The sequence below is a fragment of the Mycobacterium asiaticum genome, from assembly GCF_001673315.1.
GTDB classification, from domain to species: domain Bacteria; phylum Actinomycetota; class Actinomycetes; order Mycobacteriales; family Mycobacteriaceae; genus Mycobacterium; species Mycobacterium asiaticum_B.
Genome location: NZ_LZLQ01000111.1, coordinates 1 through 57,090, shown reverse-complemented (window position 1 = coordinate 57,090; position 57,090 = coordinate 1). Strand labels below are relative to the sequence as shown.

Annotated in this window: 55 protein-coding genes and 2 pseudogenes (1 of these 57 only partly in view); 21 read left to right on the top strand and 36 right to left on the bottom strand. The window is 64.8% G+C overall.

Annotated features, from left to right (window positions below; translation table 11 throughout):
* The 5 genes in view from A5636_RS17195 to A5636_RS17175 are tightly spaced (at most 14 nt apart) and all read left to right on the top strand, a layout consistent with a single transcriptional unit that may run on beyond the window.
* A protein-coding gene (locus tag A5636_RS17195; RefSeq protein ID WP_065159843.1) for a Zn-ribbon domain-containing OB-fold protein crosses the window boundary here: on the top strand, positions 1-776 show its 3' portion. 217 nt of this gene lie to the left of the window's left edge; the window shows 776 of its 993 coding nt (coding positions 218-993); its start codon lies beyond the left edge, outside the window; its stop codon occupies positions 774-776.
* A gap of 14 nt (positions 777-790) precedes the next feature.
* Positions 791-1,852, top strand: a complete 1,062-nt coding sequence (locus A5636_RS17190) for a thiolase domain-containing protein (protein WP_065159842.1) — start codon at positions 791-793, stop codon at positions 1,850-1,852.
* Entirely contained in the window at positions 1,852-3,033 is a 1,182-nt protein-coding gene (locus tag A5636_RS17185) for a thiolase domain-containing protein (RefSeq protein ID WP_065159841.1), read from the top strand. Before A5636_RS17190 ends, A5636_RS17185 begins: the two co-directional genes overlap by 1 nt.
* Positions 3,030-3,917 (top strand): TIGR03619 family F420-dependent LLM class oxidoreductase, encoded by an 888-nt coding sequence (locus tag A5636_RS17180; protein ID WP_172827260.1) that lies wholly within the window; start codon positions 3,030-3,032, stop codon positions 3,915-3,917. Before A5636_RS17185 ends, A5636_RS17180 begins: the two co-directional genes overlap by 4 nt.
* Positions 3,917-4,327, top strand: coding sequence for a nuclear transport factor 2 family protein (locus A5636_RS17175; RefSeq protein WP_065159839.1), 411 nt, complete (start codon positions 3,917-3,919; stop codon positions 4,325-4,327). The genes A5636_RS17180 and A5636_RS17175 overlap by 1 nt, the downstream gene beginning before the upstream one ends.
* A gap of 177 nt (positions 4,328-4,504) precedes the next feature.
* Here the strand turns inward: A5636_RS17175 and A5636_RS17170 are convergent, their stop codons facing one another.
* A complete protein-coding gene (locus A5636_RS17170; RefSeq protein ID WP_065159892.1) occupies positions 4,505-5,062 on the bottom strand; it encodes a gamma carbonic anhydrase family protein in 558 nt (185 codons plus the stop codon).
* 124 nt (positions 5,063-5,186) lie between these two features.
* Between A5636_RS17170 and A5636_RS17165 the strand changes: the two genes are divergently transcribed.
* Positions 5,187-6,353: a Rieske 2Fe-2S domain-containing protein gene (locus A5636_RS17165; protein ID WP_065159838.1), complete on the top strand. Its 1,167-nt coding sequence runs from the start codon at positions 5,187-5,189 to the stop codon at positions 6,351-6,353.
* Positions 6,354-6,364: 11 nt separating this feature from the next.
* Positions 6,365-6,826, top strand: a complete 462-nt coding sequence (locus A5636_RS17160) for a hypothetical protein (RefSeq protein ID WP_065159837.1) — start codon at positions 6,365-6,367, stop codon at positions 6,824-6,826.
* A 56-nt stretch (positions 6,827-6,882) separates the two neighbouring features.
* Here A5636_RS17160 and A5636_RS17155 read toward each other — a convergent pair whose 3' ends face one another.
* The 4 genes from A5636_RS17155 to A5636_RS17140 all read right to left on the bottom strand — a co-directional run bounded on the left by A5636_RS17155 (position 6,883) and on the right by A5636_RS17140 (position 10,321).
* A complete protein-coding gene (locus A5636_RS17155) occupies positions 6,883-8,025 on the bottom strand; it encodes a sulfotransferase family protein (protein ID WP_155763861.1) in 1,143 nt (380 codons plus the stop codon).
* Positions 8,025-8,807: an SDR family oxidoreductase gene (locus tag A5636_RS17150; RefSeq protein WP_065159835.1), complete on the bottom strand. Its 783-nt coding sequence runs from the start codon at positions 8,805-8,807 to the stop codon at positions 8,025-8,027. The genes A5636_RS17155 and A5636_RS17150 overlap by 1 nt, the downstream gene beginning before the upstream one ends.
* A complete protein-coding gene (locus A5636_RS17145) occupies positions 8,804-9,943 on the bottom strand; it encodes a hypothetical protein (RefSeq protein ID WP_065159834.1) in 1,140 nt (379 codons plus the stop codon). Before A5636_RS17145 ends, A5636_RS17150 begins: the two co-directional genes overlap by 4 nt.
* A gap of 90 nt (positions 9,944-10,033) precedes the next feature.
* Entirely contained in the window at positions 10,034-10,321 is a 288-nt protein-coding gene (locus A5636_RS17140) for a hypothetical protein (protein ID WP_065159833.1), read from the bottom strand.
* Between the two features lie 112 nt (positions 10,322-10,433).
* Between A5636_RS17140 and A5636_RS27400 the strand changes: the two genes are divergently transcribed.
* Positions 10,434-11,072, top strand: a complete 639-nt coding sequence (locus tag A5636_RS27400) for a hypothetical protein (protein WP_253900622.1) — start codon at positions 10,434-10,436, stop codon at positions 11,070-11,072.
* Between the two features lie 705 nt (positions 11,073-11,777).
* Here A5636_RS27400 and A5636_RS26615 read toward each other — a convergent pair.
* Positions 11,778-13,787, bottom strand: coding sequence for a hypothetical protein (locus A5636_RS26615; RefSeq protein WP_065159832.1), 2,010 nt, complete (start codon positions 13,785-13,787; stop codon positions 11,778-11,780).
* A gap of 111 nt (positions 13,788-13,898) precedes the next feature.
* Between A5636_RS26615 and A5636_RS17125 the strand changes: the two genes are divergently transcribed.
* The gene (locus A5636_RS17125) at positions 13,899-14,807 is read left to right on the top strand and encodes a DUF7065 domain-containing protein (protein ID WP_216638846.1); all 909 of its coding nucleotides are present in this window, start codon (positions 13,899-13,901) and stop codon (positions 14,805-14,807) included.
* Positions 14,808-14,839: 32 nt separating this feature from the next.
* Here A5636_RS17125 and A5636_RS17120 read toward each other — a convergent pair whose 3' ends face one another.
* Positions 14,840-16,321 carry a phospholipase D-like domain-containing protein gene (locus A5636_RS17120; protein ID WP_065159831.1) on the bottom strand — a complete coding sequence of 494 codons (1,482 nt, stop codon included), beginning with the start codon at positions 16,319-16,321 and terminating at the stop codon, positions 14,840-14,842.
* A 128-nt stretch (positions 16,322-16,449) separates the two neighbouring features.
* Here A5636_RS17120 and A5636_RS17115 point away from each other — a divergent pair, with 128 nt between their 5' ends.
* Together A5636_RS17115 and A5636_RS17110 are read left to right on the top strand one after the other, a co-directional pair.
* The gene (locus A5636_RS17115; protein WP_065159830.1) at positions 16,450-17,295 is read left to right on the top strand and encodes a mycofactocin-coupled SDR family oxidoreductase; all 846 of its coding nucleotides are present in this window, start codon (positions 16,450-16,452) and stop codon (positions 17,293-17,295) included.
* Positions 17,296-17,299: 4 nt separating this feature from the next.
* Entirely contained in the window at positions 17,300-17,848 is a 549-nt protein-coding gene (locus tag A5636_RS17110; RefSeq protein ID WP_065159829.1) for a nuclear transport factor 2 family protein, read from the top strand.
* Here the strand turns inward: A5636_RS17110 and A5636_RS17105 are convergent.
* Genes A5636_RS17105 through A5636_RS17095 form a run of 3 tightly spaced genes read right to left on the bottom strand, consistent with a single transcriptional unit; the run spans position 17,832 to position 19,744 of the window.
* Entirely contained in the window at positions 17,832-18,713 is an 882-nt protein-coding gene (locus A5636_RS17105) for a TIGR03854 family LLM class F420-dependent oxidoreductase (RefSeq protein WP_065159828.1), read from the bottom strand. The two genes, A5636_RS17110 and A5636_RS17105, sit on opposite strands and share 17 nt — an antisense overlap.
* A gap of 49 nt (positions 18,714-18,762) precedes the next feature.
* Positions 18,763-19,314 (bottom strand): helix-turn-helix domain-containing protein, encoded by a 552-nt coding sequence (locus A5636_RS17100; RefSeq protein WP_065159827.1) that lies wholly within the window; start codon positions 19,312-19,314, stop codon positions 18,763-18,765.
* Positions 19,298-19,744: an SRPBCC family protein gene (locus A5636_RS17095; RefSeq protein WP_065159826.1), complete on the bottom strand. Its 447-nt coding sequence runs from the start codon at positions 19,742-19,744 to the stop codon at positions 19,298-19,300. The genes A5636_RS17100 and A5636_RS17095 overlap by 17 nt, the downstream gene beginning before the upstream one ends.
* Before the next feature lie 48 nt (positions 19,745-19,792).
* On the opposite strand from A5636_RS17095, the gene A5636_RS17090 reads away from it, so the two are divergent.
* Positions 19,793-20,860, top strand: a complete 1,068-nt coding sequence (locus A5636_RS17090) for a DUF2855 family protein (protein ID WP_065159825.1) — start codon at positions 19,793-19,795, stop codon at positions 20,858-20,860.
* 57 nt (positions 20,861-20,917) lie between these two features.
* On the opposite strand, the gene A5636_RS17085 is transcribed toward A5636_RS17090, so the two are convergent.
* Genes A5636_RS17085 through A5636_RS17075 form a run of 3 tightly spaced genes read right to left on the bottom strand, consistent with a single transcriptional unit; the run spans position 20,918 to position 22,856 of the window.
* Positions 20,918-21,745, bottom strand: a complete 828-nt coding sequence (locus A5636_RS17085; RefSeq protein WP_065159824.1) for an LLM class F420-dependent oxidoreductase — start codon at positions 21,743-21,745, stop codon at positions 20,918-20,920.
* Positions 21,746-21,766: 21 nt separating this feature from the next.
* On the bottom strand, positions 21,767-22,624 hold the full coding sequence (locus A5636_RS17080; RefSeq protein ID WP_065159823.1) for a TIGR03619 family F420-dependent LLM class oxidoreductase: 858 nt from the start codon (positions 22,622-22,624) through the stop codon (positions 21,767-21,769).
* 7 nt (positions 22,625-22,631) lie between these two features.
* On the bottom strand, positions 22,632-22,856 hold the full coding sequence (locus A5636_RS17075) for a hypothetical protein (RefSeq protein WP_065159822.1): 225 nt from the start codon (positions 22,854-22,856) through the stop codon (positions 22,632-22,634).
* A gap of 69 nt (positions 22,857-22,925) precedes the next feature.
* On the opposite strand from A5636_RS17075, the gene A5636_RS17070 reads away from it, so the two are divergent.
* The 4 genes from A5636_RS17070 to A5636_RS17055 all read left to right on the top strand — a co-directional run bounded on the left by A5636_RS17070 (position 22,926) and on the right by A5636_RS17055 (position 26,055).
* Positions 22,926-23,786: a phytanoyl-CoA dioxygenase family protein gene (locus tag A5636_RS17070; protein ID WP_065159821.1), complete on the top strand. Its 861-nt coding sequence runs from the start codon at positions 22,926-22,928 to the stop codon at positions 23,784-23,786.
* A gap of 5 nt (positions 23,787-23,791) precedes the next feature.
* Positions 23,792-24,646: a VOC family protein gene (locus tag A5636_RS17065; RefSeq protein ID WP_065159820.1), complete on the top strand. Its 855-nt coding sequence runs from the start codon at positions 23,792-23,794 to the stop codon at positions 24,644-24,646.
* A 30-nt stretch (positions 24,647-24,676) separates the two neighbouring features.
* On the top strand, positions 24,677-25,195 hold the full coding sequence (locus A5636_RS17060) for an SRPBCC family protein (protein ID WP_065159819.1): 519 nt from the start codon (positions 24,677-24,679) through the stop codon (positions 25,193-25,195).
* A gap of 137 nt (positions 25,196-25,332) precedes the next feature.
* Positions 25,333-26,055 (top strand): M15 family metallopeptidase, encoded by a 723-nt coding sequence (locus A5636_RS17055; protein ID WP_253900625.1) that lies wholly within the window; start codon positions 25,333-25,335, stop codon positions 26,053-26,055.
* Between the two features lie 5 nt (positions 26,056-26,060).
* On the opposite strand, the gene A5636_RS17050 is transcribed toward A5636_RS17055, so the two are convergent.
* The 4 genes and pseudogenes from A5636_RS17050 to A5636_RS17040 all read right to left on the bottom strand — a co-directional run bounded on the left by A5636_RS17050 (position 26,061) and on the right by A5636_RS17040 (position 30,799).
* The gene (locus A5636_RS17050; RefSeq protein WP_065159817.1) at positions 26,061-27,581 is read right to left on the bottom strand and encodes a serine hydrolase domain-containing protein; all 1,521 of its coding nucleotides are present in this window, start codon (positions 27,579-27,581) and stop codon (positions 26,061-26,063) included.
* Complete coding sequence (locus A5636_RS27925; RefSeq protein ID WP_065159889.1) at positions 27,578-28,477, bottom strand: N-acetylmuramic acid 6-phosphate etherase; 900 nt, start codon at positions 28,475-28,477, stop codon at positions 27,578-27,580. The genes A5636_RS17050 and A5636_RS27925 overlap by 4 nt, the downstream gene beginning before the upstream one ends.
* Before the next feature lie 87 nt (positions 28,478-28,564).
* Positions 28,565-29,284 (bottom strand): annotated as a pseudogene (locus tag A5636_RS27920) (BadF/BadG/BcrA/BcrD ATPase family protein); the annotation flags it as partial.
* 126 nt (positions 29,285-29,410) lie between these two features.
* Positions 29,411-30,799 carry a PE domain-containing protein gene (locus A5636_RS17040; RefSeq protein ID WP_065159816.1) on the bottom strand — a complete coding sequence of 463 codons (1,389 nt, stop codon included), beginning with the start codon at positions 30,797-30,799 and terminating at the stop codon, positions 29,411-29,413.
* Positions 30,800-30,984: 185 nt separating this feature from the next.
* Here A5636_RS17040 and A5636_RS17035 point away from each other — a divergent pair, with 185 nt between their 5' ends.
* Positions 30,985-32,814: a serine/threonine-protein kinase gene (locus tag A5636_RS17035; RefSeq protein ID WP_065159815.1), complete on the top strand. Its 1,830-nt coding sequence runs from the start codon at positions 30,985-30,987 to the stop codon at positions 32,812-32,814.
* A 14-nt stretch (positions 32,815-32,828) separates the two neighbouring features.
* Here A5636_RS17035 and A5636_RS17030 read toward each other — a convergent pair whose 3' ends face one another.
* Positions 32,829-33,956, bottom strand: coding sequence for a PE domain-containing protein (locus A5636_RS17030; RefSeq protein WP_065159814.1), 1,128 nt, complete (start codon positions 33,954-33,956; stop codon positions 32,829-32,831).
* A 413-nt stretch (positions 33,957-34,369) separates the two neighbouring features.
* Here A5636_RS17030 and A5636_RS17025 point away from each other — a divergent pair, with 413 nt between their 5' ends.
* Entirely contained in the window at positions 34,370-35,593 is a 1,224-nt protein-coding gene (locus A5636_RS17025) for a fatty acid desaturase family protein (RefSeq protein ID WP_081287840.1), read from the top strand.
* Positions 35,594-35,605: 12 nt separating this feature from the next.
* On the top strand, positions 35,606-36,301 hold the full coding sequence (locus A5636_RS17020; RefSeq protein ID WP_065159813.1) for a proteasome protein: 696 nt from the start codon (positions 35,606-35,608) through the stop codon (positions 36,299-36,301).
* A 44-nt stretch (positions 36,302-36,345) separates the two neighbouring features.
* On the opposite strand, the gene A5636_RS17015 is transcribed toward A5636_RS17020, so the two are convergent.
* The 18 genes and pseudogenes from A5636_RS17015 to A5636_RS16925 form a co-directional block, all read right to left on the bottom strand.
* Positions 36,346-36,756, bottom strand: a complete 411-nt coding sequence (locus tag A5636_RS17015) for a cupin domain-containing protein (RefSeq protein ID WP_065159812.1) — start codon at positions 36,754-36,756, stop codon at positions 36,346-36,348.
* Between the two features lie 22 nt (positions 36,757-36,778).
* Positions 36,779-37,546, bottom strand: coding sequence for an SDR family oxidoreductase (locus A5636_RS17010; protein ID WP_065159811.1), 768 nt, complete (start codon positions 37,544-37,546; stop codon positions 36,779-36,781).
* A 71-nt stretch (positions 37,547-37,617) separates the two neighbouring features.
* Complete coding sequence (locus tag A5636_RS17005) at positions 37,618-38,046, bottom strand: Rid family hydrolase (protein ID WP_065159810.1); 429 nt, start codon at positions 38,044-38,046, stop codon at positions 37,618-37,620.
* A gap of 117 nt (positions 38,047-38,163) precedes the next feature.
* Positions 38,164-38,694: a cupin domain-containing protein gene (locus A5636_RS17000; RefSeq protein WP_253900620.1), complete on the bottom strand. Its 531-nt coding sequence runs from the start codon at positions 38,692-38,694 to the stop codon at positions 38,164-38,166.
* A 116-nt stretch (positions 38,695-38,810) separates the two neighbouring features.
* Positions 38,811-39,581 (bottom strand): SDR family NAD(P)-dependent oxidoreductase, encoded by a 771-nt coding sequence (locus tag A5636_RS16995; protein ID WP_065159809.1) that lies wholly within the window; start codon positions 39,579-39,581, stop codon positions 38,811-38,813.
* 329 nt (positions 39,582-39,910) lie between these two features.
* The gene (locus A5636_RS16985) at positions 39,911-40,639 is read right to left on the bottom strand and encodes an NADP-dependent oxidoreductase (RefSeq protein WP_065159807.1); all 729 of its coding nucleotides are present in this window, start codon (positions 40,637-40,639) and stop codon (positions 39,911-39,913) included.
* A gap of 366 nt (positions 40,640-41,005) precedes the next feature.
* Positions 41,006-42,475 (bottom strand): MFS transporter, encoded by a 1,470-nt coding sequence (locus tag A5636_RS16980; RefSeq protein ID WP_253900619.1) that lies wholly within the window; start codon positions 42,473-42,475, stop codon positions 41,006-41,008.
* 103 nt (positions 42,476-42,578) lie between these two features.
* Positions 42,579-43,244: a nitroreductase family protein gene (locus A5636_RS16975; RefSeq protein WP_065159806.1), complete on the bottom strand. Its 666-nt coding sequence runs from the start codon at positions 43,242-43,244 to the stop codon at positions 42,579-42,581.
* Positions 43,241-43,630, bottom strand: coding sequence for a RidA family protein (locus tag A5636_RS16970; protein ID WP_065159805.1), 390 nt, complete (start codon positions 43,628-43,630; stop codon positions 43,241-43,243). Before A5636_RS16970 ends, A5636_RS16975 begins: the two co-directional genes overlap by 4 nt.
* Complete coding sequence (locus A5636_RS16965; RefSeq protein ID WP_253900618.1) at positions 43,627-44,625, bottom strand: NADP-dependent oxidoreductase; 999 nt, start codon at positions 44,623-44,625, stop codon at positions 43,627-43,629. The genes A5636_RS16970 and A5636_RS16965 overlap by 4 nt, the downstream gene beginning before the upstream one ends.
* A gap of 39 nt (positions 44,626-44,664) precedes the next feature.
* On the bottom strand, positions 44,665-46,143 hold the full coding sequence (locus A5636_RS16960; RefSeq protein WP_065159804.1) for a dihydrolipoyl dehydrogenase family protein: 1,479 nt from the start codon (positions 46,141-46,143) through the stop codon (positions 44,665-44,667).
* A 148-nt stretch (positions 46,144-46,291) separates the two neighbouring features.
* Positions 46,292-46,726: pseudogene (locus A5636_RS27750) on the bottom strand (hypothetical protein); the annotation flags it as partial.
* 80 nt (positions 46,727-46,806) lie between these two features.
* Complete coding sequence (locus A5636_RS16950; protein WP_065159802.1) at positions 46,807-47,241, bottom strand: cupin domain-containing protein; 435 nt, start codon at positions 47,239-47,241, stop codon at positions 46,807-46,809.
* Positions 47,242-47,335: 94 nt separating this feature from the next.
* Entirely contained in the window at positions 47,336-48,265 is a 930-nt protein-coding gene (locus tag A5636_RS16945; protein WP_065159801.1) for an NADP-dependent oxidoreductase, read from the bottom strand.
* Positions 48,265-48,582 carry a hypothetical protein gene (locus A5636_RS16940; RefSeq protein WP_253900617.1) on the bottom strand — a complete coding sequence of 106 codons (318 nt, stop codon included), beginning with the start codon at positions 48,580-48,582 and terminating at the stop codon, positions 48,265-48,267. The genes A5636_RS16945 and A5636_RS16940 overlap by 1 nt, the downstream gene beginning before the upstream one ends.
* A 52-nt stretch (positions 48,583-48,634) precedes the next feature.
* The gene (locus A5636_RS16935; protein WP_065159799.1) at positions 48,635-48,994 is read right to left on the bottom strand and encodes a hypothetical protein; all 360 of its coding nucleotides are present in this window, start codon (positions 48,992-48,994) and stop codon (positions 48,635-48,637) included.
* Positions 48,991-49,482 (bottom strand): phosphoenolpyruvate carboxylase, encoded by a 492-nt coding sequence (locus A5636_RS16930; RefSeq protein ID WP_065159798.1) that lies wholly within the window; start codon positions 49,480-49,482, stop codon positions 48,991-48,993. Before A5636_RS16930 ends, A5636_RS16935 begins: the two co-directional genes overlap by 4 nt.
* Positions 49,483-49,849: 367 nt before the next feature.
* Positions 49,850-51,634 (bottom strand): sigma-54-dependent Fis family transcriptional regulator, encoded by a 1,785-nt coding sequence (locus A5636_RS16925; protein WP_065159797.1) that lies wholly within the window; start codon positions 51,632-51,634, stop codon positions 49,850-49,852.
* Between the two features lie 588 nt (positions 51,635-52,222).
* Between A5636_RS16925 and A5636_RS16920 the strand changes: the two genes are divergently transcribed.
* Both A5636_RS16920 and A5636_RS16915 read left to right on the top strand, forming a co-directional pair.
* On the top strand, positions 52,223-55,018 hold the full coding sequence (locus tag A5636_RS16920; protein ID WP_065159796.1) for an ATP-binding protein: 2,796 nt from the start codon (positions 52,223-52,225) through the stop codon (positions 55,016-55,018).
* 88 nt (positions 55,019-55,106) lie between these two features.
* The gene (locus A5636_RS16915) at positions 55,107-56,942 is read left to right on the top strand and encodes an ATP-binding protein (RefSeq protein WP_253900615.1); all 1,836 of its coding nucleotides are present in this window, start codon (positions 55,107-55,109) and stop codon (positions 56,940-56,942) included.
* Positions 56,943-57,090: the final 148 nt, after the last annotated feature.

The following is a 57,090-nucleotide window of genomic DNA, read 5'->3' as shown; positions in this document are numbered from 1 at the left end:
TGGGCGAGATGGTACCGGTATCCAGCGTCGGCACGGTGGTGTCCTGGACCTGGCAGCCCGACCCGCTCGGCGGCGAGCCGCTGGACCGGCCGTTCGCCTGGGCGCTGATCAAACTCGACGGGGCGGACACCCCTTTGCTGCACGCAGTGGATGCCGGCGCGGCGGACGCCATCAAGTCCGGCGACCGGGTGCACGTGCACTGGGCCGACGAGACCGTGGGGGCGATCACCGACATCGCCTATTTCGTGCCGGGTGACGAGGAAGAGCCGGTCGAGCCGGCTTCCAATGACCAGGACCCGGTGACCATGATCGTCACACCGGTCTCGCTGACGATTCAGCACACCGCCTCTCACGAAGAGAGCGCCTACCTGCGAGCGATCGCCGAGGGCCGGTTGATCGGGGCAAAGACCGGTGAGAACGGCAAGGTGTACTTCCCGCCTCACGGTGCGGACCCGGCCACCGGACAACCGACCACCGAGATCGTCGAGCTGCCAGACAAAGGCACGGTGACGACGTTCGCGATCATCAACATCCCGTTCCAGGGTCAGCGCATCAAACCGCCCTACGTGGCCGCCTACGTGTTGCTGGACGGCGCCGATATTCCGTTCCTGCACTTGGTCGCCGACGTCGACGCGCATGAGGTGCGAATGGGGATGAAGGTCGAGGCGGTGTGGAAACCCCGTGAGGAGTGGGGATTCGGCATCGACAACATCGAGTACTTCCGGCCCACCGGTGAACCGGATGCCGACTACGACACCTACAAGCACCACCTGTAAAGGCCTACCTACCAATGAGCGAACGCAATGTAGCGGTCGTCGGCTTTGCCCACGCGCCGCATGTCCGCCGTACCGACGGCACCACCAATGGCGTCGAAATGCTGATTCCGTGCTTCGCCCAGCTCTACGAGGAGTTGGGCATCAAGCGGACCGATATCGGATTCTGGTGCTCGGGATCCTCGGATTACCTTGCCGGGCGCGCATTCTCGTTCATCTCGGCGATCGACTCGATCGGTGCCGTGCCGCCGATCAACGAGTCGCACGTCGAGATGGATGCGGCCTGGGCCCTCTATGAGGCCTACATCAAGATCCTCACCGGCGAGGTCGACACCGCGCTGGTGTATGGCTTCGGCAAGTCGTCGGCAGGGATCCTGCGTCAGATTCTGTCTCGGCAGACCGACCCGTACACCGTCGCGCCGCTGTGGCCGGATTCGGTATCGCTGGCGGGACTGCAGGCGCGCATCGGTCTGGATTCCGGCAAGTGGACTCCCGAACAGATGGCACAGGTCGCGCTGGACTCGTTCGCACAGGCCGAGCGAAACGATTCGGAGAAGCCGGCCAAGAGCATCGACGAACTGCTGGCCCGCCCGTTCTTCAACGACCCGTTACGACGCCACGACATCGCACCGATCACCGACGGTGCCGGCGCGATCGTGCTGGCCGCCGACGACCGTGCGCGCGAGCTTCGCGAAAACCCCGCGTGGATAACGGGAATCGAGCACCGCATCGATACCCCGGTGCTGGGAGCGCGCGACCTCACCGTGTCGCCGTCGACCGCCGCCTCGGCCAACGCGGCCACCGGCGGTGACACCAGTATCGAGGTCGCGGAGATTCACGCGCCGTTCACCCACCAGCACCTGATCCTCGCCGAGGCAATCGGATTGACCGACAAGACGAAGGTCAATCCCTCCGGCGGCGCGCTGGCGGCCAATCCGATGTTCGTCGCCGGCCTGGAGCGGATCGGTCTGGCGGCCCAACACATCTGGAACGGCTCGGCACAGCGGGTGTTGGCACACGCCACCAGCGGGCCTGCGCTGCAACAGAATCTGGTCGCCGTCCTGGAAGGAAAGAACTGATGGCAGGCGCAGGGGCCAACCTGGCCGCGGTACTGGGCACCGGGCAGACCAAGTACGTCGCCAAGCGCAAGGACGTCTCGATGAACGGCCTGGTGCGCGAGGCGATTGACCGGGCACTGGAAGACTCCGGTTCGACCTTCGACGACATCGACGCCATCGTGGTGGGCAAGGCACCCGACTTCTTCGAGGGCGTCATGATGCCGGAGTTGTTCATGGCCGACGCCATGGGAGCCACCGGAAAGCCGCTGATCCGGGTGCACACCGCCGGATCGGTTGGTGGATCCACCGGGGTGGTCGCGGCCAGCCTGGTCCAATCCGGTAAGTACCGCCGGGTGCTGGCGATGGCCTGGGAGAAGCAGTCGGAGTCGAATGCCATGTGGGCGTTGTCGATTCCCATCCCCTTCATCAAACCGGTCGGCGCCGGTGCGGGCGGGTACTTCGCGCCGCACGTGCGGTCCTACATCCGCCGCTCAGGTGCGCCGACGCATATCGGGGCGATGGTGGCCGTCAAGGACCGCCTCAACGGCGCCCGTAATCCCCTGGCCCACCTGCACCAGCCCGACGTCACCGTCGAGAAGGTGATGGAGTCCCCGATGTTGTGGGACCCGATCCGCTTCGACGAGACCTGTCCGTCGTCCGACGGCGCCTGCGCCGTGGTGATCGGCAACGAGGAGATCGCCGATTCCCGTCTGTCCGAGGGGTATCCGGTGGCATGGATTCACGCCACCGCACTGCGCACCGAGCCGCTGCAGTTCTCGGGCCGCGACCAGGTCAACCCCCAGGCCAGCCGGGACGCGGCCGCCGCACTGTGGAAGGCCGCCGGGATCACCAGCCCCATTGACGAGATCGACGCCGCGGAAATCTATGTGCCGTTCTCCTGGTTCGAACCAATGTGGCTGGAAAGCCTCGGATTTGCCCCCGAGGGCGAGGGCTGGAAACTCACCGAAGCCGGTGAAACCGCCATCGGCGGCAGGTTGCCGGTCAACCCCTCGGGCGGCGTTTTGTCCTCGAACCCGATCGGCGCGTCGGGTCTCATCCGTTTCGCAGAAGCCGCTATCCAGGTGATGGACAAGGGCGGTGACCACCAGGTTCCCAACGTGCGAAAAGCATTGGGCCACGCCTACGGTGGGGGTTCGCAGTACTACTCGATGTGGGTGGTCGGCAAGGATAAGCCGGAATGAGCCGGATGAAATACACCCTCAGTATCGCGATGGGGCAGATCGACCAGTTGACCGAGCTGGCCAAGACGGCGGAGGAGGTCGGTTTCGACTCGATCGCCTTGCCGGACTCGATCTTCTATTTCGAGAAGCAGTCGGTCGACTATCCCTACACCGCTGATGGCAAGCGGATGTTCGACGAGAACACCCCTTGGGTAGATCCGTTGATCTTGGCGGGCGCGATGGGGGCGGTCACTTCACGACTGCGGTTCTACACCAACGTTATGAAACTCGGTTCCCGGAACCCACTGCTGTTGGCCCGCCAGGTCGGCTCGGTAGCCAACCTGACCAACAACCGCTTCGGCTTCGGCGTCGGTATCGGTTGGGCACCAGAAGAATTCGAGTGGTGTGGCGTGCCGTTCAAACGCCGCGGCAAGCGTGTCGACGAGATGATCGACGTGATCAAGCTGGTGCTGGCCGGTGGAATGGTCGAATTCCACGGCGAGTTCTACGATTTCGACCGCCTGCAGATGAGTCCGGCGCCCAGCCAGCCGGTCCCGTTCTACGTCGGTGGCCACACCGACGTAGCACTCAAGCGGGCAGTCCGCATCGGCGACGGCTGGACCAGCGCGATGATGACCCATGCGCAGCTGGACGAGACCATCGGCAAGATCAAAGCTCTGCTGGCCGAAAATGGGCGTGCGGATGACTCATTCGAGTACCAGGCCGTCTGCATCGACAAGTTCGGCGTGGACGGGCACCGCGAACTTGCCGAGATCGGGGTCACCGACTACATCACCATCCCGTGGATCTTCGACGGCCTGGGATTCGACGCGCCGTTGGACAAGAAGCAGGATTCGATGAAGCGCTTCGCCGAGACGTACATCCACTCCGGTTGGCAGGACTAGTGAGTCACCCAGCTCACGAGGCCGGCCGACGCTCCCGTGAGGCGGTCACGGCGCGCGATAAGGAAGCGTGGCTGGCGGTGTTCGCCGACGACGCAATTGTCGAAGACCCGATCGGCCCTTCGGTTTTCGATCCCGAAGGCAAGGGACATCGGGGACGGGATGCGATTTCGGCGTTCTGGGACAAGGCGATTGCGCCCACCGAAAAGATCGAGTTCGTTTTCCGCGACACTTACCAGTGCGGCAACGAAGAGGCCAACGTCGGGCACATCTTGATCACCGCCGGCGGGTACCGGGTCACCGCGGACGGCGTGTTCACCTACAAGGCCAACGACGACGGTCAACTGGTGGCGCTGCGCGCCTACTGGGAGATGGACCGGGCGGCCGCCAGCACCGAGAAGATCGAACCTTAACTACCCGCTTCGACCGGCCCGCCCTGCGCCGAGCGTGAAGCTAGCTTCACGTAGCGCGCCGAGCGTGAAGCTAGCTTCACGCTCGCGAACCTGAACCTGCGTCACGCTCGCGAACCTGAACCTGCGTCACGCTCGCGAACCTGAACCTGCGTCACGGTCGCGAGCCTCAAGCTGCTTTCACTCTGGCGAACCTGGTTCGACCGCCGGCCACTCGACCTGCTCGACCCCGACCAGGTGGCGCTGGGCCAGATCACGATAGGCCTGCGGGTTGACGTTGACCCACATCTCGGCGCCGGTCCCCTCGATCGGCCCCTTCACCTTCGCCGGCGCGCCGGTTACCAGCATTCCGGGCGGGATTTGGGTGCCGCCCGTCACCAGCGCACCTGCCGCCACCATGCAGCGGGCACCGATCACTGCGCCGTCCAGCACTGTGGCGTGGTTGGCGATCAGCGCCTCTTTGCCCACGTGCGCCCCGTGGATGCAGCACAGGTGCGCCACGGTGGCGCCCGGACCGATGTCGACGGGAATGCCCGGCGGCGCGTGCAATACCGAGCCGTCCTGCACGTTCGCGCCCTCTCTGATCACCACCGGCGCGTAGTCGCCGCGGAGGACGGCGTTGTACCAGATAGATGCGCCTGCTTCGACGGTGACGTCGCCGATCAGGGTGGCGGTCGGCGCCACGAAGGCGGTGGGATCGACTTTTGGCGAGCGACCCTCGAAGGAGTACAGCGGCATCAAATAGATATACCGCAATGCGCATACGCCCCAGCTAACACGGCCAGACCTCCGTCGTTGCGGACCCCCGTCCCAAAACTGTAACGTGTTCTAATTAGCAGCCCGCAATCCGGAGGTGACCAGGGTGAGTACCGACACAAGTGGCGTCGGTGTCCGGGAGATCGACCCCGGCGCCTTGCCGACCAGGTATGCCCGAGGCTGGCATTGCCTGGGCGTTGCAAAGGACTTTCTCGACGGCAAGCCGCACGCCGTCAACGCGTTCGGCACCAAGTTGGTGGTGTTCGCCGACTCACACGGTGACATCAAGATCCTCGACGGTTACTGCCGCCACATGGGCGGCGACCTGTCCGAGGGCACCATCAAGGGCGACGAGATCGCTTGCCCGTTCCACGACTGGCGCTGGGGCGGTGACGGCCGCTGCAAGCTGGTCCCGTACGCCAAGCGCACGCCGAAGACGGCTCGTACCCGCGCATGGACGACGGACGTGCGCAGTGGCCTACTGTTCGTCTGGCACGACCACGAGGGCAACCCGCCCGACCCCGCGGTGCGCATCCCAGAACTCGCCGAAGCCGACAGCGACGAGTGGACCGAGTGGCGGTGGAACAGCATCCTCATCGAAGGATCCAACTGCCGCGACATCATCGACAACGTCACCGACATGGCGCACTTCTTCTACATCCATTTCGGGTTGCCCACCTTCTTCAAGAACGTCTTCGAAGGTCACATCGCTTCGCAGTACCTGCACAACGTCGGCCGGCCAGACGTCAACGACCTGGGCACGTCCTACGGTGAGGCGCACCTGGATTCCGAGGCCTCATACTTCGGACCGTCGTTCATGATCAACTGGCTGCACAACAAATACGGCGACTACAAGGCCGAGTCGATCCTGATCAACTGCCACTATCCGGTCACGCAGAATTCTTTCGTGCTGCAGTGGGGTGTCATCGTCGAAAAGCCCAAGGGCATGGACGAGAAGATGACCGACAAGCTGTCCCGGGTATTCACCGACGGGGTCAGCAAGGGCTTCCTGCAGGACGTGGAGATCTGGAAGCACAAGACCAGGATCGACAACCCGTTGCTCGTCGAGGAGGACGGCGCTGTCTACCAGTTGCGTCGCTGGTATCAGCAGTTCTACGTCGACGTGGCCGACATCCAGCCAGAGATGGTGGAGCGCTTCGAAATCGAGGTCGACACCACCCGCGCCAACGAGTTTTGGAACAAAGAGGTCGCCGACAATCTGAAGGCACGCGATGCCGAAGAACCTGTTTCGGACGAAGTGCCCGCGCAGTAGCGCTGATCGCCATGACTGACGATCAACCGGCCGTTCCCGACGTCGACCGGCTGGCGCGGTCGATGCTGCTGCTGCACGGAGACCATGATCACGATCACGACCACGACCACGACGGGTCGCCCTCAGGGCACACCGGCTCCGGGACATGGTCCAAGTCAAGGAATTTCGGCAACGACCCCGAGCGGGCCGCCGAAGTGGCCGAAGCCAGCCGAGCCGACCGGGAGCGCTACCTGAGGGCAGGCCTGCAACCGGTGGACTGCCGTTTCTGCCACGTCACGGTATCGGTGCGACGACTCGGGCCGGGTCACACTGCGGTGCAATGGAACACCGACGCTGCCCAGCGCTGTGCCCACTTCGCCGAAGTGCGTGCCGCAGGAGGCGATACCGCGCGCACCAAGAACTGTCCCCGACTATCCGACAGCATCGAGCACGCGGTGGCCGAGGGAGTTCTCGAGCACAACGCCGACGACTGAACGAGCCGGTCTAGGCTGTCCTGCGTCTGTCCACCCACCCGCCGCGCCCAGGGCCGTTACAGCCCGGCAAACCGCTCCTTGACCGCCTCGGCCGTCAGCCCATAATCGGCGAGCGAATACTTGTGCTTAGGTGCCCTGGGTCCGGTCTGACTCTCGGCGTGGCTGTCCTCCATGGCTTTTCGAGCCTCGTCGGTCAGCGTCAGCCCGAAATGGCGGTACACCTCGGCGACCGTGCCCAGCGGATCGGCGATCAGTTGCTTGTAGTCGACATCGCAGAACTGGGCCGGATCGTATTCGGCCCGAGCGGCGTTGAACCGCTCCAGGCCCCGCGACCAGGTTTCCATTGCGTCGGAGCCGATCCGGGCGCCGTGGAACGCCGTCGACCACTCCTGGGCCGTGTGCTGGGCCAGTGAGCACATCGAGGCCATGATCGTCTCCACCGGCCGGTGGGTCTGGATCACCAGCGCGTCGGGATAGGTCGCCATCAACGCGTCCAGCGCGAACAGATGACTGGGGTTCTTAAGCACCCATCGCTTGTCGGCGTCATTGAGCCCGATGAGTTGCAGGTTGCGGCGATGCCGCTGGTACGAGGGGGTCCAGTCTTGCTGGGACAACCAGCGTGCATAACTGGGTATGTGCGCCAACGTCTCATAGGACACCGAATGCAGCGACTGTCGCAGTAGCTGCCAGCACTCCTCCAGCTCGTAGGCGGCCATGAAATGCAGTCCGGTGTAGTCCGGGTTCTCTTCGTGGTGCTGGGTGAACTGCGCGTCCAATTGGCGGTACCACGGATTGGAATCCCAGGTGTCGCGGGGCGGACGCGGCTGCGGAAATTCGGCCAGCCACAAGTGCAGACCCTGATGGGCCGGGTCGGCACCCAGCAGTCGGTGCAACGCGGTGGTGCCGGTGCGCGGCAGGCCGGTCACGAAGATCGGTCGCTCGATCGTGACGTCGGCATGCGCCGGATACTGCTTCCACGCGGACTGCGACAACAGCCGGGCCACCAGCGCGCCACGCAGGAAGAATCGATTCATCTTGCTGCCCAGCACCGTAAGGCCGGCCTCATGCCGGTACGAGTCGAGCAGCACGCCCAGCGCTTCGCGGTAGTTGTCGTCATCGGGCCCGAAATCGTCCAGCCCGGTCAGCTTGGTCGCTGACGCATGTAGGTCGTCGACGGTGCCGACGTCAGTTCGCTCCATCAGCTGTGGTACTCCCCGCAGTTGACGTCCAGTGTCTGCCCGGTGATACCGCTGGACAGATCACTCGCCATAAACAGGATGGCTGATGCCACCTCGTCCTCGGTCGGAAGCCGCTTGAGGTCGGAGTTGGCCGCCGTGGCCTGGTAGATCTGTTCGGCGGTGGTGCCGTACTTGCCGGCCTGGTGATTGAAGTAACCCTGCAATGTGTCGCCCCAGATATAGCCGGGCGCAACAGAATTGACGCGTATACCCTGCTCGCCGAGCTCGGTGGCCAACGATTGCGACATGGCCAGCAACGCGGATTTGGCCATTTTGTAGGCCCCGTACTTGGCCTGCGAGTGACGGATCACCATGGAGTTGACGTTGACGACGGAGCCCTTGGCTTCCGCCAACGCCGGTGTGAATCCCTGGATCAGTCGCAGGGCCCCGAGCGCACTGAGTTCGATCGCATCGCGGATGTGCTGAAAGGTGGTGCCGGCCAACGGCTTCATCGACGGCACCCGAAACGCGTTGTTGACCAGTACATCCGCTTTACCGTATGCGTCCAGAGTGGCCTCGACGAGGGCATTCACCTGATCGTCGTCGGTGATATCGGTCCGTACCGCCACCGCTTTGCGGCCCAGGTCGACGACCTGCTTGGCGACATCGTCGAGACGGTCCACGCTGCGAGCCGCCAGCACCAGATCGGCCCCTTCGAGCGCGCAACGGCGTGCCAGCGTGGTGCCCAGCCCCGGGCCGACACCACTGATCACCACCGCCTTGCCGTCCAGCATTCCGGTCATCCCAGCATCCTCGCCGCAATTTGCTGTTGGCGCACCGCAATTCGCGCTCGCCAGTCGTCCTCGGAGATCTTGTTGTGCTCGTAGTACGGCAGGGCGGCCGGTACGGCGTCGACATCGACCAATTCCACGGTGGGCCCGTCGGCCTCGGTCAACTCCCGCGACACCCGCTGCCACCGGAACTGCAAGAATCCTCTGCGATGTGCCAGCGTCTCCACCCAGTTGGTCACGCCCGGATTCTGGTCACTGACCACGATGCGCACCTTGCCATCCGGATCCGCTTGTGCCTGAGTGTTATTCAGCGACGTCTGATGGTTGATGTAATCCAGCGAGATGTACCACAAGCTACCCAACTGGAAGCCCAAGTAGGGGGCGTCGCTCACCGGAACCGTGATCACCAGGGCCTGATCGGGCCGCAACTCGAAGTGGCCGACCGAGGAGTACTGAGTGGCCAAGCCCCCCGGGGTCAGGCGTGGCGGCACCATGGTGTTGACCGGGATGTCCAGATAGAACCACTGCGGGAACTGCAACCAGGTCTTGACCCGGTTCACCAGCTGCTTCCCTGCAGTCGCGTAACGCTTTTCGATCAATTGGCGGGTCAGCGGCGGTGGTGCGGTGCCCGCGGTGTCGAGTCGCTCGATGGTCAATGTGCCCCGCCGGGCGCTCCAGTCGGCGTAAACCTCGCGGATCACCAGCTGCCCCGGACTGGTCGGCCGCACCCGCCACTCGAAGCTGCCGTCGGGCGCGATGTCGAGTTCGCGGTCGTCGAAGGCGGCCTGGCTGGCGGGCACGTTGTCGTCGGTGTACTCGCCGCCGAGTAGCTGGAAGCTCAGATCGGTCGTGGTGCCGCGCACCCCGCGGATCACGTAGTCGTGCTCGGCGTGCACACGGGTGCCGAAGTAGAGGGTGTCGGGGTTGTCCAGGCCCATCTTGGTGAACGGCCCGGTTCCGGACTGCAGAAAGGGGTGGTCACGCTCGTAGTCGAAAGCCAGATGCATACAGCCGGCGACGCAGCCGGCCAGGTATTGCAGCCCTTCGAGCAGATCGGCTTCGGTCTCGATGAAGGGGGCGGCAGCGACGAGTTCCTCGGCTTCCGCGATAGCTGAAATCAATGGGTTTGAGAACGCGGGGGCAGACACGGCTCTGACGCTAGAACGTGTTCCTATTTTGAGTCAACCGCGAACATTTTCCCGTGTCGCGGCGGCGCTTGCAGACGAAGCCCGATCACCTCAAGAGGTGCACTGATTGGCCAGCGTCACCAGCGCCTGCCGAACGTCCGGGTGCCGGTTGAGGTAGTCGACCAGATTGGTTCCCGAACCCGACGCCTGGGATCTGGCGGTGATTTCCGCCTTGACGTCCGGATGCCGGTCCAGGTAGCCCTGGACTTGCTCGGAGGCCGTCTGGCCGAAGGTGGTGTTGCACTGCTGGGGATCGGCGTTGGCCGCCGGCATCGCGATCATTGCCGACGCGATCGCACTCAACAGACCGCCGGCCATCAGAGCCTTGATTACGGTCATCGGATCGCTCCTTCACACAGGTGTGGCACTGCTGTTTCGAGGTTACGCGCGTCGCCGCAGGACGCGCGAGGGCTGGACGCGTCCTGGCCGGCAGGGGTTAACCTGGATATTCATGAGCACTCGCGGTGGGGAGTTCGATCCGGCTCGGCGCACGGGTAGTGGATTTCCGCCGGCACCACACACCGACCGGTTTTCCCGCGAAACGCGACCACCCGCCGCGCCACCCCCGGACTTCCATCCGGCGGCCCGGCAGCGTCAGCGCCCTTCCCGGATGACCGTGGGCGTGATCGTCGCCGTCGTGTTGGCCACCGTGGCGCTGGTGCTCTCTTTGGTCTCCTTGCTGACCCAGCCGGACCCAGCGCCCAGCGCCCCGAAGCCACCGCCGGTAGCCGACGCAGATAAAGCGCTGTGTCAGGCGATCGGACCGCTGATGAAAGAGAACGACGACCGCAGCAACGCGTTCTTGGCGACCGGCGAGGCGGGTTCACCGGAACGCGACGCCGCTTTGCCTAAGTTCGTCGCCGATACCCAGGACTGGGCGCGACGTACGCAGCAAGCCCTGGATGCGCACGCAACCCCGCCGCGGTTGTCCACCCGCGCACTGCAGCGCTACATCGACGACATGCAATTGTTCGTCGCGAGTGTCCGCCCCGGTCCCGGGACGCAATACGACGAGGCTGCCTGGACGGACAGCATCGTGGCCTACGGCGGCACCTTGGCCACCTGCCAACAGCTCGGTATCGGCTGGTAACCCTTCAGGGTCAGTACGGCTGCAGCGGAACCCAGATCCCGTAGAGCCAGAAGCCCCAGCCCTGGTAGTACGGATCCCACGCCGGCAGCACCGAGTACCCCAGGTAATTCAGGTTGGGTGCCACCCAGCCCGCCCGCGGCGGCCATGGCCCCCAGCCCCCGTACGGAGCCAATGAGGCTCTGAGCGGAGCGGCCCAACCCCGCGGCGGTGCAGGCGGAGGTCCCCAACCCCACGGCGCACGGCCTAATCCCCATGGCGGAGGACCACCGTGCCACGGGGGCGGAAGAAGGTGCAGCCCCGGCCTCCGGAATGCCACATTCCACAGCAGATCTCCGAGCGGCGCGCCGGGTCCCCGGAAGGCGCCGCGGTAGTGCCAGGCCGGCCCACCCCGCCAACCGAAGCGCCAGTTCAGGTTTGCGCCGGGCCCAAACGGTCCTCGCAGATTGATGCCCAGGTCGCCACGAGGACCCCACCACCGCGCGAAAGGCGGCGCCCCCAGACCACGGAAGGCGGCGCGGAAGTTGCCGGGCGGGGTGCCTTTCAGATGGAATCCGCCACGGTAATCGGCGCGGGGCCCGCCTAGACCGCGGAACGGCCCGCGGAAGTCGACTGCCGGTGCACCGCTACCGCGGAATACTCCACGAACGTTGGTCCCCGGGCCACGCAGATTCCCGTTGACGCCGGCCTTGGGTCCACCTGATGCACCTAGGCCGCCACGCAGTTCGGTAGCCGAAGGCCTGGGGCCATGTCCTTGCGGTCCGGTCCCGCCGGGACCACCACGTTGACCCGGTGACGTCGCCGGTCCGCCACCACCCGGACCGCCACCACCGTGCGGCGCAGGACCACCACCGCCGCCAGCTTGGGGCGCAGGTCCGCCACCGTGCCCACCGCCGCCACCTTGGCCGCCGCCCTGTCCACCGCCTTGGCCGCCGCCACCCTGGCCACCGCCGTGCGGCGCAGGACCACCGCCACCGCCGCCGCCCTGGCCGCCACCGCCTTGGCCGCCGCCATGCGGCGCGGGACCGCCGCCGCCACCGCCGCCATGAGGCGCGGGACCACCGCCACCGCCACCACCATGAGGCGCGGGACCACCGCCGCCACCGCCGTGACCGCCGCCGCCTCCGCCACCGCCGTCACCGGCAACGCAATCAGCCCGGCGATCGCCGCGGCGCCCGCAGCCGTGGCAACCTTGCCGGCTGCCGAGAGGCTGAAGTCCGAACTGACCTCCGGTTCGGCAGGATTCTGCGCCGGCCGCACCCCGACCGTCCGCGGGAGCTCGCCGAACCACTCGTTGACCTGTTTGACTTCGGCTTCATAGTCCTGGTCGGTCAGCTCCCCCGCGCGTTTCTTGTCGCCGGCCTCGCGCAGCCTCTGCTCAAGACTCTCGATTGTCTTCAAGTTGACGCGTCGGGTCTCTACCTCCTTCGGATCACGTGGGATGTCGTCCAGACCCATCTCGTAGACCACCTTGAAGTTGGCCTTGAAATCGTAGAGTTTCGTTTCCGCGCTCACGGCACCGTCGACCACCAGCCGGCCATCTTTTGTCCGCGGCAGAATGTCGGCCTCGATCGCGTCGAGGCTACGTTCTGCGCCGCCGATGTTGATGGTCTTCGGTTCCTTCAGCAGACAGGGCACGTCGGCGTCGAAGTCGCTTTCGTCAAGACCGAAAGTGTTCATCACCGTATCCCGGACCTGACGCAGGACGCTCCACCCGGTGACCGCCAATCCCGTTCTCTCATGGGGATTCTCAGCGAGAATCGAAAGCGGGAGCTCCTCGCCGGCGGGCAGTTCGCGCAGTGTCTGCACCTGGACGACCAGCGATTCGTGGGTGACATCGCCTACGTCCCAACGCTGCACGATCGCGTCGAGTGCCTTGAATGTGATGTCGTCCTGAGCTTGTGGATCGACATCGACGGGCGAGGGCAGCAGGCTCTCGATGCCGTTGTCGCCCTTCTCGGCGAGTTGCGGCCGGACCGCATCGGCGATCTGCGCGGCCAGCGAATCGAGCACCCTGATCCTGGCCTCGTCGTCTGAAATGGACGGGTGCTGCAGCTTCTCCATATTGACCAGCAGCTCTCCCGCGATGCTATGGGTGATCCAGTACGCCTCGGCGTAGTCGAGTTCCCAGGTGATCCGCGGGTCCTGCCCGGCGATGACGGTCACACCGTCGGCACGGCGTTCGATGTGATCGCCGAAGAGCCGCGGGCCGTATTCGTCGGGCAGCGCACTGGCCAACAGCACGGGAGCGTCCTGGGCGGTGAAGTTCAGCGCGATCGTCTGCTTGCCCGGCTCGGTTTCGTGCGGCTCGAGTTGCTCGTGGACGGTCAGCCGCCCGAACACCGGAATCTCGTTGTACGGGATATCCCGGCCCTCACCGGCACGCGGACCGTCGGGGATGGTGACGGTCATCGGCGGCAGTTCCACCAGCGGGATGCACGTCACCGAATCGATAACGATCTTGGAGTCGAAGATCACCAGGTCGATGGCGAAATGTCGTAGCGGATCGCGTGATTCGCCGTCCACTTCCTCCTGCCAGAGCCGATCATGCGAATCGAAGATGAACCACACGCGGTCCAGCGTCAGGTCGATGGTGGCGGTCGCCGAATAGCCGGTGCCGTCGACAGACTCGGTGCGCTTCTCGCCGCCGAACATTTCGACCGTCTGATCCTGGACACGTTCGCGATGGATTTCGATCATCGTGTCGGGACGCTGCATGTGCATACTCCTCGGCGGTCGCAAGCTGGCTTGCGGATGCTGTACCCATAATCGGTCTCGAGTCAATCCCGCGGCCTTGTCCGGTCACGTCCGCGGGTGTTGACTCACATCGTGACCTGGGATGCCACCGCACACGACGGCGCATTCCACGCCGCCACCGATGACCCCGACTGGGCCGAGAGCAGTTGCTTCGCCGTCTCGGTGCCCGAACGTGGCATCAACGGATTCGTCTACTTCTTCCACGACGCACGCTGCGGTATCTCCGGCGGCGGCCCAGCCCTGTGGGACCCGAGCGGTGAGCATCCCCACGATTGCCTGTTCTATGACTGGCGCTGGCGCCAGCCTCCAACGGGCGCAATCGATTTCACTGACTTCACGTTGCCGAACAGCTTGCGTCACCACGTCGTCGAACCCAGCCGGCGACACCTGCTCGAGTACTCCGGGCTCGGCCTGCAGCTGGCCCTGGAGTGGACGGCGTTGATGCCACCACACCCGCTGGGGCCCGCCGACGCCGCGTCCGGCCACTTCGACCAACCCGGAAGAATGACCGGGAAGCTCAGCCTGGAGGGCGAACACTTCGACGTCGACTGCTGCTCGATGCGGGATCGGACGTGGGGACCGCACCGAGCGGGGGCAATCCGGTCCGGTGACTATCTGTGGGCGATCGCGTCGGAAGACGATCACTGGCACGCCCTGACGATGGAAAGCCGTACCCCCGGCGTGGACAAGGTCGTCGGCGGATACCTGGTCGCCGATGGCCGGATGGGGGAACTGGTCAGCGGTGAACGACGGGTCGGCGCTCGCCGCGACGGCGCGCCCGCACAGGTCGTTGTCCAGGCGACTGACGAGCACGGGAGAACGCTGCACGCCGACGGCGAGGTGCGGACCGTGCTGCGCTGGTTGGGCTGGCCGGGACGGCTGACGTACTGGACGCTGACCGACTGGCATTGGGATGGTGTCCGCGGGTGGGGGGAGAATCAGGAGTTTCACGCTCGGGAACGCGCTCGGCACCTCGGTTGAGAGCGGATCCCTGACCGGCGGACCACGCTTCCTCAGCGCCGCAGCCGCACGATGAGTCGCTGCAGACTCGCGCTTAGGGACCGGGGCACATGGTCGGGATCCATCAAATCGTTTTCGGCCAGTGGGCTCGCCTCGTCGGCGATTGTCTCCTCGGTGAAGGGGAGCAACGTCCTACCGTGCCCGCGCAGTGCCTCGACGGTCTGTAGGAATGACCCGGATTTATCCAGGGCGCTTTCGAACTCCCCCACCGACACACCCAGGTGCTCGGAGACCAATTCATGCCGCATAGCGGTGATTTCTCGACGGATGTCGTCGGAGCCCTCTGACTGGTTGCCTGCGGTGGTGTCCACAGCCTCAACGGCCTCGATGGCCAGGTCGCACTCGCTGTCGAACCCCATCGACCGGTTGTTCAGATTCGACGATCCGATGCGCAGCAGACGATCGTCGACGACCAGCACCTTCGAGTGGACGTAGATCGCGGTGCCGCCGTCGGTCACCGGCCAGTAGATGCCCAACCGATTGTGCTGATCTGCTGCCCACAGCTCTTGGATGAGTAGATGACGAGCGCTGTCCATCGCTTGTTGCTCCAGCGGGCTTTCCGAACATCGGGGCAGCACGATGACGATCTCCGGTCCGTTGTCTTCTCGCAATCGCCCAGACAGCGCATCGACGAGGTCCCTGGAAGCCAGGTACTGATTCTCTAGATAGATCACGCGGCGCGCGGCGGCGATCGCTGCGTAGTTCAGCGCTTCGACCTCGCGAACCTCGGCGCGCCCGTCCAGTTCGGGCAGGGTACGCGCAATTCCGACGTCGACGTTGCGCAGCACAGGTTTCAGCTTGCTGGGCCACGCGACGTGCTTGGCTTCGACGGGCTCCAACAGTTGACCGGTAGCGGTGTGCCAGCGCTCGCGAGCTTGCTCACCGAGTGCGGCGGCCGCGGCACCGTCGACGGCCAATGCCACCTCGTGACGCGGACCGTAACTGCGACCCAGCGTTCGCCTACCGCGGTTTGTGTCCGCATGCGCACGCGTGTCCCATCTCTCGATGGTGAGGTCCAGGCCGCCGCAGAACGCCACCGCATCGTCGATCACCGCGATCTTTTGGTGATGAACTGCGCCGATGGGGTGGGCGCCATCGACGGCGAAACGAATTCGCTTGCTGCTGAACCGATTTACCAGCGTCACCGGAGTCAGCCCATACCAGATGCCGTCGAACGCCGGCAGCAGGCGCAGATTGGATTTGAGGAGATAGATCTCCAGACTTGGCCGCTTCCAGAGCAGCCAATAAATGAACGCGCCCAACTGGTTGGGCCCGGGTAGCGTCTTGGCGCCCCGCTCGAACGCCATCCTGGCGTCTAAATCCCAGGCGATCAACATGATTCGGTGTCGCGCGCGCAACATCGCCGTCTTGACGTGGCGAAAGTAGTCGGCCGCATCGATGATGCCGGCGAATTGGTCGGCACGTGCCACCCGCCAGCACGTCTGGCCGGGAATCAACAGTCGTTCGTCAGCCACGCCGGTGCTAACGAGTCCGACGAGTCAGCGCGCCCATACCGGTGTGTCTACCCTCCTGTCTGTGGCCGCGCAACGGCGGGCAAACACGCGTGTTTGACTGGGTGGCATCGTCCAGAGGAAAGGCAACGATGGCAGGCAATAGAGTCGGCAGAGTCGCCGGCAAGGTCGCTTTCATCACCGGTGCGGCGCGCGGTCAAGGTCGCGAACACGCGATTCGGCTGGCCGAGGAGGGTGCGGACATCATCGCGGTCGACATCTGCGAGGACATCGATGGCGTCGCGTACCCGGGCGCCACCGAGGCCGACCTCGCCGATACCGCGGACTTGGTCGAGAAGGCGGGCCGTCGCATCGTGACCGCCAAGGCCGACGTGCGGGATCTGGAGAGTTTGCGCGCCGCGCTCGAAGCAGGGGTGGCCGCTTTGGGCGGGCTGGACATCGTGGTGGCCAACGCCGGGATCAGCGGAGTACCCGCGCCGGCCGCGCTCATCGAACAATCAGCCTGGCAGACAATGCTGGATATCAACTTGACCGGGGTCTGGCAGACCGTGAAAGCGGCGTTGCCGCATATGACCAGCGGCGGTGGATCGATCATCCTGGTCAGCTCGATGTTGGGTCTCCGCGGCGGCGGCTACATGGCCCACTATGCGTCGGCCAAGCATGCCGTCGTCGGTCTGATGAACTCGCTGGCGAATGAACTTGCCCCGCAGTGGATTCGGGTGAACTCGATACACCCTGGCAACATCCTGACGCCGATGCTGGACAACGAGTGGTTCTGCCGGACCCTGCGACCGGATCTGCCCAGTCCGACCGTGCACGACGCCGGAGAGATCATCGGGCAATTCCACATGTTGCCCAAGCCGCTGATCGAGGCTCGCGCGGTCAGCAATGCCGTGCTCTTCCTGGCTTCCGACGAGGCGCAGTACATCACCGGAGCGGCACTGCCCGTGGACGCCGGGGCGGTCGCGAAATTCTAAAGCGATGACGACAACCGATGCGGCCCTGCAGGAAATGATCGACGAGTTTGCGCTGCGAAAGTTAGTCCATGCCTACTGTCGCGCCGTCGACCGCGGCGATATCGCAGGGCTGCGCAACCTCTATCACCAGGACGCGCAAGACAGCCACGGCGGATTCTCGGCGGGCACCGCCGAGCAGTTCCTGCAGCAGCTCACCGACTCGCGTCCACACATTCGGATGATGCAGCACCACATCACCACGATGAACTTCGCGATCGCCGGGGACTGCGCCGAAGGGGAGATCTACTCACTGGCGGTTCATACGCTGATCGGACGTAGTCGAGACATCGATCTCATCATCGGGGGACGCTACCTCGACAAGTACGAAAAGCGCAGCGATGCATGGAAATTCACCGAGCGAACGATCGTCACCGATTGGGCCCGCGTAAGCGATCCATCCGCGATGGACCTCAGCCACCCGATCACGAAAGACACGCTAAAAGGCTCCATGGACGCCGACGATCCCTCATTTCAGTTCTTCGCGCTGCTGAACGACGTCAATTCTGGCGACTGAGCAACTCTTCGACAAACCGCTCGATGAACCCGTCCAGTGATCCGTTACCGACGGGCCTGATGACGAATTTCGACAATCCGGCATCCAGGTAAGCGTCGAGCTGACGGTGCAACTGATCCCAGCCGGCCGCCACCAGCTCGCTGGGATCTAGATCGGGCCGCCGCTGGCGGACCGCTGCGGCCAAGTCCGCTGGCAACTCGCCATCGGCGACGGCTAACGAGATGCCGAAATGATCGTCGTCAATGTGGCGCCCGGCGTTCGCCGCGGCCACCTCGATCGCCGCACGTCCCTGCTCAGCTTCCTTCGGGGTAAGGAAGCTGCCCAGCCACCCGTCGGCCAGCGAGCCGATGCGCCGGAAGGCCGCCGCCGACGAGCCGCCCACCCAAATGTCCAGCGGCGGTACGGGTTGCGGCGCGACCGACGCGCCGGTCACCGTGAAGTACGTGCCGGCGTAGCTGGCGGAGTCATCGACCAATGCCTGTCGCAGCAGTCGCAGTGATTCGTCGAAGACTGCCGCGCGCTTTCCGTCCGGGACCACGAACACCTCCCGCTCAGCTGCGATCGCCGAACGCAACCCGAAAACCGGAAGAACCCTCTTCGGGGCAAGTGCTGCAAGCGACGCCAGCTGCTTGGCAACCAGCACCGGATGACGGCCCGGCAGTACCGCTACCGACGTACCCACTTTCAATCGCGAGGTGCGGGAGAGCGCATAGGCCATGCCCACCATGGGGTCCACCGCCTGGGAATACACCAGTTCGGAAAACCACAGCGAGTCCACCCCGCTTGATTCCAGCTGGTCGACAATGCCGGCAAGTTGCTCCGGGGAGGTCTCGGCCCCCAGTCCGACCCCGAACCGAATCTTCACGGGCTTCTCCTCACGTGTGGCTGCCAACGTAAGCAACACAGAGAGACCGCTATTTGCGTCCCGATTCCCGCAAGAGATTGGCAAAGGCCTGCGCCGCGGCCGTCACGCCCGCGTCATCGTTGGTGGCCACCAGATCGAGCAAGAGCCCGCGGGTGACAGCTAGGCCCAGGCGCACCAGCGCCGGTTCGTTCACCTCACCGGCTGCCGCATCCGCCGCTTCCAGCCAGCTGTCCACGGCACCGGGCACCATGCGGGCAAACGGCTCCTCGCCCTGGACGCCGCGGGAGTAGCACTCAAAGAACAGCCGCTCGAACGGGCGTAGTTCAGGGCGGCGCAGCGCCTCCCACATCGCGACGAAGCCGTCGGCGGGCTCACTGGGCAGGCTCGACAGGATGGCCATTTGACGGCGTTCGACCTCCTCGACGATCGCAAGAAGCAATTCGTCCCGAGAAGCGAAGTGGTGCAACAACATCCGGTGACTGGTGCCGACGGCGGAGGCCACGTCCCGCAGCGAACGGTCCCCAATGCCGCCTGCGGCGAAGTCGTCGACCAGCGCGTCGAGCAACTGCTGGCGACGCTTGACGTCAGGAGTGCGGGCCAAGAGCTTGCCGCGATTGCTCGCTGCGGCCCTTGAGGCCCTGCGCTTCCATCTCCAAGTAGCGACGCGTGGTGCGCAGCATGAGCCGACCGACCACCGCGCCGACGAGACCCCGCTGCTCGAGTTGCTGATGTGCCCGCGTGCGGCCGGCGGCGATCGGCGTCAATGTGTGGCTGGCCGTGGTGGTGCCGCCCGGGGCACGCTGCACCCAGGTCCACGAGACCCCGGGAAGCACGTCAGTGACTTCCCATACCAGCTTCGGCATTCTGGGCTGCTTGATCTCGAAACGCTTGCCGACGGCCAGGCCGGGCCCGTCGAGGGCCACCAGCCGGGTGACCGAGGCGGTCCATTCCGGCCAGCGCTCCACGTCGGCGAACACGTCCCATACCAGAGATGGCGGTGCGTCGATCTCGATGCTGCTCTCGGTAATCATGTACCAGATGGTACATGATTACTCGCCCGGACGGCTAGGCTCACAGCCATGGATTTCGAGCTGAGTCGCACCGACCTGCACCAGACCAGATTCTCTTCCGACCCTCCCCCGTCGCCGGAAGACGGCCAGGCATTGCTCCGCGTCGAGTCTTTCGGACTGACGGCGAACAACATCACCTACGCCGTCTTCGGCGAGGCAATGCGGTATTGGGATTTCTTCCCTACGGTGGACCCGAACTGGGGCAAGCTCAACGTGTGGGGCTACGCCCATGTCGAGGAGTCACGACATCGCGATCTGGCGCAGGGCATGCGCGTTTACGGCTACCTGCCGTGTGCCAGCCACCTGCTGGTCGTCCCGGATCGCATCAACGAAAAGGGATTTGTCGATGCCGCCCCCCACCGGGCAGCGCTGCCCTCGGCCTATCAGGGCTACCGCGACGTCCAGACCGATCCCGTCTACGCCGCCGACCGCGAGGCCGAGCACATTCTGTTCTTCCCACTCTTCTTCACGTCATTCCTCATCGACGACTTCGTCGCGGATGAAGGCTTTTTCGGCGCGGACACAATCGTCATCTCCAGCGCTTCGTCGAAGACGGCGATCATCGCCGCCTACCTGCTCGCCAAGCGGGCGGACATCCGGGTCGTGGGGTTGACGTCGGCCGGCAACAGGGAGTTTGTGGCCGGTCTGGACATCTACGACTCGGTTGTCTTGTACGACAACATCTCTGAGTTGCCCGGCGATCGTGCCGTTTTCATTGACATCTCCGGCGACGGGGCGATCCGGACCGCCATCCATGCGCACTATGGCGACCGCCTTGCGCACAGCGCCGCGGTCGGCATGACCCACTGGACGCAGATGGCGCAGGGCAGTGGCGATCTTCAGGGCCCAAAGCCCGTCTTCTTCTTCGCGCCGGACCGCATCAAGAAACGCGGCGCGGACTGGGGCACCGCGAAACTCGACGACCACGTCGCCGAGGCATGGGCACCGTTCGCCGAGTGGGCATCGAAATGGATTCGGGTCGAACAGATTTCGAGTGAAGACGAGATTCAGCGAGCGTACCGTGAGTTGCTTGACGGAAGGGTCGACCCGACAGCCGGGACCATAGTGACCTTGTAGGACGAGTGACGTTGTAGGACGACGTTTTGGCCTATGTGACGCCAAGGTGCCCTTGCGCTAGCGGTACGCGTTGACCTTCTCCGCGAGGTCGTCGAGCATCCGCAGGGATTGGTCCCGAGGTTTGGTGGGAAGCATCAGTGCCAACTGGCCGAATCCGAGTTCCTTTGCAGCATCCCAATAGTCAGGCTTAGCCGGGGCGCCGAACATCGCCAGCGGGACATCCCGTCCACTGCCCTGACGCAGTTGGTCGACGCGCTGGGTCAACCGCTCAACTGGCAGTGGATTCGAGATCCAGCCCGCGTCGTGGCGGATTACCCGCTTCACGGTGGCGTCGGAGTCGCCGCCGATGAAGATCGGCGGGTGTGGCTGCCGAACCGGTTTGGGACGGCAGTAGGCAGCGTCGAAGTTGACGAATTTGCCGTGATACTCGGCGGGTTCGGCGGTCCACAGCGCTTTGATGGCCTCGATGCGTTCGTCGAGCAATTTGCCACGTGTCTTCGGATCGGTGCCGTGATCCCGCAATTCCTCGATGTTCCACCCGGCGCCAACGCCGAACACGAACCGCCCGTTGGAGATCAGGTCGATGCTGGCGGCTTCCTTGGCCGTGATGATCGGGTCACGCTGGATCAGCAGGGCTATGCCGGTGAACAACTCGATGGTTTCAGTCACCGCCGCGGCCGCGGCCAAAGTCACGAACGGATCCAGGGTTCGGTAATAGATGGACGGCAACTCGCCGCCAAGCGGGTAGGCGGACTCCCGGCTCGCCGGGATATGGGTGTGCTCGGCTACTACCAGCGAGGCGAAACCGCGCTCTTCGATCGCGCGGGCGAGCGAGAGCGTGTCGATGCTGTCGTCGTTGACGAATGTGGCGATCCCGAACTTCATTTGAGCCCTAACGTCGAACCGTCAGAAAGTCTTCCCGTGCAACTCGGCGAGGGCGTGGACCTGCTCGAGGTAATGCTCCAGGGACTCGTGGACAAACCGGGCGGACAGTGTGGTGGTTCCGGCCGCGGCGAGGGAGTGCAGCGTGTCCTCGGTCAATGCTGGTTCCTGCACCGGATTGAGGGGCGCGTCGGCGGGCAGCACCACCTCGAACCCGGCGGGCAACTCCCAGGACTTCAACCACTCGCCCGCAGTGGCGATGGACACGCCGAACGGACACCACCCCTCGGCCAAAGTGACCGCCCGCCGCAGTGACCGCCTGGTGCGGCCACCGATCCAGATCGGCATATGTGACTGCAGCGCGCACGGGTCCACGGTCAGTCCGCTGAATGAGTAATACTCGCCGTCATATTCCGGCTCATTGGTGGGTAATGCTGCCCGCAGCGCGCGCAACGCATCGTCGGCCCGGGCGCCGCGGTCGTCGAACGGTGCGCCCAGCAGATCGAACTCCTCTTTCAGGGTGCCCACGCCGACGCCCAGGATGACGCGGCCGCCACTGACGTGATCCAATGTGCCGTAACGCTTTACGATCGCCAATGGGTGGTGGTAGCCGAGCACCAGCGTCATCGTCACAAGCCGGATCTGCTGCGTGCGCGCCGACACGTAACCCAAGGTGGCAAGGGGATCCCAGTAACGGGAGCCGCGCCGACCAGCCTCAGCCGACGGGATGCCGATGTGCTCGCTGCAGGTGAGGTGGTGATAGCCGAGTCGGTCGGCGACTTCGGCCACGCGGCCGATGTCTTCGATGCCGGCGTCCTGTTCCCAGGTGAAAGCGGCGCCGCCGATGTTGGTGACGACTGGTGTCGCAATGGCGAGTTTCACTTGATGCCTAACCGACGGCTGGCGGGGTGCCCCATAATTCGACCACCTCACCGATATTTCGCAGCATCACGTAGCGGTAGTCCTGCTCGGTCGCCTTCGACGTGGCGTCGGCGTAGGCGGCTCTGGCGCCGTCTTCGTCGCCTTCATAGACGGTGGTTGGCACCGGAGGTATCCCCGGGTTGCCCGGGTCTTCCGCCTCGCCGATCTGGACGCTCCACGAATTGTCAGCCATGCAGTCAGGCTACGGCCTAGTGTGGTCGGGGAAGATGACACCGCCTTTGCCGCGACGTAGGACTGACCAATGACAATCGACGACGAGTCCGTCACCACGCTGGAGGACCTCAGGGGCGATCTGGCGGGGCGCTACAAGTTCACGGCCACCGGCGGCGGCTGTGTCGACAGCGCCGTCGTCGAGGCCGACATGGCGGCCCTGGACCGTGACGGTTACGTCATCTGGGAAAACCTGCTCAGCGCCGAAGAATGCCGACGCATCCGCGAGGAGGTGCGCCCCTGGCTGGGGCACACCGGACGCAACTCGTTCGAGGGCCGGCGCACCCAACGCATCTACAGCGTGCTGAGCAGAACGCGGGTGTGTGACCGGCTCGTCGACCATCCCCGGGTGCTGGCGGTGCTGGACCGGTTGCTGATGCCCAACTATTTGCTTTCGGCGTTGCAGGCCATCAACATTCAGCCCGGAGAGGCCGCGCAGCTGCCGCATCACGACGACGGGTTCTACCCGGTGCCGCGTCCGCGCGACCCGTTGGCAGCCGCGACGATCTGGGCAATCGACGAGTTCACCGCCGACAATGGCGCCACGGTGTTGATACCCGGCAGCCACCGCTGGGGCAAGCGGCGACCGGGTCCGGAAGATCAGTCGCTACCTGTCGTCATGCCCGCCGGCTCGTGCGTCTTTTTCGTGGGGACGCTGTGGCATGGCGGAGGCGCGAATACCAGTGCCTGCGATCGATTGGCCGTGACCGCGCAGTACTGCGAGCCGTGGCTGCGGCCGATGGAGGCATTCAGCTTGTCGGTGTCGCGCGACATCGCCCGATCGGTCTCCGCCGACATCCGCCGCATGCTTGGCTACAGCATCCATCCGCCGTTCGTGGGCGCCGTCGACGGGCTGCATCCGCTGCGGCTCTTGGGAATCGAGCAGGACTGACTCGGGTGTTCGACGCGCTCGACCACGTGATTGTCGCTGTGCGTGACTTGGACGTCGCCGCACGGAGCTACACCACGCTGTTGTCGCGTCGCCCGTCGTGGCGCGGTGAACATCCGGGTTGGGGCACGGCGAATGCACTGTTCCGGCTGTCCAATACGTACCTGGAATTGATCACTCCGCACGGGGACGGACCCCTCGGGCAGACGGTCGCGGCCCGGTTGGATCGACACGGCGAGGGCCCGATCGGGCTCGCGTTTGCGTCGTCGGATCTCGCCACTGCCCACGCACAGCTCCACGCGAACGGCCTTGAGCCGCCACCGATGTCGCACGGTCTCGGCCGCGACACCGACTCCGGTCTGGAGCGGCGCTGGCGCAGCGTGCTGCTGCCGGAAACACATACCCGCGGCGTGCTGATGATCGCGATCGAGCACGAGAACCCGGATCGACTTCCGGAGGCCGCTCTGGACGGATCCGAGGACGCCGTGGTCACCGGGATCGACCACGCGGTGGTCCAGACCTGCGACGCCGATGCCGCGATCTCGCTATACCGCGACGGCCTGGGCCTGCGCCTGGCACTCGACCGCACCTTTCCGGACTGGGGTATGCGGTTGGTTTTCCTGCGCGTGGGCGGGGTGACCGTGGAGCTTGCGCAGCCGCTGCGCGACCCGCGGTCTCCGATCGACACCGATCGGCTCTGGGGGTTGTCCTGGCGCGTTCCGAACGCTGATGCGGCTCGAACGCGGCTCGCTGACGCTGGACTCGAGGTCTCCGACGTTCGCTCGGGACGCAAGCCCGGCACGCGGGTGATCAGCGTCAAGGACGGTACGTGTGGCGTGCCCACGCTGCTGATTGAGCGATGAGTTTTCGTCGCGGCCCCGGTCAGTATTGCTGTGACTCAACAACAAGTGGTCGTTGCGACCACCATCAGCGCCCCAGCCAACGTCGTCTTCGATGTGCTCGCGGACCCCAGCACGCACGCGGCGATCGACGGCACGGGCTGGGTGCGTGAACCGCTCAACGACCAACCCCTGACCGCGCTTGGGCAAATCTTCCGGATGGCGATGTACCACGACGACCATCCGGACAGGCACTACGAGATGGTCAACAGAGTTGTCGTGTACGACCCGTCCAGGGCCATCGCCTGGGAACCGGGACAGGATGTGTCAGCGCCGGGGGCCCGCCTCACAGATGCACCGAACGAGGACAACCTCGCGTTCGGAGGCTGGATCTGGCGGTACGACCTGAAGCCGGTCGGACCATCCGAGACCGAGGTTCAATTGACCTACGACTGGTCGGCGGTGCCGCCGAACTACCGGGACATCGAGTTCCCACCGTTTGCTCGCGGGCATCTGGACAACTCACTGGCCAACCTGGCCGGACTCGCCACGCGCGCGGCCTCGAAGGCATAGCCGCGTTGCCCAACGAGTAGCCGCTCAGCGATTTTCTGGTCCCCGGTACGGTGGCAACGAACGCAGCGTTGCTTGTAGCGACGGAGGCCGGCAATGAGGACCAATTCGAGTTGACACCAGTGCAGCGGTCGGGCGCCATCCTGACGGTCGCGCTCGCGGCGGCCGTTCTGGTGCAGTGCTCCCCCGCGCCGCCCCGGCCCGCCGCGTCATCATCGACCCCCCCGCCTTCAAGCGCGGCACCATCGTCGGGCACGGCACCGCCGTCCAGCCCGCCGTCATCGTCGCCCGTTGCGCCGCCGGCGCCCCCGGCCACAACCGTGCATCCGGTCACCGCGTCCGACCTCGGCTCGACCTGGCAGCCCGGTTGCCCCGTCGAACCGGAGCAGCTGCGACGCGTCGAAGTGGACTATGTGGGCTTCGACGGCCAAACCCAGCACGGCCGACTGATCGTGCACGAAGATCTGGTCGCCGACGTCATCGCTATTTTCGAGCAACTACGCCGGCTGGGTTATCCCGTCGACAAGATGCGTACGGTCGACAACTACCAGCAGGCGGACGACGAATTATCGATGGAGGACAACAACACGTCGGCGTTCAACTGCCGACGCATCCCTGGAACCAGCGAATGGTCGCCGCACGCCTACGGCCGCGCGATCGATATCAATCCGCTGATCAATCCGTGCCTGTATGTCAGCGGCTATTTCGAACCGCGCAATGCCGAGGCGTACCTCGACCGCAGCCGCACCGACCCCGGAATCATCCACGGAGGCGACCCGGCCGCGCGCGCGTTCACCGAGCGTGGCTGGCAGTGGGGTGGCGACTGGCGAACTCCGGACTATCAACATTTCGAACGGATGTGAACGCGCTATAGCCCTAAGGCCCGGGCCGTCGCCGTCGCCACCTCCCCGCGCAGATCCGACATCGGTGGACTACCCCGGGTGTGGATCGAGTTGGCCAGCAACACGATGTAGGTGTTCGAGCTGGGGTCTATCCAAATTGAGGTTCCGGTGAAGCCGGTGTGGCCGAAGCCACCGATCGGGAACACCATCCCCCGCACCCCGGACAGGGGCGTGTCGATATCCCAACCGAAGCCGCGCAGGTTCTGGCCGGGGATCGCGGGATAGCGCGGAGCTAGCAGCGGGTCCCGGGTATTCGGGTGCTTGGCGACAGCGTCGCGGGTGGCCTGGTTGGCCGCGCCGACTTGAGTAGCCGTGTGTCCCGGCTGCTGCGGGGTCGTCATCAGCTCCAAAGTTGTTTGCAGCAGCGGGAATTGGCTCGGCCGTCCGGCAAGCCGGTCAAGCAGCGCTTGCGCGAAGATACCGACATCCCGCGCCGTCGAAAACACGCCGGCATGCCCGGCCACGCCACCCATGCGCCGGGCCGTGGTGTCGTGGACGGTGCCCCAGAGCAGATGGTCGAGGTCGGGATTTTTGTCCGGCTCAGCTCTGCCCTCTTCGTCGCGCGCGGTCGGGGCGATGCGCGGCAACAATTCGGTGCTCCACGTCCCCGCCGGGCACGACGCCGGTGCCCCGCCTTGCGGCGCGGGTGCCCACCCGATCGCAGCGCCTCGAATCGTATGTGGCCCACAGGCTTTGGCCGGGGGCAGGTAGCGAGTGTCCGCCATGCCCAGCGGGGCGAAGACGTGTTCGGCAACGTAGACGTCCTCGTCCTGGCCGGTGAGTTTCTCAACCAGCGCGCCGAGCAGGATGAAGTTGATGTCCGAGTAGCGGAACCCTTCCCCGGGACCGGATTCAAGCGGCGTGGTCAGCGCCCGATGTATGCCCTCCGCTTTGTCGGCACGGTCCAAGCCCCACGGATCTTTGAGTTCCACGTCGCCCGTCTCACCGGAAGTGTGGGTCAGCAGCATACGAACCGTTACCTTCGCGCGCCGCGGATCGTTCGTCGTGTTGAAGTCGGGCAAGTACTGCTGGACCGGATCGTCGAACTGGACCATGCCTTGTTCGTAAAGCTCCATGACGGCGGTCGCGGTCGCCAGGATCTTGGTTAAAGACGCCAGGTCGAAGATCGTGTCTTCGGTCATCGGGTCCGCGGGTGCCGGCGATCCATCCAGTCCCGGCTCGCTGGCCAGTTTTCGCGAGCCATATGCCTGGCGAACGACGACTTCGCCGCCGTGTCCGACCAAAAGCACCGCACCCGGGAGTTTCTGCGCCGCGATCGCGTCGTTGATCAGCTTGGAGACGGGCGCGAAGGCCGGTGGGGTGGGTATGTCGGGCAGCTTGGAGATCGTGGCGCGGGCCGGTGTCGTGGTGGTGACCGGCGGCTGCGTCGTCGTGCTTACCGCGCGGGGTGCTTGATCGTTATGCCCGCAGGCTGCAATGCATGTCAGCGCCACGGCCCCGACAATCCCGATGGTTCGTCGCATCATCGCGGCCGTCCCATGACTGCCTCCCGCACCCGCCCCCTGGCGCGGACGAGCCGGCTGGCGGCATCGGCCGCGTCAACGCCGGCAAGCAGCGCGACGATCGCGGTCTTGGCATGACCCCCCGCAGCGGCTAAGGCGTCGGCCGCGGTCTGTTCGTCGACGCCCACCGCGTCGCGGACGATGCGCACCGTGCGGCGGCGCAGCTTGGCGTTGGTCGCGCGCACGTCGACCATCCGCGGTCCGTAGGCCTTGCCGAGTGCGATCATCACGCTGGTCGAGAGCGCATTGAGCACCACCTTCTGGGACGTCCCGGCCTTGAGCCGGGTGGAACCGGCCAACACTTCGGGTCCGGTCAGCAGTTCGATCACGATGTCGGCGCTCGCCTCGCTGCCGGAGTTGTTGACGATCGCGACGGTCAGCGCGCCCGACGCGCGCGCATGGTTGAGGGCCCCGATCACGTAGGGCGTGCGTCCCGATGCCGTGATCCCGACGAGCGCATCGGCGGAGGTCACGTCGGCGAGGTCGGCAGGGTCGAACGTGTCTTCGGCACCGTCGACCGCCTGGGTCAGCGCCGCCGGTCCGCCGGCGATTACGCCACGCACAATCTCGGTGTTGAACGTGGGACCGCACTCGGCCGCATCGAGCACCCCGAGCCGGCCGGGTGTTCCGGCGCCGGCGTAGATCAGGCGGCCGCCGTGCTCGAGGCGCGCGGCGATAGCCTCGGCTGCCGACGCGATTCGCGGCAGGGCCGCCACCACCGCCGCGTGCGCCTCCCCCTCGGCCGCGACGAGCAGCCCGACCACCTCTGCGATGGGCCGGGTATCGAGGTCATGCAGGTCTGGGCGTACCGCTTCGGTGGCGAGCGCGTCGAGGCTGTTCGCGGGAGCGGACGCGTGCACCCGAAGTACGTGCGGCTGGTGGATTTCGCTCAGCCGCAAGGTGCCGCCGAGCGCGTCGCCGACGGGCGAGACAAGTTGGATCCGGTTGCGCAGCGCCTCGATACCGGCCAGTCCGCCGACCATTGCCACCGGGCCGTCCCCGACCGCCCGGGCCGTCGCGGCCAGCGACTCGGCCGCCGTGTTCACGATCGCCGATGCAACGGAATCACCCTGCGCAGCAAGGACATTGGGCGCGAACGAGGCGAGCGCGGCCGCGTCGGTGAACTGTCCCGGCCAGCGATTCGGCGGACCGAAGCGGGCACTGGCGGCATCCAGCAACGCGGTGGCAGGTCCGCGACCGTCGTGTGCGCGCAGCGCCGCGCGTAACCCGGCGGCGCCAATCCACGCGCCGCCACCCTCGTCGCCCAGCCATGGTCCCCAGCCGTCGGCGGTGCGCAGCGCGCCGTCCGCGTCGATCGTGAGCGCGACGACACCGGTGCCCACGATCAGCACGGTGCCAGGCTTTCCGTCCAGCGCACCCGCGTGTGCGATCACGGCGTCACTGGTGACCGTGACCCGTTGTGCCCGCAGCGAATTGACGAGCGTATCGGCCAGCGCACGTGCCGCGTCCGGGGCCGTCAATGCCCCGGCGGCACCCACGATCAGTTCCTCGACCGGCCCGAAATCGGTGGCTAAGGCCAAGATTGCCGCGTGGGCGGCCCGGACTCCGCCCGGCGCCCCAAGGCCCGGCGCACCGGGACCCTCCGCCCTCCGGCCGCCGGCGGCGACCCGGCACGCGGTCTTGCCGAGGTCGACGGAAAGGATCATTCGACCCATAGTTTCATGAGGATCAGCGTGGTAGTTGCGACCGCTTTCACCGAGACTGAATTTCTGCAGACCTCTACTCGCACTTTGTCTGCAGATTTTCAGTCTCGCTGGACGGGCTATACCGGGTCAGGCCGCAATACCCAATTCTTGATTGATCTGGTGCCAGTATCCGGGACCGTCCAGCGTAAGAATGAGCCAGTCGTGAATCTGGCCGTTAGCTAGTACGAAGTTGAACGGAGCGTTGGCTATTGCCGCCTTCGCCTTCAACACGAGGGCATCGGGCGAGAGTATGTCCAGATTGCCGGTGTAGACAGTCGTCGGCGGGAGCCCCGCAAGTGACCCATTTATGGGGCTCACCCAGGGATTATCGATTGGCAGCCCGCCGGCCCACTGTCTGCCGAATTGCTGGGCAAGCCCGACCGGCAACAGCGGATCTTGAACGAATGCAATGTTGGGGTTGGTCATCGACAAGTCCAGCCACGGCGACAGCAAAACCATTGACGACGGCATTTGGCTGCCGTTCACCCGCATCTGCTGGAGCGCTGCGAGGGCGAGGTTGCCGCCCGCCGAGTCCCCGATCACGCTGACATTTGCGGCTCCATGTTGGGTGACTTGCGACGAGATGAAGTTGGCCATCTGCGGTACCACCAAGCCAGCGGTGCCTCCCTGCTGCAGCAACGGGTAAATCGGTACCTCAATGGTCGCGCCGGTCTGGTAGGCCATCACCGAGTAATGGATCCAGTGCAGGAAAGACGGCGGAAAGATAAACGCGCCGCCGTGAATGCCGACAACGTATTCGCCGGTCGGATTCATCGGCGTGATCTGCACGATACTCATCCCATTGGAGGTGCTGTACGACACCGTTTCACCCAATAGCAAATTCAGGAACGGAGGCGGCGAGTTGCCGATGAACCACGACAACGGCGGAACATCGCTGGCCAATAGCTGCAGGAGCGGGTTACCCGGCGTCGCAATGTAGTTGTCCAGCCCAGACAAGCTGAGCAGCGGCTTCACCGGATACAGCAGCGCCTCTTCAAATCTGGTGAACAGCGACGGGGTGCCGGTGAAAGTCCCGGTTTGCCCCGCGGGGATGGGCGGACCAGCGGGCGCGCCGAAGATGGTGGTGAAAATTTCGTAGCCCAACCGGTTGAAACCGGTGGCCACGTTGGTGGGGAACTGCTGAAGCTCCTGCTGGAAGAGGGTGACGGCGCCCTCGAACGTCTCCAGCGGCGCGGCACTGGCCGCCTCGGCCGCGGCGTAGGCGCTGCTCGCATTGGTCAGGGCCTGCACGAACCGCTCCTGGAACGTAGCGACCTGGGCGCTCAGCGCCTGGTAGCCCTGTCCGTGCGCGGAGAACAGCGCCGCAATCGCCGCCGAAACTTCGTCTTCGGCCGCTGCGACCAACCCTGTGGTCGGGGCGACCGCCGCGGCGTTGGCAGCTCCGATGGCTGACGCGACTTCCGTCGCATCGGCTGCTGCCGCGGTTATCCAGTCCGGCACCACCATCAACGACATAAGAACTCTCCCCTCGTCCCCGTTCCCGCAGATGTCGTCCCCAGCGCGTGCCGAGGTCCCGGCCCTTACGAAATCTATCCAAGGTGTCACCCGGCCGTAAGAGGAATTGGCAGAAAATCGCCAGCCGTTCCCCTCGTCACCGGCGGATTCGCTACCAGCCCGTGCCGGTTTGTAGGCTTTCGGGCATGCCGTTGAACAACGGCGAGGTCTTCGCTGGCTACGTGATTCAGCGCTTACTCGGCACTGGTGGTATGAGCGAGGTCTATCTCGCCCAGCACCCTCGCCTGCCCCGGCAGGACGCGCTGAAGATCTTGTCTCTGGCCTCGGCAGAGGACGACGAGTTTCGCGCGAGATTTATCCGCGAAGCTGAGCTGGCGGCGACGCTGTGGCATCCCCATATCGTCGGCGTGCTCGACCGCGGCGAGTTCAATGGCCGGCTTTGGATCTCGATGGAATACGTCGAAGGCGCCGACGCTGGCCGCCTCGTTCGGGAACGACACCCCCACGGCATGCCGGAACAAGACGTCTTCGACATCGTGGCAGCGGTGGCCGATGCGCTCGACTTCGGCCATGATCGCCGCCTGCTCCATCGGGACGTCAAGCCGGAAAACATCCTGGTCACCGCCGCCGACGGCCACCGGCGCAGAGTCTTGTTGACCGACTTCGGCATCGCCCGCAAGATCGATGACGTCAGCAACCTCACCGAAGCGAACGTCGCCGTCGGAACCATCAGTTACGTCGCACCCGAACAGCTTCTTGGCAAGCCGCTCACCGGCAGCGCAGACCAATATGCCTTGGCCGCCACGACGTTTTTCCTGCTCACCGGCGCGCCCCCGTTCCAGGACTCAAATCGTGCCGTGGTCCTGACCCACCATTTGAATTCGCCACCCCCGCGGGTATCGGAGCGTCGCCCCAACCTGGCGCACTTGGACGCCGTGTTGACCCGAGCGCTCGGCAAAGACCCCGCTCAGCGCTACCCCACCTGCGCCGACTTCGCCAGGGCCCTTACCCAGCAGGGCCCCGCGCAAAGCCCCCGAGCAACCGAGCGTCCAGCCACGCAGCGACTCGAGCGGGTGCTGATCCACGGGACGGCACGCGGGGTGCAGCGCGGCGCACTCGACACTGGACAACCGGTCGGCACGCTGACGTTCCAGCTAGTTCCCTACGACGAACTGGACAACCGGCCCGCCCATGTCCCGGTTCAGATGCAAACCGACCTCGTCACGGGTCAGCTGGAGGACGGCGACGAAGTCGAAGTCAGCGGTTTTTGGGACGGCGACACCCTGGACGCCGACAAGGTGGTCAACCTTTCGCTAGGCGCTCGCCCCAAGCAGCGCCGTGCCCCGGCCAATGCTGAAACGCCACCCGCTCCTGCTCCTGCGTCGGCACCCGCACCTTCACCAGCACCGGCACCGGCACCAGCACCGGCACCTTCACCCGCACCAGCACCCAAAAGCCGGAAGTCCCGCGTCGCCGTAATTCTCGCCGTCCTCGGTGTGATCGCGGTGACCGTGGCTGCGGTGCTGTACTTCACGAAGGGAACCGACAACACGACGCGGCCAGGGCCGATCGTCAAACCAGTGAGCGCAACCGTGTTTTCGCCGGACGGCGCCGCCGACAATCCGCAAGACGCCAAGTTGGCCATCGACGGCAGCCCCGGCACCGGGTGGTCCACCGTCACCTATCGGGACGCCGAGCCTTTCCCCAAATTCATTCAGGGCATGGGTCTGCTGCTGCACTTGCCGCAACCGACCGCGTTGAGCGTCGTGACGCTCGAGGTGTCCAGCACCGGAACCGAGGTGCAAATCCGCTCGTCGTCGACGGACAACCCTGCGAAATTGTCCGACACCGTCGAGCTGGCCCCGACTGCTTCACTGCAGCCAGGGAAGAACCGCATTGCCGTCAAAGACCGGACCGAGACGTCCAACGTGCTGGTGTGGATCTCCAAACTGGGCACCACCAATGGCGAGAGCCGCACGAAAATCTCCGACATCACGCTGCAGGCGGCGGGGTAAACGCCGACTGCCGGTCAGGCCGCAATGCCGAGTTGTTGATTAATCTGCGGCCAGTAGAGCAACCCAGCGGGAGTGAGCAGAATCCAGTCGTGAATTCCGCCGGCTTCCAGTACGAACTTGAATGGGGCACCTTGCGCCAGCGCTGTTTGCTCGAGGACGGCGGCCTGTTGTGCGAGTGAATCCAGCGAACCCGAGTAAACGTATGTCGGCGGAAGTCCGGTGATTGATCCATACAACGGACTCACCAGCGGGTTGGTCGTTGCAAGATTGCCCGCCCACAGCTTGCCGAGCCCTCCGGTCCCCACATCCAGCCACGGCGACAACAACACCATGGACGCCGGTAGGGGAACATTCTGACCGGCCATGTACTGCACCGCCGCTAATGCGAGGTTGCCGCCGGCAGAGTCGCCGACCACGCTGACGTTCTGGAATCCGTGCTGAGCGATCTGCGCAGAGATGAGGCCTGCCATCCGCGGCACCACCCCGCCGGCGGTACCCCCTTGCTGTACCAGCGGGTAGATCGGCACCTGGAAGGTCGCTCCGGTCTGGTAGGCCGTCACCGAATAGTTGAGCCAGTGAAAGATAGAGGGCGGAAACACGAACGCACCGCCATGAATGGCCACCACGTACTCGCCGGTGGGATGAGCTGGGGTGATCTGCACGACCCGCATACCGTCGTACGTGCTGTACTGCACCGTTTGGCCCAGCAGCAGATTCAGCAGCGGAGGCGGCTCATTTCCCGCGAGCCACGACAACGGCGGCAGATCACCGCTAACCAGCTTTTCGAAGAGACTTGGACCGGAAAGGAATGCGCTGATATCGGTTGCCACGCTCGCGGGGAGCTGCTGGACAGCCAGCACCGCCCGCTCGACGGCCGCCAAAGGCGCAGCGGCGGCCGCCTCCGCGGCGGCATACGCTTCGGTCGCGCCGGCCAACGTCTGCACGAAGCGCTGATGAAACGCCGTCGCCTGCGCGCTGACAGCCTGGTAACCCCGGCCGTGCGCGGAAAACAAGTCCGCTATAGCCGATGAGACCTCGTCCTCGGCTGCAGCCAACACCTCCATGGTGGCGCCGGCCGCGCCCCGGTTCGCCGTCACCAACGTCGAACCGATCGAGGCCACGTTGGTCGCCGCCGCGGACATCACTTCCGGCAAGCCAACAAAGTACGACAACGGACCGCTCCAACCGCTCCGGGCACCGGCTCAAAACGAGTTGGCCAGTACCGATCGACCAGGTAGCCGGAGCTTATGTGCACGCCGAGTAATCACGTCGCAATTTGCAGAAATGACCCGGAAGAGCGTTAGATTCAGCATGCGAGCGTGGTCAGAGCGGTTTGGTGGCGACGTTTGCTCTCCACAGCGCGGGGTATATGCCTGGCGAACAACACCGGCGCAGCGCCGCGCCTGAGAGCGGTGCTGACGGCTCGACGAAACTGATCGCGCCCCCGGAACGTTCGGTTCTCCTGCGGCGGGGAACCGTCCCTTGACATTGACCCACTGAGACCACTGGTACCAGCCCGGCCTTTTGGCAGCTGCCGAATCGAACGAGGACATTGATGGCTGTTACCGACGTCGCGCAGTATGCGCATTTGAGCGAGCTTGACGTTCAAACGCTTGGCGCCGAACTCGACGCGATCCGTCGAGACGTCGAAGAGTCCCTCGGCGCGCGCGACGCCGCCTACATCCGCCGCACCATCGCGTTTCAACGCGGACTGGAAGTGGGTGCGCGCTTCGTGATTGCCGCTAGCCGGTCCAAAACGGGATGGCTTGCGGGCAGCGCAGCGCTGGCCTTCGCCAAGTGCGTCGAGAACATGGAGATCGGCCACAACGTCGGTCACGGGCAGTGGGATTGGATGAACGACCCGGAAATCCACTCCAACACCTGGGAATGGGACATGGCCGGACTGTCGTCGCAGTGGCGGTATTCCCACAACTACATCCATCACAAGTTCACCAACGTCCTCGGTATGGACGATGACCTCGGCTTCGGCGTCACGCGGGTAACCCGTGATCAACCGTGGCAACCGCGCCACCGGATGCAGGCGCTGCGGAACCTGTTGCTGGCGATCGGTTTTGAATGGGGTATCGCTCGTCATGGCTTCCACGCCGCGCAGCAGCGCGCCACGACAGCAGAGGACAAGAGCGCACAATCGCGGGCGGTCCTCAATAAGGTCGGCCGGCAGATGGCCAAGGACTACCTGATACTTCCAGCCCTGAGCCGCTCTCGGTGGCGCCGGACATTGGGCGCGAATATCGCTGCCAACACTTTGCGCAATCTATGGGCTTATGTGGTCATCTTCTGCGGCCACTTCCCCGATGGGACAGAGAAGTTCGCTCCGGCGGTAGTCGAACAGGAAAGTAAGGCGCACTGGTATTTGCGTCAAATGCTGGGGACCGCGAACTTCAACGCCGGTCCGCTGCTGGCGTTCTCCAGCGGTAATTTGTGCTATCAGATCGAGCACCATCTTTTCCCAGATCTGCCCAGCAATCGTTACCCCGAGATCGCCACTCGGGTGCGAGCGTTATGCGAGGCGTACGACGTGCCCTATACCACTGGCCCGCTGCTGGGTCAGTTCCTACAGACGGTGCGCATCATCCACGAATTGGCGCTGCCAGACCGCTCAGCAAGCACCACCAGTGCCGGCGACGCAGACACCACCGCTGCCCCGGCGCAACCTCCAACAGCGCCGGTACGTCAATGGCGGCGTACGGCCTTCCGGTTCCGTGCGACGCGCCCCAGACAACGCCTGTCCGTGAGACGATCAGCAGATGCCATCTGAGCGGACCGTCCCATGACCGTCGTTCTGGCACTCCGCTGTGCCGACGGCATTGTGATGGCCTCCGATTCGCAGATCACCGATGGCGGGCGAGGTCTCACCTACCCCGCCCAGAAGCTGCATCCGCTGGGAAGGCACGCCGCGTGGGGCGGCAGCGGATCCCGCGCTGTGCTCTACGACCTGGAGCAGATCTTCAACTCAGAGGCCGAGTCCGTGGTGGAGGCCAAGGAAATAGGCCATGCCCTGCAAGCGCGGGTTCTTCCGGTGCTCAAGCATCACTACGAGAATTACATCGAGCATGTCCCAGCCCAGCAATCCGCGGGCACACCAGCCACTTACGTTCTTGCGGCGGGCTATGCCGGGGACACCCCGTTCATCATCGACGTGGACCCGAACGGTCTGGTCGGACACCACGCGCAGACCGGCTTCCAAGCCATTGGCAGCGGCGCGGCCATGGCACAACAGGCGCATGCTTTGTTGGCGCACTTTCGCATGACCGAGCGCGACGTGGACCACGGCGTGGTTTCCGCGCTGCGAGTGCTCGACGCACTGGATGCTTCCTCGCCTAGCGTCGGGGGCCCGATGGATATATGCCGCATCACGCCGGACGGCGCCCAGCACCTGAGCCCCGAAGAAGTGGAGAAGGTCCGGGGGCAGATCAGACGTTGGGTTGAACTCGAACGAAAAGCACTCGATCAGCTTTTCGAGTGACCGTCGGGTGGGCCCGGCTCCCCCACCTCAGCCCCCGGTGCCGGTCAACTGTTGGCGCGCAGTCCCTTTCGCTTCGCGAGTTCCTCCTCGGGGACCTGTTCGAGTACGGGTCGCCCTGGCACGCAGAACATCGTGAGGACGAAACTACAAGGAATGTCGGTGCGGTTGTTCGCGTCCTGATAGTGGATCGCGTCACCGCCTGGTCCCCAAAACGCATCTCCTGCGCGAAGAACGCGTGGCGCTTCACCCTCGAGTTCGAACAGCATCTCACCGTCGATCATGAACCCGAACCCCGGGCCGCCAGGAAGCCGATGTGGCGGGTAACCAGGCGCGCCCGGTGCATGTTTGATGAGAACGGTCAACACGTGGGCATCTTCAGGAATCAACGGCGACCGCACTTCCTGCAGCACCGTCATCGTTGAATTCGATTCGGAGTCAGTCGTATTCAGCAACATGTCAAACGGCTGCCATTCCCATTCAGTTTGCTTCAATGCGGTGGTTGGTGTGTGCGTCGATCCAGTCCGAGTATCGAGTGGTGAAGATGGTGGCGTTCTCGTCAGGTGCGAGGGTGTGATCATCGATCACCGCACCGAAGTATGGCGCTTTTGGGTCGGTCACAACCCGACGTTGATCACCAATGGCGGCAAGTCCGGTGCGGACGAAGTCGTCCATCCCCATTGCTTCCGGTCCGGCGATTTCCGTTACTCCGTTGGTAGGACGTCCGACGGCCGCGTGCGCCACCGCGGTTGCCACATCGTCCGCCGCCATAGGACGGAACAAGGCGTGCGGCAATCTGACGATGTCTCCGTCGGTCGCGGAATCGGCCAAGCCGACGGCGAATTCGTAAAACGGAGTAGCCCGCACGATCGAATAGGGCCGTCCTGATTTCTTGATCAGGTTTTCTTGCGCTGCCTTGGCGGTGTTGTAGCCGCTATCGGGCATGATCTGCGCACCCACTACGGACAACGCGACATGGTGTCCGACTCCCGCTTCCTGTTCAGCAGAGAGAAGATTCGTCGTCGTGGTCGTGAAGAAATGCATTACAGGCTCATCGTCGAACAACGGTGAGTCCGCGACGTCCACCAGGACGTCGGCACCCGTGACGGCGTCGGCGAGACCCTCACCGGTGAGTGAGTCGACGCCTGATCGACGTGAGGCGATGATCACCTCGTGTCCCTGCGCGGAGAGCTTGGCCGCTACTTTCGACCCGATAAGGCCGTGACCGCCAACGACTACGATCTTCATGACGAACCTTTCAGAGTGCCTATTACTGATTTGATTTCTCGGAGCGTCGCATCGCGACCTGGTTGCGGCTTCTACTTGCTGCCGGATCCGACGATGGCGACGACCTCGATCTCGACGTGCTGGTCGGGCAGCGCGAGCGCCTTGACGCCCACCGCGGTCCACAGCGGCAGATGTTGGCCGAACCGCTTGCGGAACTGGTCCACCATCAGTGACATGTGTTGTTCACCAATGGAATTGTCCGTGGTGGGGACGTGGTAGGAGTGGACGTTAACGACGTCGAGCCAGGTGGCGCCCGCCTCGGCGAGGGTCTTTTCGACGTTGTCGCACGCCTTGCCGATCTCGTCCTCCAGAGACGTGACCGACAGGGTGAAATCCGCCTCCCAGCCGCCTTGGCCGGAGATCTCGATACGATCGCCGACGCGCAGAGCCTGGCTGTAGTAGTTACGGGCACGGGCGATCTCGCCGTACCCGGGGGTGTCGAAATATTCGAGACTGGACATGTGAGGGCTTCCCTTCATTGGTTGGTCAGTTGTTGGTCCGGGTGCTCACGTTGCCCGGACGCGAGTAGGGGTAGTCAGAAGCGTTGCTCCGCAGCGCTTGTGAAATTTTGTTGGCCATCAGATGGGCTCACCCGGGAATTGCAGATTGAAGCGTTTGCACAGTTCGGGGACGCTGTCGACATCCATCTCCAGGTCGTACCTTGCGCATAGTTCGTCCAGGTTCTCTGCCGATATCTTGTCCACACCGCCGAAACCAGCTAGCTCGTCGAAAAACTGCTCAAAACCTGCGGGAGAGATGATCTCAAGGATGCGAGCGGGCTCATCGCCCGCGTTCCAGAAAGTGTGCCATTGGGCTCGCGGCTTGAAAATGAAGTCGCCAGGCCCGCCGTAGAGCACCTCGTCGCCGAGCAATGCGCCTACGCGTCCCTCGATAATCCAGCTGTACTCATCTTCGTTGTGGTGGCGATGCAGCGGTGAGGCCAGCGCTCGGGGGGACATCGGATGTTCGAGGACGGAGAAACGTCCTTCGGCCTGAACCTTATCGAGGATGTGGCGGACACCGACTGTGCCAAGGAATACCGCCTTGCCTTCGTTACGGCCGACAGACTTAGCTGGCGGGCCGCCCGGCCTCAAGATGTCGTTTGTCACTGCAATCTCTCCCCAGCCTTCTCCCATGCACAGGACATTCGACCTAGCTCATTCGCATTCTATTGTCCGGTGCGACAGTGATTTTCGTGATGCAGGCCTGCCGCGTCACGGTCCGGTCAGTTGCGCCCGGCCATGACGCCGCCGTCGACGTTGAGGATTGCGCCGGTGACCCAGCCGGCTTGGTCGGAGAGCAGATACATGACGGCGTTGGCGACGTCGGCGGGGGTGCCGACTCGACCCAATGGATGAAACGGCGCGAAACTGTCGAGCGTGGCGTCGATCTCGTCTTTCGGGACCCACCGCTCCAGAGCGGGGGTCTTCACGGCAGCCGGCGCCACCGCGTTGACGCGAATCTTGTGCGGGGCAAGCTCAATAGCCAGATTGTGGGTGAGCGCGTGCAACCCCGCCTTTTGCATGGAGTGCCCAGCCGACGGGGTTCGGCCGATCGCCTGGTGTGCCCACATGCTGCCGATGTTGACGATGGACCCACCCTCGCCCCGGGAGATCATGCCCGCAACGACGGTCTGCGTCAGAAAGAACAGGGCATAGTTGAGCTCCATGTAGGAGTCGTAAAACTGCGCGTCATACTCGAGAAATGGCTTGGGGATGAAGAATCCGGCCGCGTTGACGAGCAGTGTCGCGTCGCCGTGATGCTCGGAAAGCACACGCTGAACGTCAGCGACCGCACTGCGGTCGGCCAGCTCGGCAGTAATCCCCCAGGCCTCGCCACCCCGGCTAGTCAGTTCAGCGACAGTGTCGTCGACCCGGGCTTTCGAGCGTGCGACGATCACCGCGCTGCCACCATGCTCGACAACGTCAAGTGCGACCTGGCGGCCCATGCCGGCGCTGCCCCCGACAACAATCGCCTTCTTGGCCTCAAAATGCATAGCTCGAAGTCCCTTCCGGTTCTCCTGAGGCTCCGACTGGACCCCCGCTTGCCGTATCAAACGGTGCGTAACGTACGAAGCTGTCTACTCGTACTGAGGCTGCGGCCAGGCGGGGTGAACTGTCATCACCCCAACCACCACTTCACCCGGGTGAGTAATTCCGGCACCGTGAACGGAAGCGCGAACAAATGGATCTCGCGACGGTTCCGGTCTGAGTGCCGGTCGTACTATCTGCCGCGCCCGCTCGCACCGCATCAGGCGGGCGCCGATGAAATCGTCACCACCATCAGGCCGGTGGCCGAACGACCGAGTCGGACGGCACGCTTGACCTAGGAGACGCGAAGCACAACCTTTCCGCGCTTGCCGTGCTCGGTGGTGCGAGCGAAAGCCGCTTCGAACTGGTCCAGCGGAAAGACGCTGTCAATCTGCGGCTGTAGTTCTGGCAATGCGCTGAGCTGCGCACCGTCCGGCTCCACAACGAAGTACTGGGCCCCGGGCGCCTCAGCAGCGATCGTGACGACCCGCGCGGCGCCGTCGGCACTACGTGCGAGCGCATCCCCGCCGGTGGTGTCGAAAAGGAGGTCACAGGCCTCGCCTTCTTCGACCAAAACCGCCCCCAGGTTACGGGCGAGTTGGGCGGCAATGTGCCCGACTCCCCCACGCGCGCCGGTGATTAGCACCCGCTCGCCCCTTCTGACGTTGCCGTGAACGACCAGCGCCTGCCACGCGGTTGTCCCAGGCATCGGAAGCGCTGCCGCCTGCTCAACAGTTAGTGCGGAAGGTTTGGGCGCGAGTAGGGATTTCGGGACCGCCGCGAACTCGGCGGCGACGCCATCGCGATCAAACGGCGTCAGTGCGATCACCTCCTCGCCTGTCGACTCGACGACGCCACACAGCTCATAGGAGGGAGTCGCAGGCAGCCGATCGGCCGACCAGGTCAGCTCATCCCGCGTGATCGCCGCCGCGTGGACGCGAACGAGCACCTCGTCGGGACCTGGTTCGGGTCGGGCAATCTCCTCGAGCCGCAACCCATCAGCGTGCTGGCGTAGGGCCTTCATCAAGTCTCCTTCGTAGACGGGATCTCACAACAACAACCGAAAGCGCTACTGGACTGTCTCTTCGGGGCAGCGGTAGCTCAATTCGCGACCTCGCTGAACGCACTTGAAACCACTATGTACGCCACAAACGCACCTCAGCTAGGACGCCCGCACGCGGTCTGACAACCCCGCGTGGATCTGGATGTCTTGAGAGTGCGGCAAGACCGGGTGAGGTGTCATCCCCCAACCGCAGATTCACCCGGGTGAATAATGCACGGCCGCGTAAGCGAATTCGGGTTTCGGCATGTAACCCGTCAGCTAAGGAAGTCCTCCAACTTGTTATGTCGTACGAACGGCCACGGCACGGTCTTATCAGTGTGTGAAGGATCAACGGGGAGAGGTCGGTTCGGTTGCGGCAGAAGGGCTGCTGGCCAGCGCCGGTTGTACACCGGGCCGGTCGCGGCACAACGCCGCGATGTCGCATGGGACAGGTCCGCATCCGGAGGACGGATTGGTTATCAACAGCGCGGCGCACAACGCGCCCAGTGCGAATAGTGCGGCGCTCACCTCCAACACGTGGGCTAATCCGGCGGCACTCGCAGTGCCGGCGGTGATCAAGCCCATGGACCCGATCGACATGAGCACGGCCAGTCGCGAGACGGCGTTGTTGACCGCCGACGCCGAGCCGCTGTGTTCGGTCGGCACTGAGGACAGCATCGCCGAGGTCAGCGGTGTGATTGTCGCAACCAGCCCGACGCCCAGTACGGTCATCCCGGGAACCAAGTCGGTGATCGCGTGGAACCCATGAGGTTTCGGGCGGATCAGCAACAACCCAATCCCCGCCAAAGTGGGACCGGCGATCAGGAAGGCGCGTGGTCCCACCCGAGCGGCGACGCGGCCGACATGACGGGCGAACACGAACGACAACGCCGGGATCGGCAGGGTGGCGAGTCCGGCCGCAGTGGCCGAGTAGCCGCCGACTCCTTGGGTGTAGAGGGTAACGGCCAGCGAGCCCAGCGTCAGCGCGCCGTAGACGAAGGCGGTGACCACATTGGCGGCTGTGAAGTTCCGAAAGGTGAACAGCGGCAACGGAAGCATCGGGGCCCTGCTGCGGTGCTGCCACCATACGAAGCCGACCAACGCGACAATTCCGATCACCAAAGGTGTCATGACCATCGGGTCGGTCCAGCCGTCGCGTTGCGATTCGATCAGCGCGTACACACTTGCGCCCAGCCCGACCGCCGACAGGACCACCCCCGCGACGTCGACATGGGCACCGTCGACCCGCCCCGACATCGGGCACAGCCAGAACGTCAGTGCATACCCGATCCCCATGGGTATCGCCGACAGCACGAAAATCCAACGCCAGCCAAGGAAATCAACGCACAATCCACCCAGCAGGGGGCCCAACGCGAAGGCGATGCCCGTCCACCCGGTCCAGACGCCGATCGCGGCGGACTGGTGTGCTTTGTCGAAGACCGAGTTAATCAGCGCCAGCGACCCCGGTACGAGGAACGCCGCGCCCAGGCCCTGGATGAGGCGCGCGGTGATCAACGTCGCCGGTGAAGTGGCAACAGCCGCCAGGACCGAGCCCACCCCGAAAGCCAACAGCCCGAACCGCATCACCGGAACGCGCCCGAACAGATCCGAGATGGATCCGCCGGGCAGAATCGCGGCCGCCATCGCCAACAGGTAGCCGTCGATGATCCATTGCTGCGCGGCCAGGCCACCACCGAGGTCATGCTCGACGGCCGGCAACGCCAGGTTGACGACGGTGGAGTCGAGGAACGCGACCATCGACACCGTCACCGCAACCACCATCGCGCGGCTGGTCGGTGCCGCGTCGCGCAACGTCACTGCAGGGGCCGAAGGTCGTCGTGATCGCGGTTAATCGTTGTCCTCCTAGATCTTTCGCTCCCACACTGACGAACCGCCCCGCCGGATCACTGCGGTGGACCGCTCACCACCGGTCGAAATGCAGCACGTCATCGAGCGGAACCCGTCTGGCGCGGCGGAAGGTCGTGCCGGTGTAATAGGCGGTGGGGATCGTCGTGGCGTGATAGACGTTGTCGGGCAGTCCGAGGATGGCCCGCATCTCGCCGTCGGCCATGATGGTCACCCCGGTCCACGTGGTTCCCAGGCCCCGCGAACGCGCGGCCAGCATGTAGCTCCACGTGGCCGGCATCACCGAACTCCAATATTGATTGGCGTTTTCGCGCGTCAGCGCGCCGTCGCCGTCAATGACCTCGACGCACGGGATCATCAAGACGGGAACCTCGCCGATGTGTTCAGCGAGGTACGCCGCGCTGTCGGACACTTTGCGCTGCTCGCGATTGCGGGCGGGGTTGTCCTTGAACCGATCGGCGACCGCGAACGGCGACGCGACGATCGCGTCCCACGTGCGGCGGTAGACATCGGCGATGGCGCGGCGCTGTTCGGTGTCGGTGACCACGAGGAAGCTCCAGTTCTGCACGTTGGCCGAGGTCGGTGCCTGCACCGCGATATCCAGGCATTCCCGGATCAGTCCGATGGGAACGGGTTTGGTCAAATCGAGACGTTTGCGCACCGATCGGGTCGTGGTCAGCAGTTCGTCGGTGGACAGGTCGACGATCGGGTAATCGCTCATGCCGGCAGGATGGCCGTCACTTCGACCTCCACCCGGATGTTGGGCCACACCAGCCCGTCGATGATGGCGAACATGGCGGCGGGTCGGTGCTGGATGAATTCTTTGCTCACGGCCAGGTAGGCGGCCGCGTTGTCACGGCTGGTGACCCATTGGCGCATGTAGACGATGTCGGTGAGTTTGGCGCCGGCCTTGCCGAGCGCGGCTTCGACGTTGGCCCAGCACTGGCGGGCTTCGTCGGTGAAGTCTTCAGGCAGGGTGCCGTCTTCGCGCACCCCAGGTGTGCCGGAGACGAAAATCTGTGTGCCGCGGCCGGATACGGCGACAGCGTCGGCATAGTGTCCGATGTGGTCGGCCACTCCGGTGCGGATCGGGGTAATTGTGGTCATCGAGACTCCTTGGTGGTGTGGGGTTTGTTCGACTGAGTTCCTGAGATGTCTTTCGCGATGACGACTCCGCTGGCCTCGTGGCCGGCGACGACATGCGCGAGGGCGGCGGCGGCTTGATCGAGGCCGCAGGCACGCGGGGTCGGCATGCTCAACCGATGGGAGGCGAGTAGCGCGGTGAGGCGGTCGAGTTGGGCTCCGTCGGAGCGGACGTAAACCGCGGTGACGGTGATCCCGCGGGTAGATGCGGGCGGGTCGGGGGTGATGGTGGCCAGTCGGCCGCCGTCGGAAAGCGCGGTCATCGCCGCAGCAGCACCGCCCAAGGCCGCGTTGGCGACCGCGTCGACGGAGTCGTTCGCCAATGCCCTTGCGCGTTGGGGCCATAGCGGATCGCGGTAGTCGATCACTTCGCGGGCGCCGTGGCCGCGGACCCGGTCGGCGCTGCGCGGTCCGGCGGTGGCGAGCACATCGACCCCGCGCAGGGCGGCAAGCTGGACGATGAGCCCGCCGGTGATTCCGCCCGCGCCATGAACAAGCAATGTTTCTCCACCGCTCAGGGCTAATGCCTCGGCGACCACCTGCTCGGCGGTCAAGGCCGGTACGGGAAAGATTGCTGCGGTCTCCCACGAAAGCTCGGGTGGTTTGTGGGCGAGCGATGCGACGGGTGCGATCACGGTCGGCGCCCACGTGCCCTGGTCGCGTAGGGGTACGGGGTGGCATAGCACCTCATCGCCCACTTTGAATCCGCTCGGCTGAGCACCGACGGCCGCGATGACCCCGGCGGCCTCAACTCCGAGAGCTAGCGGCGGCCTCGTGCCCACGTCCCAACCGCCGTAACGAACGATGTTGTCCCAGTTGCCAACCCCGGCGCTGCGAATGTCGATGAGGACCTCGTCGGCCGCCAACGGTCGCGGGTCGTCCAGTTCCAGGATCTCCACTTTGCCGCCGAGCGTGCGGACCCCCGCTACCAGCATGGTCACGCTGCGACGACCGGCCACTCGTGGTTCATCGTATTTCCTCTCATGGATTTGATTCGCTTATGCGCTCTTCTGGGCTTGCTGCGACTCGCTTTTCGATAGCGGGGCAAGCTCGGACTCTTGGGCGACGAGCAGATCCCAGATTTGGTTCACCGTCGGGTGTGGCGCGACCGCGTGGCGTAGGAGACTGACCGGGACCTTCGCGACGATGGCCAGGGTGGCTGCTTGGACCAGTTCCGAGAATTCCGGGCCGACGAACGTCGCTCCGAGCAGCGTGTTGGTCTCGGCGTCGATGACCAATTTCGCCCATCCGTGGAAGCCCTCCCTGAACAGGGCCAGGAATGACAGTGTGCCTGGGTAATGGGCCGTTCGGGTCCGTACCGCAAATCCTTCCCCGCGGGCTCGGCTTTCCGTCCGCCCGACCCAAGCCACTTGCGGCTCAGTGAAAATGACCTGGGCAAGGCTGCCGGCATCACGGGCACTCAACTCGTTCTCGGACAGTTCTCGGCCCGCCGCCCGGGCCGCGATGATCTCGGCCACGAGGCGCCCATGGTAGGTCGAGATATGGGACAGCCGAGCCCGCCCGGTGGTGTCTCCCAGAGCATAGAGCCAGTCCCCTGCGACACCGACCGCCTGGAGATGGTCGTTGACGGCGACGAACCCGCCGCTGGGCAGGCCGAGTGTTTCCAGTCCGATGTTGTCGGTATTGGTGTGCCGCCCGGCAGCCAGGATGAGCTCGTCTACCTCGATGGTCTTGCGGTTAAAAGTTGCGGTAACAGGGCCGTCCGCCGCGGGACGCGATACCGCCGACAACTCGGTCTCCAAGTGAATCGTGACGCCCTGGCTCCGCAACGCCTGCGCGACCAGTTCGTGCACTTCGGGTTCGCAGCGCGGCAGAAGGGTGCTCCCACGCACCAGAAGCGTTACCGCAGAGCCTAATCCGGTCAGGATGGTCGCGAACTCGACACCGACAGGACCGCCACCCACCACCAGTGCCCGTGGTGGCACCTCTGTCATAGTCGTCACATCACGATTGGTCCAAGGGCGTGCCTGCGCCAACCCGGGTATCTGTGGCACGTTAGGGCGCGTGCCGGTGGCCAGCACCACCGCGTGGCGTGCAGTCAAGACGGCTTCGGTGGTATCTCCCACGGCATAAGCCACCCGCACCGTTCGTTCGCCGTTCAACCGGCCGAACCCATGAAACACCGCTGCACCGGCTTCGCGCAGCGACGCTGATCGGTCTTGGTCCGAGAGATTTTCAATGATCGCGTCGCGTTTCGCGAAGACCGCCGCAACATCCAATCTGGCGTCCGAAATAGCCTCTCGCACACCAGGGACCGCCTTCGCGAGGTTGAACACCTCAATTGGGCGGAGCAGCGTCTTGCTCGGGTTGCAGCCCCAGTAGTGACACTCCCCACCGACCAGGCGATCCTCAACGAGCGCCACCGAAAGGCCCAGGGACGCGAGCTTTCGCACTGCGGCCACTCCGCCCACGCCGCCACCCACGACGATCACGTCGAAGTCTTTACCGGCTTTCATCTATCCTCGGTTCGCTCACGAGTGTGTGGCCGTCAGACTCACCCGTCACAACGAGCCGGCTCCAAACGGTTGAAAGTTTCCGGATTGAATGAGGTCCAGTGGTGTGGGACAACGATCTCGTGGATGTCGCGGATGTCGTGGATGTAGCGGATGTCGTGGATGTAGCGGATGTCGTGGATGTTGTGCCGAGCACCGCGTAGGCCGCGGCCGCACTCGCCGCTGAGAAGACGCTGTAACTCAGCGGTGATTCGATCCCGAGGGATACGGCCATCGCCGTTCCAAAGACCATGAGCACCAAGCAAGTCGCCGTCCCGACGAGTTTCGGCCACCAGCCCGCGATGAGTAGGACTCCCAGGGTTGCTTCGGTGGCGGTGGCAACCCACACGATGACGGTCAATAGCCATCCAGAAGCAAACGGGACAAGCTGGTGAGTGTATTCGGCGAAGCGGGCCATGCTCCCCCAGCTTCCCTGTCCGAACCGTTTCCACCAACCGAACCGGTCGGCGACAGCGGACAAAAAGGCCGCCGCCAGCGAGAATCGCAGTGCCATCCGGACGATTCGGGTCGGATCAGGGGTGCGCATGGGCTTCTCTCGTAATCCGGAGCGTCGTGCAAGTGTGAATGCCGATCGGTGCGAACAGTTTCCGTCGGTGACGCGCTGCCTCATCTTGTTGCGTTGTCGTCGGTGGTGAGCGGGCCGTCTCCGGTATCAACCAAGAACACTGCGAGCAATTCAGCTGGTTCGGTGGCGCTGGCATTTTCACTGACCGTGTGGTGCGCCCCGGGCGCTTCACTCCACGTCTCGCCGGGGTGATAGACGCGTGCTGGCTCACCTTCGACTTGGCTCCGGATCGCTCCGGAAATCACGTACGCCATGATGAACGCCGACCTGGCATGGTGGTGCGGCCCGCTTTTGGCTCCCGGTGGATAGTTGACAGTCACTGCTTCAAGTGACTTTCCCGGAATATTGGTCGTCTGATTGAAGACCGAGCGGACCACCGGCTTTTGATTCGAGCTCTCCGGTGCCGACTGGGCGTGGCAAGCAGACGCGAGCAACACCGCGACGGTCAGTGCGAAAACCGGCATTTTTAAGGCCATTTGTTGCCTGCTTTCCCTCGAGAGGTCTAGTGCGGCCAGCCGACGTAACCGCACGACGTCCGATGCCCCCCGTACGCGCGCAGTCTCGCCATGTTCATCCTTCTCGGTGTTCGGCTACGCGCAGGATCGTCTTGCCTGCGATTCGCTTGCTGGGAGCGAATGCAGCGGCAGCTTCGGCCAGGGGCAGTACCGCACCCACCACCGGGGTGAGGCGTCCATCGCGTACTCGCGCAGCGAGTTCGGCGAGCTGGGCGCGGTCTACTTCCACTAGGAAGAAAATCGCCCGCCCATCACGCGGCAGGGCCTTGGGCGGCTCGGCGATGGTGACAAGCGTTCCACCGCCCCGCACCAGTTCGGCCGAGCGGGCGAGGATCTCTCCGCCGATGACATCGAACACGACGTCGACTTCCCCTGCTTCCGATAGCTTTTCGGTGTCCAGGTCGATGAACTTATGGACGCCGATCTCGTCGGCGCGGTCTCGGTCTGAGGTTCGGCCGGTACCGATGACGCGTGCGCCGACCTCGCGAGCGAGCTGCACCGCAATCGACCCGACCCCGCCCGAAACACCGTGGATCAGCACCGTTTGTCCGGCGGCGAGGCGGGCGTGGTCGAACAGCCCCTGCCAGGCAGCCAAACCAGAGATGGGCAGCGCCGCCGCCACGGTATGGTCGATGTCTATCGGCAGCGGTGCGAGATTACGGGCTTCCACGGCGGTGTACTCCGCGAGCGAGCCGTTGCGAGCCCAGTCGGTGATCCCGAACACCCGCTGTCCGACGCTCAAAAGCGTAGTCCCGTAACCCAACTCAACTACGACGCCGGACAGTTCATGGCCGGGCACGCTTGGCGTCCGGTCCCGGCCCGCACGGTCGATCCAGGTGTGCGGCCAATCAAGCTCCCCGCGTGTGAAACCCGCGGCGTGTACCCGCACGACGACCTCGTTGTCAGCCGGCTCGGGATACGGGATGTCGGTCAACGACAGGCCAGCGACACCAGCGTCACGATCCGAAACAGTAATGGCTTGCATTACAGGTCCCTTCTGATCGCGGTCGTTGCCGTGCGGTCCGCCGCGGACTGCGGTTGTACGCTGACGAGCTCAAGACCAAGGTCACGAACTCGGTCGAGGAGTCCGTAAAGCTCCGACTGGTCGCGAATTTCACCGGTGAACACGGTTTCGGCTGCACCTGCCTCCAGGCGCATTCCTTCCAGTGCGCAGCCGAGCCGTTCACTGACACGGCCCCGAATGCAGATCCGGTACATCGTCGACTGCATTTGTCCTCCGCTCGCGAACTGCCGATCAGCATGCACCGATGCCGGGTGAGCCGTCATCACCCAGCGCGCCAATTCACCCGGGTGATGCGCGCACAGTTAGGGCGCACCCAGAACGGCCGCGGTCTCATCGTGTCGGCTCTGGGTTCAGCGCCGCCGCGCAACCCACGCATAGGCGCGTGCCCTGCCGGTCGACGAAGCTGGGTGATTCGCTTGCCTTTTCGCACGCTTCTCCGCATGACGTGCACTGGGTGCCGGCGGTGGCCGCTTGCCGGTCAGGTGGCGCCCAGATCACTGCGCGTCGCCGCGCGCCGCGATTGCGCTCTTGCCGCGCGGTGTAGTCGATCAACCCGACGGCGGCTGCGGATCCCGCGCAAATGGCGCCGGCCACGCCGAACTCGGTGAGCTGACCATTGACCAACATCAGGAGTGCATAATCGCCGGCCACTACCGCCGCGAACAGAGCGGCAGCGCGCGACCCGGTCATTGTGCGGGCCCCTCGGGCCAGATCGGACGCACGGCGAAGACGCTGCGCAGGTATCCGGTGGGACGCCCGCAGGTGGCGCAATATGGGTGCACGCCGCATCGGGATGCCAACTCGCGTCTGTCTCCCACGTAGGTCGCCATCGCCCATTGCACTGTGGCCAGGCAGGCTTGACAGAGCGTCTCGACCACGTCGCCGTCTGCCGTCAGGCCCATCTGGTCACATTCGTCGATGGCGTGTATCTCGGCGACCGCCACCGCCGGTGCGCCGCAGGTGATGCCGGTGGACGGCGCCTGGGCACTGCACATGGGCTGGAGGGCGTGAAGTTGATCCTCGAGCGCGGGGACAGCGGCCGTCGCGCCACCCATTGTCCGGTGCACCCAGCGCCGGGCAACAGCGGCGGCGTCCCGCATTCGATGCGGCAGCCATGGTGTTCGTGTGGTGTCGGCGCCGTATTCAGCAGGCGACCGTTGAAATTGGCGTGGCTTCATCTTGTTTCTCCGATTGTGCCGATGGATTCCGCAGCGACCTGTTTTCTCGCCTATGAGGTCCGAACGCTGATCCGGCACATTTCCGGCGCCCCGTACGATCGGCTTGCGGTCTGTTTAGCCAGCATCGGCCGACGAGGGATGAGTGGACATCACCCGGCGAACTGATTCACCCGGGTGATTGGTGGCGCACTTCGAGCCCCGCCAGCGGCGCGACGAACGGCACTAGAAGTGGGGACTTGGGGCCCATCCGAGTCGTCGGACGAGTCCCCCGGGGCGTAACCCCAGAGCTTGGGTAGCAAATGCCGATGGCTGCCGCTTCGCGACGATTATTGTTAGCCAAGGCTTTTGAGGCGGCAAGCGGAGGTTTTCAGGCGATGCCGTAGTCGTTTATCTTGCGATAGATGGTCGCCCGCGACATTCCGAGAGCGCGGGCCGCCTCTTGTTTTTTGCCGTCGTTGTCTTGCAGGCTACGGACAATAGCGTCGCGCTCGAGGGCTTCCATTTGGGTCAGCTTCCGGCGCGTGATGGAGCGGCACTCCGGCGGCAACTTGTCGGCGCTGATGATGCCCGATCGTTGGCGGGCAACGGTTTCGGTCAGAACCCGCCGCAGCTGCGAGACGTTGCCCGGCCACGGCAGCCTGCTGAGGTGTCGCATGGCATCGGGTGCCAGCTTCACGTCAGCGCCCCGGGTGATCTCGCGCAGCAGCAGCGGCACCAACTCCTCGAGGTCGTCGATCCGATGTCGCAGCGCCGGCACTGTGACGGTATGGCTAAACAGCGGCAGTAGCTGTTTGACCGGTGCTGAAGGAGGTGCGGGACTTCTGGTGGCTGCGATCCACCCCCGGCCCGGGCACGCGGCCACCATCGAGATGATCGATTCAAGTGTGTCCTCGTCGATGTCATCGACATCGGCGATCACCACGGCGAAGTCCTCGTCACCCAACTGAGTTGCCAGCTCGGCGACCAGACGCGTGGCGCTGGGAAAGGTCTCGGCGCGCATCAACCGAACGGTTCGGCCCGGTTTCACATACTGCCCGACCGCCTGCGCCAGCCGCGCCCGGCCGGATCCTTTCTCTCCCTCCAGCATCACCCAGTCTCGGTCGCGGCAGCACTGCCGCACCTGCTGGCAGCAGCGCAGCCAGGCGGTGTCGCGGCCTGCCAGGCCAGGGATCTGCGGGTGCAGCGGTTGGGCTATTTTCGGCGGGTGCGAGCTGGTCTCCACGGAAAGATCAACGCGGAAAACGACATTCGGCCGGCCGCCGCGCAATGTCGAGCGGTCGACGGTTGTGATTTTGGCAATGTGCCCGCTCGGCAGCACAGCCAGTGCGGTGCCCGACAGCGTGGAGCCGAGCAGATCCGACGCGTGTTCGAGCAGCGCGGTTTGTTCGTGGCCGTCCAGCGTCCGACGTAGGTAGGGGTTCATCAACACCACGTCGCCACCGATCGCGAGCACACCGCCCGTAGATCGCTGTGCCTGCTGCAGGTACGCCTCCAGCAGAGCGGTTTCGCCCTCATGAGCGACCACCCGCATCCGGTCCTCGATTTGTCGACTGGCGCTGGTAGCAAGCGCGAGCAACAGTGGATCGGATTCGTCAGCCAGACAACTCAGATTGACGGCGCCGATTACCCTGCGCGTGATGGGATCCCGAATCGGCGAACCCGCGCACGCGAACCCGGTGAACATCGCGACGTAGTGCTCGCCACCACGGATGAACGCGGGCTGCCCGGTCTCCAGCGCTGTACCAATCCCGTTGGTGCCGGCCACTTCTTCGGCCAAGCTATAGCCCGGCACGAGGCTCACTGTGTCCAACGCGTTGAGGATGGACACATTCGGGGCGGTTCGTTCCATCACCACCCCGTCGGTCGATGTCAGGACAACGCTGACAGCATGCGCGGCCAGGTCATCGGTGACGCGTTGCAGGATGGGCGCGGCCGCACGCGCCAGTCGCGAACCCATATTGGGTTCACGTACATACGGGAGTTCGACCCGGTCGGGGTGCACGCGCAGGGCCTGTGAACGACGCCAGGAGTCCAGCACATTGGGCGGCAGACTGTCGTCGCCTGGGGAACGCACCGCGTCGTGGGACTCCACGGACAGGAACTTTTCCCTGGCCCGCTCAACTTCGGTCACGCAGCCCACCTGCGACGCCATTCCCCAAACTACCTCGACTCTGACTCGCGGTCACCAAGCGACGTTGCGCCACAGGTCTCCGGTGATCGCGAGTCTGGGTGTCGCTTTGCTGTAGACATCGAACAGTCACTTTACGCCGCTGACGGTGCCTTGCTTGTACTAAGCGGCACGTTGGCCACGCAAGCGTTGTCGCCCGATGACGACAGTGCAGTTCCGTGTCGCCTCAGCGTCTCATTTTGAGACGCTGACCCGGCTCATGTTGAGACGTTCACCAGGCGCGCGCCGCGGTGTCATAGATCGCAGAAGCCAATGCATCGCCACAACCAAAAGAGGAGACGTGCGGTGAACGGATACGGGGTGAGCTCGGCTCACGAGAAATTCATCAGGCCGTTGCCGGGACGCTGGCCCGCCGGTCCGAATATTCGCCTCCAGCGTGCGCATGAGGTAACTGTGGAGATCCCGTCTGACTCGATGGCACCCGATTCACCGCAGACGGGGCGGAGGAATACCCCTAAACTGACTGCCAGCGCGAGCGGTGGCGATAACGGTGGACGACACGACTGGGAGGTCTTTCGCCCGGCGACGTCAAGTCGGCGGGCGGCGGTGCGCGTGAGCACAGCGGGAGCCTCGGGGAACGTTCGCATTCCGCCGCTTCGCGGGCGGGCGGGCGAGTTGAAGGTGCTCGGCGAACTGATCGCGGGGGTCGCTCAGGGGTGCGGCGGCGTACTGGTCATCGAGGGGCCGCCGGGTATCGGCAAAAGCCGTTTGCTGACCGAGGTCTTGACGCTCGCCGACAAGGCCGGCGTTCGGGCACTGTTCGGCGAGGCGTTCGAGTACCAGCAGACGGTGCCGTTTTTCTCGCTCTTCATGGCAACCCTGCGCGCGGATCCCCCTGTCGGTGATGCAGAGGCACTGCGCCGGTTGGGCGCGGAGGCGGATCTCAGCTACTGGGTGGTGCGCGATCTGCAAGCAGCGATTCATGCGGCCGCGTCGCGAACACCGTTGGCGATCCTCCTCGAGGACATCCATTGGGCCGACAACGCCACCCTGCTGGCGTTACGGTCGCTGGCCGCGACGCGGCCGGATGCCCCGGTGCTGTGGGTGCTCACCGCACGAACGGGCGCCGGGGGTCCGGGGGTTCGCGAGACGCTGAGCGCCTTGGAACGCGAGGGTGCCGAGTTTCTGCGGCTGACGGCCATGAAACCGAAGGCGGTCGCCGACCTCGTGCAAGACGCGGTGCGAGCCAACGCGGATGCGTCGCTGCTAAGCCTCGCCGACAAGGCGCACGGCAACCCGTTCCTGCTAACAGAACTCCTGAGGGGACTCGACGAAGAGGGTCGGCTCGACGTGCGGGGCGGCCGCGCGGGCGCTACCGGAGACACGTTGCCGCGACGGCTCAGTGACACCATGCAGCAGCGACTTGGCCAGCTCTCCCCCGCGGCCAGCCAAGTCGTGCGGGTGGCGGCGGTGCTGCCGGACCGATTTTCGGCCCGCCTGCTCGCCGCGATGCTGGAGCGCCGTCCGGCCACCTTGTTATCTGCGGTGGACGAGTCAGTCCGCGCCGACCTGCTCATCGAAGACGGCGATCAGATGAGGTTTCGTCATGACCTGCTGCGCGAAGCGACGCGGCAATCTTTGCCCCAGTCGCTGCGCCGGGCAATGGAACGGCAATCGGCGAGCGTGATGCTGGACATGGGGGCGGCGCCCGAGGAGGTCGCTACCCAGCTTTCCCGCAGCGCGGAGGTGGGTGATCAAGCCGCGATCGCCGCACTGCGCGAAGCCGCGCGCTCGGTGGCCAGTAGCGATCCCGCGGCTGCGTCGGATTTGAGCATGCGTGCGTTGGAGCTCCAGCCTCCCCATGACCCCGGCCGTGGGCAACTCGTGACGGAAACCATCGTGTTGCTCAACCGGGCCACCCGCTATGAGCAGGCGGAAAGGTTGGCCGGCAGCACGCTGGCTGCCGCGTTGGCACCCGAAGAGGAAGCCGAGATTCTGCTACGGCTCCGGACGCCGATCACCGACACGACGACCCAACACATCGAAGACAACCGCCGCGCACTTCAGTTGCCCCACCTCAGCGACGTCACCCGGGCACGGCACCAGGCGTGGTTGGCGTACAACCTGGCGATGTACGGCCTGCACGGACAGGACAGCGCGGCAGCCGACGAGGCGGCGGCCACCGCCGCAGCGACCGGCGATCTCGAGTCGATCATTCTGTCCGGAGTGGCACTTTCCTGTCTGGACTGCGCGGACGGATATCCGGGGCGCGGGTTGCACCGCGTTGAGGAACTGCAAGCGTTGGCCCCCGCGGGTGACATGACCGCTCATAACCTCGCCGCATGCCATCTGGCCAATCTGCTTGCCGTGGCGGGACGGTTGGCAGACGCCGCGACAGTGGTCGGGAAGTACACGGAGAAATCCCAGCGGGAACGCGACGGCATGGCGCTTCACATCTGGGGTCTGACGGCGGGGGTGGTGCACCTGGCCGCGGGCCGGTTATCGGCTGCCCGCGCCAGCACCGAGCCTTTGCCCACACCCGGGCGAACGGGGTCGACCTTCGTCAGCGCAATGCGCATGTTCACCCTGGCCGATGTGGCGGCGCGCACCGACGACCGGACGTTGTTGGCAGAGGCGATGAGTGAAGCGCGCGACGCGTACGTCACCGGTTCCCCCGCGGTGCGTCGCGGGGCGGCATGCGCGCTGGGGCTGGCCGCGTGGCAGCGCGACGATGTTCACGAAGCGCTGCGCTGGCTCAGCGGCGACATCGCCCTGCTCGTGACACCGTTCCTGCCGACCGTGTTGGATCAGTTGACTTTGACCGCGCGGGTAGCCTCGGCCGCGGGCGACGCCGGCCTTCGAGCGCGTCTATTGGATGCCGTCGACATACTCGAACGCGAGCGGCCGGCAGTTCCGTTGTTCGCCACGGTCGCGCAACACACTCGCGGGATCATCGAGCGTGACGCCCAGGCATTGGTGGCCGCTGCCGAGTTACTTCGTTCCTCGGAGCGGCCACTTCTCTACGCAGGCGCTGCCGAGGACGCCGGTGGCGAGCTCAGTCGCGCACAGCGCAACGCCGAAGCGCTCGACCAGTTGAACGCAGCTTTCGACACCTACATTGAGTGTGAAGCGATTAGTGATGCCCGCCGGGTCGGCCGCGCGCTGCGCCTACTAGGTGCGGAACGCCGCATCGTCACCCACCCGCGAGCGCGAACCGGCTGGGACAGCCTCACCGACTCCGAACTCAAGGTCATCCAGCTGATCGCCGACGGCGCGACCAACCGCGCTGTCGCCCAGCAGCTGCACCTCTCCCCGCACACCGTCAAGACCCACGTACACAATGCCTTCGCCAAGCTCGGCATCACTTCCCGAGCTCAATTGACCCAGGTTGTGCCCCACTCGGATTGATCGGTAGCAAACCGAAGGTGACGTGCCCGGCCTACAATGACGTGCACCGCAATGGAAGTCCGCTAAATAGTGGTAGGCAGGACACTCGATGGGGCCTTCACCCGGCCTTTCTGACGTCGACGGGCAGCGCTGGGTCACATCGCCAATTCGTGGGCGCACAGACGAGCTGAAAACCGTAGGGGCACTGCTTTCCGGAGTCGTCGAGGGGCGCGGGGGCGTACTGGTCATCGAGGGCCCGCCCGGCATCGGTAAGAGCCGGTTGCTCACCGAGGTCGTAGCGCTGGCCGAAGAGTCCGGGGTCCGCGCGTTATTCGGCGAGGCTTTCGAGTACCAGCGGACGGTGCCGTTTTTCTCGCTGTTCATGGCGACACTGAACGCCGACCCGCCGGTGGGAGACGCCGAGGCGTTGCGCCAACTGGGCGGCTCGGCCGACCTGCGCTACTGGGTGGTGCACGATCTGGCCGACGCGATCGGTGCCGCGGCCGCACAAGCCCCGCTGGCGATTGTGCTGGAGGACATTCACTGGGCCGACAACGGCACGCTGTTGGCGCTGCGGTCGCTCACCACCGCGCGACGTGATGCTGCGGTGTTGTGGATCCTGACGGCCCGCACCGGGGCCGGCGGGCCGGCGGTGCAGGAAACGTTGTCGGTGCTGCACCGAGCCAATGCCACGTTCTTGCGGTTGGGAGCCCTGACGCCGGGTGCGGTCGCCGACATGGTCCAAGACACCGTGCGGGCGAGGGCAGATACGTCTCTGCTGAATCTGGCCGCCAAAGCCCACGGCAATCCGTTTCTGGTCAGCGAACTTGTCCGGGGGCTGGGCGAAGAGGACCGACTGGATGTCAGCGGCGGGCGGGCGGTGGCCACCGGAGAGGAGCTGCCGCGGCGTCTGGGCGTCGGTATGCACCAGCGACTCGACCTGCTCTCCGAGAGTGCGTCGGAGGTGGTGAGGGTGGCCGGCGTGCTGCCGGACCGGTTCTCGGCGGGTTTGCTGGCCGCGATGCTGGACCGGCCGCCGACGTCGTTGCTGTCGGCGCTCGAGGAGGCGGTGCGCGCGGACCTGTTCGTCGAGGACGGCGAACAGTTGCGGTTTCGGCACGACTTGCTGCGCGAAGCCACCCGGCAATGCTTGCCGCAGTCGCTGCGGCGGGCGATGGAGCGCCAGTCGGCTTCGGTGATGCTCAGTATCGGCGCCGACCCGGCCGAGGTAGCCACCCAACTGGCACGCAGCGCCGAACCGGGCGACCGGGAAGCGATCGACGCGCTACGCCGAGCCGCCCAATCGGTTGGCCACGGCGATGCGAGCGGAGCCGCCGACTTGAGCAAGCGCGCGTTGGAGCTTTTGGCCGCCGACGACGCTGAGTACGGATCCCTGGTCGCGGAAACAGTGGAGTGGCTCAATCGGGCCAGCCGCTACGGCGAGGCCGAAGAATTGGCTGTCCTGGCGCTCTCGCGGGCAGCCTCGCCTGAAGTAGAAGCCGAGATCCGTCTGCGGCTGCCCGCGCACACCAGGCACAGCACCCAGCGGCGAGCTGAGGAAAACCGGCGGGCGCTTGAGTTGAGCGACATCAGTGAGGTCACCCGGGCGAGGCATCTGGCGTGGCTGGCCTACAACATCGTGCTGCAGGACAGGAGCGGGCAACAGCAGATGGCCCCCGTCGAGGCTGCCGAAGCCGCGGCAGCCACCGGTGATCTCGAGGCCACGATCATTTCCGAGCTCACTCTCAGCCTGCTCGATGTCGGCGAGGGGTACCGGGTGCGCGCCCTCGAGCGCCTGGAAAGGCTTTGTTCGCTTGGTTACACGAGTGATGCGGCTTTGGCTCATGGCTTAGCCGCTATTTACTACGCAATCCTGCTGGCAGTGGTCGGCCGACTGGACGACGCGGCGGTTCGGGTCGCTGACAACCGGCCCGCCGCGAGGTGAATGACCCCGCTGATGGCGGTCCACAAATTGAGGACCATCGCGTTGCCCTGCCGGCGGGCCTGCGCGATGCCGTCAGCGACCCGAACCGCCGCGTCGTCCAGTCGGCCGACCACTGCCAGCAGGATTGCGTAGTAAATAGCGGCTAAGC

Excerpts from the sequence above, each read along its gene's own strand:
- A5636_RS17090 (WP_065159825.1), top strand. The coding sequence starts at position 19,793 with ATGGATTTCGAGCTGAGTCGCACCGACCTGCACCAGACCAGATTCTCT.
- A5636_RS16930 (WP_065159798.1), bottom strand. The coding sequence starts at position 49,482 with ATGAAGCCACGCCAATTTCAACGGTCGCCTGCTGAATACGGCGCCGAC.
- A5636_RS17170 (WP_065159892.1), bottom strand. The coding sequence starts at position 5,062 with ATGCCGCTGTACTCCTTCGAGGGTCGCTCGCCAAAAGTCGATCCCACC.
- A5636_RS16935 (WP_065159799.1), bottom strand. The coding sequence starts at position 48,994 with ATGACCGGGTCGCGCGCTGCCGCTCTGTTCGCGGCGGTAGTGGCCGGC.
- A5636_RS16975 (WP_065159806.1), bottom strand. The coding sequence starts at position 43,244 with ATGAGCGATTACCCGATCGTCGACCTGTCCACCGACGAACTGCTGACC.
- A5636_RS17140 (WP_065159833.1), bottom strand. The coding sequence starts at position 10,321 with ATGACCGTAATCAAGGCTCTGATGGCCGGCGGTCTGTTGAGTGCGATC.
- A5636_RS17110 (WP_065159829.1), top strand. The coding sequence starts at position 17,300 with ATGACGACAACCGATGCGGCCCTGCAGGAAATGATCGACGAGTTTGCG.
- A5636_RS16985 (WP_065159807.1), bottom strand. The coding sequence starts at position 40,639 with ATGAAGGCCCTACGCCAGCACGCTGATGGGTTGCGGCTCGAGGAGATT.
- A5636_RS17010 (WP_065159811.1), bottom strand. The coding sequence starts at position 37,546 with ATGAAGATCGTAGTCGTTGGCGGTCACGGCCTTATCGGGTCGAAAGTA.
- A5636_RS17155 (WP_155763861.1), bottom strand. The coding sequence starts at position 8,025 with ATGGAGCGAACTGACGTCGGCACCGTCGACGACCTACATGCGTCAGCG.
- A5636_RS17015 (WP_065159812.1), bottom strand. The coding sequence starts at position 36,756 with ATGTTGCTGAATACGACTGACTCCGAATCGAATTCAACGATGACGGTG.
- A5636_RS16925 (WP_065159797.1), bottom strand. The coding sequence starts at position 51,634 with ATGGCGTCGCAGGTGGGCTGCGTGACCGAAGTTGAGCGGGCCAGGGAA.
- A5636_RS17115 (WP_065159830.1), top strand. The coding sequence starts at position 16,450 with ATGGCAGGCAATAGAGTCGGCAGAGTCGCCGGCAAGGTCGCTTTCATC.
- A5636_RS17190 (WP_065159842.1), top strand. The coding sequence starts at position 791 with ATGAGCGAACGCAATGTAGCGGTCGTCGGCTTTGCCCACGCGCCGCAT.
- A5636_RS17180 (WP_172827260.1), top strand. The coding sequence starts at position 3,030 with ATGAGCCGGATGAAATACACCCTCAGTATCGCGATGGGGCAGATCGAC.
- A5636_RS17085 (WP_065159824.1), bottom strand. The coding sequence starts at position 21,745 with ATGAAGTTCGGGATCGCCACATTCGTCAACGACGACAGCATCGACACG.
- A5636_RS27400 (WP_253900622.1), top strand. The coding sequence starts at position 10,434 with ATGAGCACTCGCGGTGGGGAGTTCGATCCGGCTCGGCGCACGGGTAGT.
- A5636_RS17025 (WP_081287840.1), top strand. The coding sequence starts at position 34,370 with ATGGCTGTTACCGACGTCGCGCAGTATGCGCATTTGAGCGAGCTTGAC.
- A5636_RS16950 (WP_065159802.1), bottom strand. The coding sequence starts at position 47,241 with ATGGCCTTAAAAATGCCGGTTTTCGCACTGACCGTCGCGGTGTTGCTC.
- A5636_RS16960 (WP_065159804.1), bottom strand. The coding sequence starts at position 46,143 with ATGAAAGCCGGTAAAGACTTCGACGTGATCGTCGTGGGTGGCGGCGTG.
- A5636_RS17070 (WP_065159821.1), top strand. The coding sequence starts at position 22,926 with ATGACAATCGACGACGAGTCCGTCACCACGCTGGAGGACCTCAGGGGC.
- A5636_RS17185 (WP_065159841.1), top strand. The coding sequence starts at position 1,852 with ATGGCAGGCGCAGGGGCCAACCTGGCCGCGGTACTGGGCACCGGGCAG.
- A5636_RS16915 (WP_253900615.1), top strand. The coding sequence starts at position 55,107 with ATGGGGCCTTCACCCGGCCTTTCTGACGTCGACGGGCAGCGCTGGGTC.
- A5636_RS16995 (WP_065159809.1), bottom strand. The coding sequence starts at position 39,581 with ATGCATTTTGAGGCCAAGAAGGCGATTGTTGTCGGGGGCAGCGCCGGC.
- A5636_RS17050 (WP_065159817.1), bottom strand. The coding sequence starts at position 27,581 with ATGATGCGACGAACCATCGGGATTGTCGGGGCCGTGGCGCTGACATGC.
- A5636_RS17075 (WP_065159822.1), bottom strand. The coding sequence starts at position 22,856 with ATGGCTGACAATTCGTGGAGCGTCCAGATCGGCGAGGCGGAAGACCCG.
- A5636_RS16970 (WP_065159805.1), bottom strand. The coding sequence starts at position 43,630 with ATGACCACAATTACCCCGATCCGCACCGGAGTGGCCGACCACATCGGA.
- A5636_RS17040 (WP_065159816.1), bottom strand. The coding sequence starts at position 30,799 with ATGTCGTTGATGGTGGTGCCGGACTGGATAACCGCGGCAGCAGCCGAT.
- A5636_RS17035 (WP_065159815.1), top strand. The coding sequence starts at position 30,985 with ATGCCGTTGAACAACGGCGAGGTCTTCGCTGGCTACGTGATTCAGCGC.
- A5636_RS17150 (WP_065159835.1), bottom strand. The coding sequence starts at position 8,807 with ATGACCGGAATGCTGGACGGCAAGGCGGTGGTGATCAGTGGTGTCGGC.
- A5636_RS17005 (WP_065159810.1), bottom strand. The coding sequence starts at position 38,046 with ATGTCCAGTCTCGAATATTTCGACACCCCCGGGTACGGCGAGATCGCC.
- A5636_RS17160 (WP_065159837.1), top strand. The coding sequence starts at position 6,365 with ATGACTGACGATCAACCGGCCGTTCCCGACGTCGACCGGCTGGCGCGG.
- A5636_RS17095 (WP_065159826.1), bottom strand. The coding sequence starts at position 19,744 with ATGATTACCGAGAGCAGCATCGAGATCGACGCACCGCCATCTCTGGTA.
- A5636_RS16945 (WP_065159801.1), bottom strand. The coding sequence starts at position 48,265 with ATGCAAGCCATTACTGTTTCGGATCGTGACGCTGGTGTCGCTGGCCTG.
- A5636_RS17020 (WP_065159813.1), top strand. The coding sequence starts at position 35,606 with ATGACCGTCGTTCTGGCACTCCGCTGTGCCGACGGCATTGTGATGGCC.
- A5636_RS17030 (WP_065159814.1), bottom strand. The coding sequence starts at position 33,956 with ATGTCCGCGGCGGCGACCAACGTGGCCTCGATCGGTTCGACGTTGGTG.
- A5636_RS26615 (WP_065159832.1), bottom strand. The coding sequence starts at position 13,787 with ATGCAGCGTCCCGACACGATGATCGAAATCCATCGCGAACGTGTCCAG.